The organism is Halobacillus locisalis, from assembly GCF_013694105.1.
Taxonomy (GTDB): Bacteria; Bacillota; Bacilli; order Bacillales; family Halobacillaceae; genus Halobacillus; species Halobacillus locisalis.
The window spans coordinates 57672-115342 of sequence record NZ_JACEFG010000004.1 but is presented as its reverse complement, the minus strand read 5'-3'; the positions used below and the strand labels follow the sequence as shown (position 1 = coordinate 115342).

The 57671-nt window shown below is 45.6% G+C and carries 53 protein-coding genes and 1 other annotated feature (1 of these 54 only partly in view); of the genes, 30 read left to right on the top strand and 23 right to left on the bottom strand.

The window, feature by feature from the left end; translation table 11 throughout:
• Positions 1–499 precede the first annotated feature (499 nt).
• Complete coding sequence (locus H0266_RS17445; RefSeq protein ID WP_181473731.1) at positions 500–970, top strand: DinB family protein; 471 nt, start codon at positions 500–502, stop codon at positions 968–970.
• A gap of 89 nt (positions 971–1059) precedes the next feature.
• Here the strand turns inward: H0266_RS17445 and H0266_RS17440 are convergent, their stop codons facing one another.
• Both H0266_RS17440 and H0266_RS17435 read right to left on the bottom strand, forming a co-directional pair.
• Positions 1060–1755, bottom strand: a complete 696-nt coding sequence (locus tag H0266_RS17440; RefSeq protein ID WP_181473730.1) for a Type 1 glutamine amidotransferase-like domain-containing protein — start codon at positions 1753–1755, stop codon at positions 1060–1062.
• Positions 1756–1775: 20 nt separating this feature from the next.
• Positions 1776–2660 (bottom strand): formate/nitrite transporter family protein, encoded by an 885-nt coding sequence (locus tag H0266_RS17435; RefSeq protein ID WP_246364190.1) that lies wholly within the window; start codon positions 2658–2660, stop codon positions 1776–1778.
• A 120-nt stretch (positions 2661–2780) separates the two neighbouring features.
• Here H0266_RS17435 and H0266_RS17430 point away from each other — a divergent pair, with 120 nt between their 5' ends.
• Complete coding sequence (locus H0266_RS17430; RefSeq protein WP_181473728.1) at positions 2781–2954, top strand: hypothetical protein; 174 nt, start codon at positions 2781–2783, stop codon at positions 2952–2954.
• Positions 2955–3039: 85 nt separating this feature from the next.
• Here H0266_RS17430 and H0266_RS17425 read toward each other — a convergent pair whose 3' ends face one another.
• From H0266_RS17425 to H0266_RS17410, 4 genes are all read right to left on the bottom strand, one after another.
• Positions 3040–4569 carry an HD-GYP domain-containing protein gene (locus H0266_RS17425; protein WP_181473727.1) on the bottom strand — a complete coding sequence of 510 codons (1530 nt, stop codon included), beginning with the start codon at positions 4567–4569 and terminating at the stop codon, positions 3040–3042.
• A gap of 130 nt (positions 4570–4699) precedes the next feature.
• Complete coding sequence (locus H0266_RS17420; protein WP_181473726.1) at positions 4700–5143, bottom strand: DUF4064 domain-containing protein; 444 nt, start codon at positions 5141–5143, stop codon at positions 4700–4702.
• A 16-nt stretch (positions 5144–5159) separates the two neighbouring features.
• Positions 5160–6128, bottom strand: coding sequence for an ABC transporter permease (locus tag H0266_RS17415; protein ID WP_343063333.1), 969 nt, complete (start codon positions 6126–6128; stop codon positions 5160–5162).
• Positions 6112–7032 (bottom strand): ABC transporter ATP-binding protein, encoded by a 921-nt coding sequence (locus H0266_RS17410; RefSeq protein ID WP_181473724.1) that lies wholly within the window; start codon positions 7030–7032, stop codon positions 6112–6114. Before H0266_RS17410 ends, H0266_RS17415 begins: the two co-directional genes overlap by 17 nt.
• A gap of 146 nt (positions 7033–7178) precedes the next feature.
• On the opposite strand from H0266_RS17410, the gene H0266_RS17405 reads away from it, so the two are divergent.
• The 4 genes from H0266_RS17405 to H0266_RS17390 all read left to right on the top strand — a co-directional run bounded on the left by H0266_RS17405 (position 7179) and on the right by H0266_RS17390 (position 10518).
• Complete coding sequence (locus H0266_RS17405; protein WP_181473723.1) at positions 7179–8321, top strand: conserved virulence factor C family protein; 1143 nt, start codon at positions 7179–7181, stop codon at positions 8319–8321.
• Between the two features lie 21 nt (positions 8322–8342).
• Positions 8343–8771, top strand: coding sequence for a BrxA/BrxB family bacilliredoxin (locus tag H0266_RS17400; RefSeq protein ID WP_181473722.1), 429 nt, complete (start codon positions 8343–8345; stop codon positions 8769–8771).
• A gap of 207 nt (positions 8772–8978) precedes the next feature.
• A complete protein-coding gene (locus H0266_RS17395) occupies positions 8979–10214 on the top strand; it encodes a molybdopterin-dependent oxidoreductase (protein ID WP_343063332.1) in 1236 nt (411 codons plus the stop codon).
• A gap of 112 nt (positions 10215–10326) precedes the next feature.
• Positions 10327–10518 carry a hypothetical protein gene (locus tag H0266_RS17390; RefSeq protein WP_181473721.1) on the top strand — a complete coding sequence of 64 codons (192 nt, stop codon included), beginning with the start codon at positions 10327–10329 and terminating at the stop codon, positions 10516–10518.
• Positions 10519–11074: 556 nt separating this feature from the next.
• Here H0266_RS17390 and mscL read toward each other — a convergent pair.
• Positions 11075–11560, bottom strand: coding sequence for a large conductance mechanosensitive channel protein MscL (mscL, locus tag H0266_RS17385; RefSeq protein ID WP_181473720.1), 486 nt, complete (start codon positions 11558–11560; stop codon positions 11075–11077).
• A gap of 57 nt (positions 11561–11617) precedes the next feature.
• The gene (locus tag H0266_RS17380) at positions 11618–12745 is read right to left on the bottom strand and encodes an IscS subfamily cysteine desulfurase (protein ID WP_181473719.1); all 1128 of its coding nucleotides are present in this window, start codon (positions 12743–12745) and stop codon (positions 11618–11620) included.
• A gap of 424 nt (positions 12746–13169) precedes the next feature.
• Here H0266_RS17380 and nadB point away from each other — a divergent pair, with 424 nt between their 5' ends.
• From nadB to nadA, 3 genes are read left to right on the top strand one after another with little or no spacing between them, the layout of a single operon-like run.
• On the top strand, positions 13170–14732 hold the full coding sequence (gene nadB, locus H0266_RS17375) for an L-aspartate oxidase (RefSeq protein ID WP_181473718.1): 1563 nt from the start codon (positions 13170–13172) through the stop codon (positions 14730–14732).
• Positions 14713–15567 (top strand): carboxylating nicotinate-nucleotide diphosphorylase, encoded by an 855-nt coding sequence (gene nadC / locus H0266_RS17370; protein ID WP_181473717.1) that lies wholly within the window; start codon positions 14713–14715, stop codon positions 15565–15567. The genes nadB and nadC overlap by 20 nt, the downstream gene beginning before the upstream one ends.
• Entirely contained in the window at positions 15564–16670 is a 1107-nt protein-coding gene (nadA, locus tag H0266_RS17365) for a quinolinate synthase NadA (RefSeq protein WP_181473716.1), read from the top strand. The genes nadC and nadA overlap by 4 nt, the downstream gene beginning before the upstream one ends.
• A gap of 415 nt (positions 16671–17085) precedes the next feature.
• Here nadA and H0266_RS17360 read toward each other — a convergent pair whose 3' ends face one another.
• Positions 17086–17436 (bottom strand): hypothetical protein, encoded by a 351-nt coding sequence (locus tag H0266_RS17360; RefSeq protein ID WP_181473715.1) that lies wholly within the window; start codon positions 17434–17436, stop codon positions 17086–17088.
• Positions 17437–17644: 208 nt separating this feature from the next.
• Between H0266_RS17360 and guaC the strand changes: the two genes are divergently transcribed.
• The 3 genes from guaC to H0266_RS17345 all read left to right on the top strand — a co-directional run bounded on the left by guaC (position 17645) and on the right by H0266_RS17345 (position 19819).
• Positions 17645–18625 (top strand): GMP reductase, encoded by a 981-nt coding sequence (gene guaC, locus H0266_RS17355; RefSeq protein WP_181473714.1) that lies wholly within the window; start codon positions 17645–17647, stop codon positions 18623–18625.
• Between the two features lie 58 nt (positions 18626–18683).
• Positions 18684–18869, top strand: coding sequence for an H-type small acid-soluble spore protein (locus tag H0266_RS17350; protein WP_181473713.1), 186 nt, complete (start codon positions 18684–18686; stop codon positions 18867–18869).
• A 479-nt stretch (positions 18870–19348) separates the two neighbouring features.
• Positions 19349–19819 (top strand): hypothetical protein, encoded by a 471-nt coding sequence (locus H0266_RS17345; protein ID WP_181473712.1) that lies wholly within the window; start codon positions 19349–19351, stop codon positions 19817–19819.
• Between the two features lie 45 nt (positions 19820–19864).
• On the opposite strand, the gene H0266_RS17340 is transcribed toward H0266_RS17345, so the two are convergent.
• Positions 19865–20869 (bottom strand): S8 family peptidase, encoded by a 1005-nt coding sequence (locus tag H0266_RS17340; RefSeq protein ID WP_181473711.1) that lies wholly within the window; start codon positions 20867–20869, stop codon positions 19865–19867.
• A gap of 124 nt (positions 20870–20993) precedes the next feature.
• Here H0266_RS17340 and H0266_RS17335 point away from each other — a divergent pair, with 124 nt between their 5' ends.
• A complete protein-coding gene (locus tag H0266_RS17335) occupies positions 20994–21992 on the top strand; it encodes an LLM class flavin-dependent oxidoreductase (RefSeq protein ID WP_181473710.1) in 999 nt (332 codons plus the stop codon).
• A 61-nt stretch (positions 21993–22053) separates the two neighbouring features.
• On the opposite strand, the gene H0266_RS17330 is transcribed toward H0266_RS17335, so the two are convergent.
• From H0266_RS17330 to H0266_RS17310, 5 genes are all read right to left on the bottom strand, one after another.
• Positions 22054–22776: an exonuclease domain-containing protein gene (locus H0266_RS17330; RefSeq protein ID WP_181473709.1), complete on the bottom strand. Its 723-nt coding sequence runs from the start codon at positions 22774–22776 to the stop codon at positions 22054–22056.
• Positions 22773–23735, bottom strand: a complete 963-nt coding sequence (locus tag H0266_RS17325; RefSeq protein ID WP_181473708.1) for a DUF294 nucleotidyltransferase-like domain-containing protein — start codon at positions 23733–23735, stop codon at positions 22773–22775. Before H0266_RS17325 ends, H0266_RS17330 begins: the two co-directional genes overlap by 4 nt.
• A 14-nt stretch (positions 23736–23749) precedes the next feature.
• Positions 23750–25012 (bottom strand): ammonium transporter, encoded by a 1263-nt coding sequence (locus H0266_RS17320; protein ID WP_181473707.1) that lies wholly within the window; start codon positions 25010–25012, stop codon positions 23750–23752.
• Between the two features lie 199 nt (positions 25013–25211).
• Positions 25212–25991 carry a SurA N-terminal domain-containing protein gene (locus H0266_RS17315; protein WP_181473862.1) on the bottom strand — a complete coding sequence of 260 codons (780 nt, stop codon included), beginning with the start codon at positions 25989–25991 and terminating at the stop codon, positions 25212–25214.
• A 221-nt stretch (positions 25992–26212) separates the two neighbouring features.
• A complete protein-coding gene (locus H0266_RS17310; RefSeq protein ID WP_181473706.1) occupies positions 26213–26968 on the bottom strand; it encodes a sulfite exporter TauE/SafE family protein in 756 nt (251 codons plus the stop codon).
• Positions 26969–27254: 286 nt separating this feature from the next.
• On the opposite strand from H0266_RS17310, the gene H0266_RS17305 reads away from it, so the two are divergent.
• Both H0266_RS17305 and H0266_RS17300 read left to right on the top strand, forming a co-directional pair.
• Positions 27255–27806 carry a hypothetical protein gene (locus tag H0266_RS17305; protein ID WP_181473705.1) on the top strand — a complete coding sequence of 184 codons (552 nt, stop codon included), beginning with the start codon at positions 27255–27257 and terminating at the stop codon, positions 27804–27806.
• 133 nt (positions 27807–27939) lie between these two features.
• On the top strand, positions 27940–28623 hold the full coding sequence (locus H0266_RS17300; RefSeq protein ID WP_181473861.1) for an alpha/beta fold hydrolase: 684 nt from the start codon (positions 27940–27942) through the stop codon (positions 28621–28623).
• A gap of 37 nt (positions 28624–28660) precedes the next feature.
• On the opposite strand, the gene H0266_RS17295 is transcribed toward H0266_RS17300, so the two are convergent.
• Positions 28661–29449: an alpha/beta fold hydrolase gene (locus tag H0266_RS17295; protein WP_181473704.1), complete on the bottom strand. Its 789-nt coding sequence runs from the start codon at positions 29447–29449 to the stop codon at positions 28661–28663.
• Positions 29446–30495, bottom strand: a complete 1050-nt coding sequence (locus tag H0266_RS17290; protein ID WP_181473703.1) for an SDR family oxidoreductase — start codon at positions 30493–30495, stop codon at positions 29446–29448. The genes H0266_RS17295 and H0266_RS17290 overlap by 4 nt, the downstream gene beginning before the upstream one ends.
• Positions 30496–30706: 211 nt before the next feature.
• On the opposite strand from H0266_RS17290, the gene H0266_RS17285 reads away from it, so the two are divergent.
• Positions 30707–32095: a hypothetical protein gene (locus tag H0266_RS17285; RefSeq protein ID WP_181473702.1), complete on the top strand. Its 1389-nt coding sequence runs from the start codon at positions 30707–30709 to the stop codon at positions 32093–32095.
• Between the two features lie 390 nt (positions 32096–32485).
• Here H0266_RS17285 and H0266_RS17280 read toward each other — a convergent pair whose 3' ends face one another.
• The 3 genes from H0266_RS17280 to H0266_RS17270 all read right to left on the bottom strand — a co-directional run bounded on the left by H0266_RS17280 (position 32486) and on the right by H0266_RS17270 (position 38112).
• Positions 32486–35872, bottom strand: a complete 3387-nt coding sequence (locus H0266_RS17280) for a hypothetical protein (RefSeq protein ID WP_181473701.1) — start codon at positions 35870–35872, stop codon at positions 32486–32488.
• 305 nt (positions 35873–36177) lie between these two features.
• Positions 36178–36648, bottom strand: coding sequence for a PH domain-containing protein (locus tag H0266_RS17275; protein WP_181473700.1), 471 nt, complete (start codon positions 36646–36648; stop codon positions 36178–36180).
• Positions 36649–36720: 72 nt separating this feature from the next.
• Entirely contained in the window at positions 36721–38112 is a 1392-nt protein-coding gene (locus H0266_RS17270) for a bifunctional metallophosphatase/5'-nucleotidase (protein WP_181473699.1), read from the bottom strand.
• Between the two features lie 164 nt (positions 38113–38276).
• On the opposite strand from H0266_RS17270, the gene H0266_RS17265 reads away from it, so the two are divergent.
• Complete coding sequence (locus H0266_RS17265) at positions 38277–39278, top strand: aldo/keto reductase (RefSeq protein WP_181473698.1); 1002 nt, start codon at positions 38277–38279, stop codon at positions 39276–39278.
• Positions 39279–39382: 104 nt separating this feature from the next.
• Here the strand turns inward: H0266_RS17265 and ileS are convergent, their stop codons facing one another.
• Positions 39383–42472, bottom strand: coding sequence for an isoleucine--tRNA ligase (gene ileS, locus H0266_RS17260; protein ID WP_181473697.1), 3090 nt, complete (start codon positions 42470–42472; stop codon positions 39383–39385).
• 94 nt (positions 42473–42566) lie between these two features.
• Positions 42567–42793: a binding site (T-box leader), on the bottom strand.
• Between the two features lie 250 nt (positions 42794–43043).
• Between ileS and H0266_RS17255 the strand changes: the two genes are divergently transcribed.
• The 7 genes from H0266_RS17255 (at position 43044) to H0266_RS17225 (ending at position 48781) form a co-directional block, all read left to right on the top strand.
• Complete coding sequence (locus tag H0266_RS17255; RefSeq protein ID WP_181473696.1) at positions 43044–43811, top strand: class I SAM-dependent methyltransferase; 768 nt, start codon at positions 43044–43046, stop codon at positions 43809–43811.
• 71 nt (positions 43812–43882) lie between these two features.
• A complete protein-coding gene (locus H0266_RS17250; protein ID WP_181473695.1) occupies positions 43883–45214 on the top strand; it encodes a cytochrome ubiquinol oxidase subunit I in 1332 nt (443 codons plus the stop codon).
• Positions 45215–45216: 2 nt separating this feature from the next.
• A complete protein-coding gene (locus H0266_RS17245; RefSeq protein ID WP_181473694.1) occupies positions 45217–46242 on the top strand; it encodes a cytochrome d ubiquinol oxidase subunit II in 1026 nt (341 codons plus the stop codon).
• Between the two features lie 277 nt (positions 46243–46519).
• Positions 46520–47470 (top strand): glutaminase A, encoded by a 951-nt coding sequence (glsA, locus tag H0266_RS17240; RefSeq protein WP_181473693.1) that lies wholly within the window; start codon positions 46520–46522, stop codon positions 47468–47470.
• Positions 47467–47913, top strand: coding sequence for a DUF4385 domain-containing protein (locus H0266_RS17235; RefSeq protein WP_181473692.1), 447 nt, complete (start codon positions 47467–47469; stop codon positions 47911–47913). Before glsA ends, H0266_RS17235 begins: the two co-directional genes overlap by 4 nt.
• 84 nt (positions 47914–47997) lie before the next feature.
• Positions 47998–48327, top strand: a complete 330-nt coding sequence (locus tag H0266_RS17230) for a hypothetical protein (protein WP_181473691.1) — start codon at positions 47998–48000, stop codon at positions 48325–48327.
• 49 nt (positions 48328–48376) lie between these two features.
• Positions 48377–48781, top strand: coding sequence for a nuclear transport factor 2 family protein (locus tag H0266_RS17225; RefSeq protein ID WP_181473690.1), 405 nt, complete (start codon positions 48377–48379; stop codon positions 48779–48781).
• 56 nt (positions 48782–48837) lie between these two features.
• Here the strand turns inward: H0266_RS17225 and H0266_RS17220 are convergent, their stop codons facing one another.
• Positions 48838–49815 (bottom strand): NAD(P)/FAD-dependent oxidoreductase, encoded by a 978-nt coding sequence (locus tag H0266_RS17220; protein ID WP_181473689.1) that lies wholly within the window; start codon positions 49813–49815, stop codon positions 48838–48840.
• Between the two features lie 162 nt (positions 49816–49977).
• On the opposite strand from H0266_RS17220, the gene H0266_RS17215 reads away from it, so the two are divergent.
• From H0266_RS17215 to H0266_RS17190, 6 genes are all read left to right on the top strand, one after another.
• Positions 49978–50307: a helix-turn-helix transcriptional regulator gene (locus H0266_RS17215; protein WP_181473688.1), complete on the top strand. Its 330-nt coding sequence runs from the start codon at positions 49978–49980 to the stop codon at positions 50305–50307.
• On the top strand, positions 50300–51478 hold the full coding sequence (gene chrA, locus H0266_RS17210) for a chromate efflux transporter (RefSeq protein WP_181473687.1): 1179 nt from the start codon (positions 50300–50302) through the stop codon (positions 51476–51478). Before H0266_RS17215 ends, chrA begins: the two co-directional genes overlap by 8 nt.
• A gap of 135 nt (positions 51479–51613) precedes the next feature.
• Positions 51614–54421, top strand: coding sequence for an EAL domain-containing protein (locus H0266_RS17205; protein WP_181473686.1), 2808 nt, complete (start codon positions 51614–51616; stop codon positions 54419–54421).
• A 4-nt stretch (positions 54422–54425) separates the two neighbouring features.
• Positions 54426–56060 carry a thiamine pyrophosphate-binding protein gene (locus H0266_RS17200; RefSeq protein WP_181473685.1) on the top strand — a complete coding sequence of 545 codons (1635 nt, stop codon included), beginning with the start codon at positions 54426–54428 and terminating at the stop codon, positions 56058–56060.
• Positions 56061–56154: 94 nt separating this feature from the next.
• Positions 56155–56634: a PCYCGC motif-containing (lipo)protein gene (locus H0266_RS17195; RefSeq protein WP_181473684.1), complete on the top strand. Its 480-nt coding sequence runs from the start codon at positions 56155–56157 to the stop codon at positions 56632–56634.
• Between the two features lie 389 nt (positions 56635–57023).
• The gene (locus H0266_RS17190; protein ID WP_181473683.1) at positions 57024–57404 is read left to right on the top strand and encodes a DoxX family protein; all 381 of its coding nucleotides are present in this window, start codon (positions 57024–57026) and stop codon (positions 57402–57404) included.
• A 35-nt stretch (positions 57405–57439) separates the two neighbouring features.
• On the opposite strand, the gene H0266_RS17185 is transcribed toward H0266_RS17190, so the two are convergent.
• Positions 57440–57671 carry the final stretch of a hypothetical protein gene (locus tag H0266_RS17185; protein ID WP_181473682.1) on the bottom strand. Its footprint extends 410 nt past the window's final position, so only the last 232 of its 642 coding nucleotides appear in the window; the start codon falls outside the window, past its right edge — the gene reads right to left on this strand; the stop codon is at positions 57440–57442.

The following is a 57671-nucleotide window of genomic DNA, read 5'->3' as shown; positions in this document are numbered from 1 at the left end:
GACTTATGTCTCAATAGGCCTAGCATATGTCCGATAAAGTGCATCTCATGTCCGAATTGGTAGGAAATGTCCGATATAGAAGGTCGCTTGTCCGAATTGAGAATGTGAGTGTCTGATATCCTGTACCTTTTGTCCCGATTGTTTGGATAAATGTCCGAATCGAAGTCCGTTCATCCAATATATCCGCAAGGAGGGAAGGGAAAACAGGTAGACTCCTGCGGGAAAATGGAACAGGCTGAGACCCCGGAGAGCTTTAGCTCGATGAGGCTCAGCGTTCCCCGCGGAAAGCGGACTGTTTTCCCTTCCCTCCAGACTCTCTTATGAACGAACGGACGAGAACATCTCAAATTCAAGTATTCCAGATAACTACCCGATCATTGAATGAATTTGATATGGAAAATGGCAAATTAAACACATTCTATTAAATCGAATAAAGGATTTTTTCCAGTAAACGGAGAAATAGTGAGCTAGAAACTTTTATAAATGAGGTTGATTCCCTATGAATATGTACTGTCAAAGTGCCTTTCACCAACTAGAGATTGTCATTGCATCCATCTCGGAAATGGTCGGTCAGCTCGAAGAAGAAGACCTTACCTTTCGACCGACTGATGGTAAATATTCCGTTGGCGAACTACTCGAACACATCGCTACCATCCCAGCAGCCGATGGTCATATAGCAAATGAAGCTAGCGAGGAAGATATGCGTTCCTTCTATGAAACGATCTCTTTGCAAACAAAAACGGATATATTAGAAAAACTATTCGAGCATTTTTCCCAACTAAAAACTCAATTTGAAAATTACACGGAAGACCACTTGTTCACTGAAACGACTTCCTGGTGGGGAGTGACTTATACAAGATTCGGATGGCTCTTGGAAATTGTCGCTCACATGTACCACCATCGTGGGCAGTTGCATGCCATGCTTGTTCACGTGTACAAGAAAGACCCGGAAATCATGCTTTTCGAGTAACGCAAAAAGGACGCCTTAGATATAAGGCGTCCTTTTTGAAAGCATCATTCAAGAACCGTACATGCTCGAAATCAATTGTTTCAAACAACTTAATACAAGTAGTGCGTCGGCAGGCTTTCTTCGATGACCTTCTTATTCTGCACCCTCACCCTATAGGCTTTTGCATTGGCCCTTGAGCAGACTGCTTTCTCTAGTTCCTCACCAATAAAATGAACCGCCGCTCCATCATCAAGAGCAATTCCTGACCCTAATTCATGCGCTGCGATCGCCTTTTGATAGGTAGGCCTTCGTTGTTCTTCTCCATCGTAATGAGGACAACAGCTTCCCTTTACGAACCCTAGACAAGATAAGGGTTGTAAGGAATCCCCGTACGAATCGGTCAGACCCTCTTCGAACCAACAGATGGCCCCGGCACTGATCCCTGCCAGTAGTACACCATTCTCCCACGCTTCGTGAAGGATTGAGTCAAGATTCCACTCTCTCCATAAAGCTAGTAGATTCTTTGTAGATCCTCCGCCGACATATATAATATCCTGATCCAGCACAAATTTGCGAATGTTCGTCGTTTCGGGTTTGAATAACGATAAATGACTCGGTTCGCAATTCTGTTTTTTGAAGAAGTCATAAAATCGATTAATATAACTTTGCGCATCACCGCTTGCCGTCGGTATGAAACAGACTTTCGGCTTATTTGCGGCCACCTGATTTAGTATATATTCATCCAACAATGGATTTTCAGGCTCCATTGAAAATCCTCCACCGCCCATGGCGATTAACTGCTTCATACCAATTGCCCCCTCACCTTTTACTTCCCTAACGTTTGAATATCCTCCTTATACGCATAAGAGAAAAGAAGCGAAACAAGGATTGCTCCACCAATTAAGTTTCCAATACTTGCAGGTAGCAAATTGAAGAAGATGTATTCATACCACGTATATTTATCTGTTGCTAAAAACCCCATGCTGAAGTAACCCATGTTCGCTGCACTGTGTTGAAAGTTACCAGCTACAAACAAGATAACAGGAAGCATGGTACCGAGAATTTTTCCTGTTATATCTCTGGCAGACGTCGTCAAAAAGGCAGCCATTCCAATCAACCAGTTTGCTAAAATACCGGAAACGAGAATCTGGAACCACCCAGCTACACCATGATCCATGAATTTCATTTTATGATCTAAGTAAATAGACAATTCCGGATAAAATGAACTGGATAGTGACCCGGAAAGTTGAATTAAACCAGCTACTATGAAGGCACCTAATAAATTCCCGATATAGGTGGATGCCCAGAATTTATAAATGTTCGCTTTCATCAAGCCCGCTTTATTGAACAGGTAGGACGGCAACAATACGTTAATTTCTGTAAAAAGCACAGCGCCTGAGATGAAGACCATCGCATACCCTGCAGCGAATCCCAAACCGGACAACAAGTGGTAAATCCCCTTTGTTTCAACGCCTGAAGCCAATAAAATCGAGAAGATAGCGCCGAACGTCATGAATGAGCCGGCTGTTAGTGCTAATAGAAATTGCGCTCTGAACGGTTTATTTAAATGATCCCGTCCCTTTTCGCCGAATTCGTCGACGATTTGAGAGGGAATATAAAACTGACGACCTGGACGATCGACAGAACCCTTCTGTTCTGTATCTGTTTCTATATTTTCATTTTCTTCTTTATGTGATTGATCGTGTCCCAAATCCATCCCTCCAATGATTTTGCTATTCCCCGAAAATCAGCAAAATAATCCATTTTCGGAATAACAAATAGCAATTTGACACAAATTATGACTATCAATCGAACGTAAAGGAGACTTGTGATGCCTAGAGATGAATTTTGCTTAGCTTGTGATGGTGAAGGTTTGCTTATGGATGATGAAGAATGGCGCTATACGTGCAAAGTATGTGGGGGAAGTGGATATAAACCTCAAGAGGGGCGTGTCTACAACCGTGAGGTCGCAAATGTAGATGAAATGAACCGTTTGCTCGACTGATATGCTCACAATCAGGTTCATATCCATCTCTTTTATATGGTGATTAAAAAGAAGCGCTCAGATGGGTCCTGGCGCTTCTTTCCTATCAATTTGGTTGTACTTCATACACCACTTTTTCTAAGACGTTTACGTCACGCTCTTTCATCACATCAAGAAAAAGGTCTGCGAAGTAAGGGTCCCACTGAGTGCCTCGTCCTTCTTCTATGATTTTCAGTGCCTTTTCCTTGGCCATGCCCTTCCGATATGGACGATTTGAGGTCATGGCATCATATGCATCAGCGACTGCCATTAAACGACCGAAGACCGGAATATCATCGCCGGATAATTGATCCGGGTACCCTCGGCCATCAAATCGTTCATGGTGGTTACGCACCCCTGGAAGTACAGGCTTCAGTTGTTCTGGAAGCTGTACTTGTTTTAGGATATCTGCTCCGATGACGGGATGCTGCTTAATTTGGTCGAACTCTTCATCTGTAAGTCGGTCAGCTTTCAGTAAAACATGATCACGTACACCGATTTTCCCGATATCATGTAGGAGCGCAGATTTTCTCAGCAAGTCCACCTCTGCGGCCGAGAACCCTGCACGCTCCGCAATCCAAACCGAGTATTCTGCGACGCGTTCAGAGTGACCAGCTGTATAAGGGTCCCTTGCATCAAGCGTTGCTGCAAAAACCGTGAAGAAGCTCTCCAGTAACCGCTCATTTTCTTCGTCTCGCTTTTTTATGCCTCCCACCATATGGTTGAATCCTGTCACAAGATTAGAAAATTCATCCGAGTACACGTTATCCATCGTTTCGAACCGTCCTCGTCTGACTTGATCGAACCGCTCACGCAACGTAAGCATCGGATCTTCTATGCTTTTGTAAAGAAGCATAGAGCTGATCGACCCCATGGCTAGAATGACAACCACAATCAGCGATGCCCAACTCCAGTAGCCTTCAATTCCATTTCCATTACTTTCAGCAAGACGGATCTGCGATGCCAGAATAAATAGTAATACCGGAAAAACAGCCGTAAAGATGGAACTGACCATCAATTTACGCCTGATACTCAAGTAATAACCGACATCCAGCTGTTCAACGGAGTAACCGAGCTGTTTAGAACGTTGGCTTAATGACGCGAGCAAAGGAGTAATCGAACGAAATGTAAGGAAGAACTCTACAAGGGCATGCATGACGGCAATCAGGATGGCCCCGCTCCACGCCAGCGCTATGTAATAATAAGGAAGGCCGATCCAACCGTTATAAATCCCTAGTAGAGATAACCCCGAAGCCGGAACCGCCAACCCGAGCAAATGAGGTCCTACAATCCTTTGAACAGTCAAAATGGGGAATCGGTGAGCCGTCAAAATGCCTTTTTTTATTTCATGAACAGATAATGATTCTTCTTGGAACATCTTTCGTATAGGCTTGATATGCGATCTGTAGACCACTAATTCGGATAATAGCATGACGACTACTGAAAAACTCATCACGAAGATCAAGTAGACCGCTTCATTCATCTCCAATGTCAGCGTGTGGAATATAAACACACTTCCCACCCCGAATACAGCAAGCATCGATCCGATGATATAGTTGAGTAACATCCGTTTCTGGAAGTCTTGGAAGGGTTTCATAGCATTCTCCTTAATAGGATTAGATATGACTATTATACCAGATAACAAAGGGGGATTTTATAAAAAACGACCTTACTCGACACGTAAGCCAAAAAAAGAGATGAGCCTCAACGACTCATCCTCTCTTCACTCATACACTTTCTATTTCATCTGAAGCCTTGGGTGTCTTACGGACAAGAGCGACAATTCCCGCAATGAGGAAGGCTACACTTCCGAATAATCCGATGAACACTGTCGCAATCGTGAATACGACAGCTGTCACAATCAAGATGATCCCTGCAGCTTTCGGCTTTTTATTGCCTTTCAAGAATACAACCGCCAAAACCCCCAACGCGATGGCTATGACAGAGGCGATAATCAAAAATGTTGCAAAAGTGCCCATGAAATTGAACATTTGATCCATGTTCATATTTTGCAACTCCTGTGCGTTCGGCGCTTGTTCCATAGCCGCAATAAATTCTTCTCTCAGTTGCGGGTTATTGTTAAGCGAACGGAACATAAATCCGACGACAAGTGGAAGAGCGTACAGTAAAATTCCGACAATGGTCAATACAATCTCAATCATTCTACTCATCTTAACCTCTCCTTTTCTAAGCGTTAGCGACATCCCTCTTTGTGAAGAACAGCCATGCTAATACTATAAATAATACGTAATAAACGATAAGGACACCAACAGAAAACACTGCCGTCATCCCTTCAAACATTGGGCCACCTTCCAAATAGACCGTTAAATCTGTGTTTGCAAACAAGATATACTTCGCCCATTCTCTTCCTGCCAAAAAGAGCAAGATGGAATTACCAGCCATCATCAGGAAAATAGCAATCCCGATTGAAAGTGAACTATTCCGGAACACAGCTGAGATCATGAACGCAAAGGTAGCCATCATCACTAAGTTGATAGAGCTGAGCAAATAGCGGAACGCCGTATGTGCGAAGATTGGAGCCTGCTCGATTGAATCCCCTTGTCTAAATACATACGTCTGAGAAATGCTATCAATGCCAAACAAGGCTCCCCCGACTACGAAAGAGAATACATAAAGAAACACGAGCAACGTAAGCGCGAAAATAAGCACAGAGACATATTTAGCCAGCAAAAGCTTCGCACGTGATATCGGACGTATCAATAAAAGTTTGATCGTTCCCCATTTGAACTCATTCGCTACGATACTTGCTGCCACAATAATTGTAAACAAACTGATGATCGAGATAAACCCTTTATTCATCTGAACAAAGTCCCAAGCATCAAATGTGGTCGGTTTAATGTTATTGTCAATGTAGTATTGGTTGACCTCCACATCCATGAAAGCAGGATACTGGATGGCCTCTCTACTCCCATCCTCCCCTTGCAGCAAGTCATTTTGTTCCTGGAGGACTTCTTTCCAATCGTCGCCACTCGGGACGTCCCCTCCACTAAGAAAGGAATCGTCAACCTTCTGAAAAATACCGAAAGCGAGGATCAGGATGGCGAAGGTGATGACCATGACTTTCGTTGTGATTTGCGAATACATTTTCATTTGTTCATTTCTGATGAGTTTTACGAAGTTATTCAATGGAATCACCTCCGATCACATCCATAAAGGCATCCTCTAGCGTTGACCGTTTTACATCGACACTATACAAATCGACACCACCATTCACTAGGTGTTTAATGATGTCCGGGATCTGTGCTCGGCTCGCAACAAAGTGAATCATCTCACCGCTTTGACTAATGTCATCACCAACCAATTCCGTTACGATTTCAGTAGCAAGTTGTTGTGGATTTGCTTCCATAGACACTTCTCTTTGTTCCGTTTGTTTCAATGCTTCTTGGACAGATTGAATGGTGATGAGTTCTCCATTTTTTATGATTCCGATCCGATCACACATCATCTCCATCTCGGATAAAATGTGGCTCGACACGATGACTGCCACATTTTCTTCCGCAGCCATGCGTCTGATATAACTACGGATCTCTCTGATTCCGGCAGGGTCCAGGCCGTTTGTCGGCTCATCCAAAATGAGAATGGACGGATTATGTAATAACGCCTGCGCAATCCCTAATCGTTGACGCATGCCTAATGAATATTTACCGACCTTATCGTTCACCCGATTCTCAAGACCGACAAGTTGAACGACTTCTTTGATTCGCTCGTTCGGAATACCAGGGATCATCCTTGAATAATGAATGAGATTTTTCCATCCACTCATGAACGGATACATTTCTGGATTTTCTACAATCCCGCCAACATGACGAATCGCTTGTTTATAATCCTTTATTATACTATTCCCTTTAATATAGATGTCCCCACTCGTGAGCTTCATCAGTCCGACCATCATCCGGATGGTCGTGGTTTTCCCTGCTCCGTTCGGTCCAAGAAAACCGAACACTTCCCCAGGATAAATATCGAAATCAAGCCCTTTGATGATGGGCTTTCCCTTAATCGTCTTTTGCACTTCCTTCAATTGCATGACAGGTTGCGTCATAGGGAACCCTCCTTTCACCAACACACTTATAGTACGGACCGAATCATGGACGGGTTTCATTTATTTCCATCGTTAGTCGTAAACATGGATGAGTTGCGCTTTCTTTGATAAAATAGGAAGAAATGTGTAGATAGGGGGACAGATGAATGAAAATCGTATCCATCGAACCAACTCCTAGTCCGAATTCAATGAAAATCAATATGAGTGAAGCCTTACCTGAAGGTGAAACGCATAACTATAAAGAAGGCGACGACCACAGCTCGTCTCCGGACTTCGTAAAACAGCTATTTTCGATTGAAGGAGTCAAAGGACTGTACCATGTCTTAGACTTCATCGCTCTCGAGCGCAATGCGCGTGTGCCTTGGGAATCAATTCTGCCCGAAGTCCGCAATGTGTTCGGAGAGGAAAAGGAAGAGCAAGTTGCCTCTGCCTCCGAACCGGAGGAAGAAGACTCCTTTGGTGAAGTGAAGGTATTCATCCAAATGTTCAAAGGGATCCCCATGCAAGTAAAGCTTGAGGACCGCGGCGAAGAAAAGCGTGTCGGGTTAGAACCACGCTTTCAAGAGGCCGCGATGGAAGCAGCACCTGCTTCTCCGAACATGATTATGGAGCGTCAGTGGGTCGAACAGAGTCCACGTTACGGGGATGCCGGTGAGATCGGCGAACAAGTGAAAGAGGAAATTTCGGCAAGTTATGACGAAGAACGACTGAAAACGCTTGTTAAACAAGCGTTTGATCAAAACTCGAACACTGAAGAACCCTCACAGAAAAAAGCGGATATTACGTTAGAAACATTGGATCATGTCGATTGGAAAGTACGCTATGCCGCGCTTGATCGTATGGATCCAACGGCCGACGATTACCGAATTCTCGATAAAGCGTTAGATGATGACAAAGCATCAATCAGAAGGCTGGCTACGGCCTACTTAGGGATGATCGAAGAAATGGAAACTCTTCCTTTTCTTTATAAAGCCTTACAGGACAAGTCCGTAACTGTAAGACGTACGGCCGGTGACTGTATTTCAGACCTCGGATTCAAGGAAGCGATGCCCAAAATGATTGAATCCCTGAAAGACTCCAACCGCCTTGTGCGTTGGCGTTCAGCCATGTTCTTATATGAACTTGGTGACGAGAGCGCGCTTCCTGCCTTAAAAGAAGCGGCTGATGATCCAGAATTTGAAGTGCGTATGCAAATCAATATGGCCATCGAGCGTATTGAAGGTGGCGAAGAAGCAAAAGGCTCTGTTTGGCACCAAATGACTCAGGCCACGAAACAGAAAAATCAGTAACTTATTATAGGAGGAATTCCCATGAACCCATATGAAGCATATATGAAAGAAATTTCCCAACCGATGCGTGACGAGCTCACCCATGCCGGTTTTTCAGAATTGACGACCCCTGAAGAAGTGGACGCCTTCATCAGTGAAACGAAAGGCACATCCCTCGTTGTCATCAATTCCGTATGCGGATGTGCCGCTGGCCTCGCCCGCCCTTCTGCACGTGAATCATTAACGAATGAGAAAAAGCCAGAACACCTCGTCACCGTTTTCGCAGGCCAGGACCGCGAAGCAACAGCGCGTATGCGTGAATATCTTGAAGGATACGAGCCTTCCTCCCCTTCTATGGCTGTATTGAAGGATGGACAAGTCGTGCATTTCATTCCACGTGAAGAGATTGAAGATCACGAAGTCGAAGAGATTACAGCAAACTTAACGTCTGCTTATAACGAATACTGCTAACAGACTTGGACCGCTTTCTTTAGGAAAGTGGTCTTTTTTTGAACACATACACGTGCACACTAATCGCCTAAACCGGGTACTAGACGTATAGATGAAACGAAAACGGATACAAGATAAATCACAAATTCACGGACTGAGTCCTGACAACACCAAGGTCTGTGAAGGAACTTGTTTTCAAATCCTACTACCGTTAGGGGAGGTAAGGCCGTGGATAAGAGCATTTTCTATAAAAAACAGAAAAAGTTCGGTCAAAGTTTGAAACAGCTTCACCACTGGAACGCGCTATTGTGCACGTTCTTAGCTTTGACAGGACTGATTCTCGTCTCGTCTGAATTCCGGCAATGGCTGCCCCAGGTAAGGATTTGGGTGAAGGACAGCCATATTTGGATGGGTTTCATCAGCATTCTTCCTCTCGTCTTTTATAGACCAAAAATGATCAAGCACTTAAGAACGCTGCGTAAACGGAAAAACAACCGGATGAACCTCTACGTCGTTCTTTCTATCCTAATAGCGTTACTCATTTCCGGACTGATCCTGACGTTTCAACGCAACTTCGGTCCCGGTATATCAGCTTTTGCTCTCATCGTCCATGACATGATGACGTGGATAGGTGTCCCTTATTTGATTTACCACAGCATCACGAGAAGCGGTTGGTTCAAAGCCATAGAAAAAAGACGGGCAGAGGAAAAGCAAAACAAACGGATGGTCATAGAAGAAGGAAATCCAATTATGAATCGCCGTACACTGCTACGTCGTGGGACGGGTGTTGGAATCGTACTTGTATTCACTCCATTCATCTATCAATGGCTCAAACCTTACCTCAGTATTCCAAGCCCGTCTGAACCATCGTCAGGCCTCCCATTAACGGAAGCGTTCAGTCCGATGCCGACCCCTGCACCGAAGTCGAAGCCACCAATTGGCGGAGGGAGGAACGGAGAATTCCGTTACTACACCGTCACACCCATGCCTACTATTAACGATGATAACTTTTCCTTTACCATTGATGGACTTGTAGACAACTCTGCATCCTGGAACTGGGAGGAGTTCGTGAATCTGAGTCGAGAAGTACAAGTCTCCAACTTTTACTGCGTCACTGGATGGAGTGTTTATGACGTAACGTGGGAAGGCATCAAGTTGAAAGATTTACTAGATCAAGCAGTGATACATTCAAATGCCACCCATGTTAAGTTTTATTCACAAGATGGTGTCTATACTGACTCCCTTACAATAGACCAAGCGATGCAAGAGGATGTGATGGTAGCGATGCTTATAGATGGGCAGTTGATCCCCAACCGCAATGGTGGACCAGTCCGCCTCATCGTCCCGAAAATGTATGCTTATAAATCAGTCAAATGGCTGAACCGCATAGAACTGATTGATGAAGAACATATCGGCTACTGGGAACAACGAGGGTATAGTACAGATGCCTGGGTAAACCTCTAATCCTTTTGTACCAATTATTGTAAGTTTACTAGATATTAATCGTACCGTAACTTATCGTTTACAATTGTTGGGTATAGTCATTCTGAACCCTACTTGAAAGGAGTCGTTACACATGATGAAAAAATGGTTGCTTGCTATTGGACTCACATCCGTACTAACGTTAGCTGCTTGTGGTGGTGAAGAGGAAGACGGAGACATGGAAGAACAAGAGTCAGGTGAAATGGAAGACTCTGAATCTGGTGAAATGGAAGGTTCTGGAGAAGATTCTGGTGAGGGCTCTGAAGACTCTGAAGGCGAAGAATAAGCAAAAGAGGACCTGATCAAGGTCCTCTTTTTTCAGGCTGCCTGCAGAAGTCCGTGCAGAGATTCTGTTTGATCATATAAGAATACCGTGGGATGGAAAACGACTCGCTTTCCTGCGGGGGAGCCGGCGAGCCTCCTCGTTCGTTGACACTCTCTGTGGGGTCTCGCCTAGGTCCTTCTCCCGCGGGAGTCTCCCCGTTTTCCATCCCACTATGCTACAAATAGTGGGAACAGAACCTCACCAAACATGGTGCAGTCATCAGTAGAAATCCTCATTGTCGTTGAATCTCTAGAGGTTCAGCCTTCTTTTGTTGAGGTGGCGTGGAAACGGCGACACTCCTGCAGGATCCTGAGGCTTGGGTGAGATCCCGCAGGTCTCAGGAGCGACCGAGGAAGCTCACCGCCTCCTGCGGAAAGGGAGTCGTTTCCACGCCACCGGTCTCTTCTCAACTTGGAAGAACCGAAAGTAGCTTTCCCAACATACTAAAAAAGAGGGCCTTGATCAGGTCCTCTTTTTTGGGTATTTCCCATTTTGATGGACTAAATGGTGATCTCTACTATTTCACCCGAAAACGCGGTGTCCGCTCCTTCATTGGTTTCTTCTCCACTGAAGATGAACAATTCGGGCAAATCACCGCTTGGCTTGGTATCGGCATACAACAATATGGACATTCCTTCTTAGTCATCGAATGCAAGGGATGTTGATGCGGTTTCTTCCAACGATTTATCTGTCTTACTACCAAAAAGACGGCAAATAAAACAATGAGAAAACGGATCGAGGCCGTTAGAAATAATCCATAATTGATCGTTGCAGCCCCTGCCTCCCGTGCAGCGGCAAGGGACGGATACACATCACCACTTAAGCTTATATAAAGATCTTCAAAGTTCATGCGAGCATACAGCAAACCGACAGGCGGCAACAAAATATCCGTCACGAGCGAATCGATAAATCCACTGAACGCCGCGCCTAACACCATCCCGACACCCATGTCTACGGCGCTTCCGCGAACGGTGAATTCACGGAATTCATGGAATAACCCCATCGTCCTCCCCTCCTTCTCTTCGATTCTATGAAAAAGAGGGACAGCCTATGCCGGTCATTACACGCTCACTTCCGACCGATGCTCACTAGCAATGGTGTTCAAGCATTCCGCTAAACGTACGATATCGAACTCTGAATGGGAATGATGAAATGACACCCGGATAAACGTTTCACCCTGTTCTTTTGTCATACCCATCGCGTCTAGCGTCGTAAGGGTTCCATCATGACCGGTCTGACAAGCACTTCCGGTAGAAAAGGCAAATCCTCTACGATTGCCTTCCAACATCATCCACTGACCTGGTACCCCTCGGGTAGTAAGCCCGATAATCGGAATGTCACTATCCAAGCTGTTTCCAACCACAGAAAAACCTTTTCCTAAAAGTTGGACGAATTTGTTCTTCAAGGTTCTGATTTCCCCATCCGTTCTTTGAGCCAAAGCCTCATCTGCAGCAACGATAAATGAAGCAACACCAGGTGTATTCACCGTACCCGGCCTAACGCCAGATTCGTGGGTAACATCATGGAAAATCGGAGAGAACGATAAGGTCGGACGTATGTACACGGCTCCTACCCCTTTGGGACCTCCGATTTTATGAGCCGACAATGAAAAACTGTCGGCAAGTCGCGCCACTTTCTTTAGGTTGATTTTGCCAAAGGCTTGAACAAAATCACTATGCAGAAGCACGCCCTTTTCTCTGCAGTGTCGATAGACTTCCTCTAAAGGTTGAATCGTCCCCAAATCAGAATTGACAAGCTGAACGGACACGACAGCCGTCTCTTTTGTCACGGAGGAAGCTAAAACTTCCAAATCCAACACGCCTTCTGCCGTGAAAGGCACCCACGTCACTTGCGCTCCTTCCCTCTCCATTTTATCGACGACTCGACGAACGGATGAATGCTCCGCTGCAGAAACAACGATATGATTCCCTTTACCTGCTCCCATCAAAGCTTCTAACCCAATCCAGTTGCTCTCTGTCCCCCCACTTGTAAAATACACCCCCTCTTGTTCAACATCCAGCTTAGAAGCAAGCGTGTTCCGACTATGTTCCAATAGAGACTGTGCTTCTGTTCCGAAATCATGTGCACTGCTTGTGTTTCCGTAAAATTCTTCGGCTGCCTTTGTAAAAGCGGCCAACGCCTCTCTGCTCATCGGACTTGTGGCTGCATAATCAAAGTATCTCTCCATCTATTTCCTCTCCTTTATTTGTGTTTTCACTTGTCATAAGTGTAATTCTATGTAAATATAGGTGTCAATACACATGTAAAATCATTGTCGTTATCTATCTATTATTCTGATTCAAGAATCCTAGATGTCCAAGGTTCGTCACCTTATTAGGCGTATGGGGTGGTTTTGAAACAACTCGCTTTCCTGCGGGGGAGCCGGCGAGCCTCCTCGGTCGTTGCACTCCCTGTGGGGTATCGCCTAGGTCCCTCCCACGGGAGTCACGCTGTTTCAAAACCAGCCCCATCGACGAGAAGAAGAACGAACCCTCAACGCTGGAACTAGGCAGCGGATAAAGCCATAGGTCTTTGCCTTGATTATATTATTGTGAAGAAATGAATACATCAAAACATGCTGGAACAGAGCCAAAATAATAAGGGGATATGATATGAGAAAAGCGGATGTGATCATTGTCGGAAGTGGAGTTTCAGCTTTGCAATTGGCAAAACACTTAAGCGAGGACACAAATGTGATTGTCTTCACAAAGTCAAAAGCTACGCACGGAAACTCCTCTTATGCTCAAGGAGGCATTTCTGCAGCCATCAAAGAAGATGACGACCCTTTCGCCCACTATTTAGACACCGTTGAAGCCGGCCGTTACACCAATCAATCCCAATACACTCTAGAAATGACCCGAGAGGCTCCAGCCATTATTAATGAGTTGATTGCCGAAGGGTGTGAATTTGACCGTAATCCGGATGGTCACCTTCAGCTAGGACGCGAAGGTGGGCATCATGATTACAGAATCGTACATAGCGGTGGCGATCAAACTGGAAAACGCTTAATGAAGCACCTGATTCAACAGCTGCCAGACACGATTGAACTGTATGAAGACCACTTCGTTTATGATCTAGTAATCCATGAAAACCGTTGTTACGGTGTGAAATGTCTAACGAAAAACGGAACTCGTACTTTCACAGCGGCTCATGTGATTTTATCCACAGGCGGATGTGGACAATTGTACTCTCTCACTTCCAATGCAGAGACCATTACAGGAGACGGCATCGCCTTAGCTTATCAGGCTGGAGCAGAAATCACAGATATGGAATTCATCCAATTTCATCCGACCCTCTTGTATAAAGATGGTCGAACACATGGATTAGTGACAGAAGCTGTTCGTGGTGAAGGTGCTGTACTGCTGAACGAGAACGGCGACGCTATCATGGATGGCGTACACCCTTTGCGCGACCTCGCCCCACGTAATGTCGTTGCCCAGACCATATACCAGCAACTCCAACAAGGTCACCATGTGTACCTAGACATACGGTCCATCTCGGATTTTTCAAAACGATTCCCTACGGTAGCAAAACTGTGTGAGGCTCATAACATCGATATTCAAAAGGGGCAGATTCCCGTTTCACCCGGCTGCCATTTCTCTATGGGGGGAATTGCGACAGACCGCTTCGGAAGAACGGCCGTCAATGGGTTGTACGCTTTAGGGGAAGCCGCTTGCACGGGTGTTCATGGTGCGAATCGCTTGGCAAGCAATTCGTTACTGGAAGGTCTTGTTTTCGGAAAAAGACTAGCCGCTTTCATTAACTCCACTGAAGGATTGCCGGAGTTACCAGATCTGCCTGAACGTAAGCCTTCGCTCCACCACTCGATCGTTGACCTGCCGCCTGTGAAAGAACTTCAACAGAGAATGATGGATCTTGTCGGGATGGTCCGGACTGAGCAGCAGTTGCTCCAACAGAAAGAGTGGTTGGATTCTTTCCGAATCGATGAGTGGTTTACCTTTGACTTGAGTTTGCTCACTACTAAACAAGTGACCACGCTATTCATGCTGCAAACAGCTTGGTTGATCACCTGCTCCGCTCTTGAACGCAAAGAAAGTCGCGGGGCCCACTTCCGAAGTGATTTCCCGGAAGAACTGAAGGTGTGGCAACAGAAGCAGTCCGTCCATAAGAGAAACGTAGAAAAGAGGAATATACATGAACCCATTTATCTATAAGAAAAGCTTAGAGGCCTTTTTCATCGAAGATATCGGTGACCGTGATGTGACGAGCGATGTTCTTTTCCCAAAATCAGCTCAAGGAGAATTGACGTTGATCAGTAAGCAGTCCGGCGTATTTTGCGGTGAAGACGTGATTGTATCAGGGTTTGAGGTTCTAGATCCTTCTGTTAAGGTGACGACCTTCGTCCCCGATGGAGCGTCCATTGCGTCTGGTGTCGAAATCGCTAAGATCCAAGGTCCCATCCGTAGTCTGCTGAAAGGAGAGAGGGTCATATTGAATTTGATTCAGCGTATGAGCGGGATTGCGACGCTTACGCGTGAAGCGGTTCAACGATTGGACGATGAAAAGACGATGATTTGTGATACCAGAAAAACGACACCTGGTCTACGCACCTTTGAAAAGTATGCCGTGCGTGCGGGTGGTGGCAAGAATCACCGCTTCGGATTGCATGATGCCGTCATGATCAAAGACAATCACATCGCTTTTGCTGGATCGATTACGAGGGCTGCGGAAACAATCAAATCAGAGTTAGGGCATATGGTGAAAATCGAAGTGGAAACCGAACATGAAGACCAAGTGAAAGAAGCCGTTGAAGCGGGCGTCGATTGTATCATGTTCGATAATCGCAGCCCTGAACAAGTTCGCGTCTTAAAAGCGCTCGTTCCTTCATCGATTACGACAGAAGTATCAGGTGGTCTATCACTCGACAACTTATCCTCTTATCGTGGATTAGATGTGGATTACATTTCGCTCGGTTGTTTGACCCACTCAGCCCCTTCCCTCGACATTAGCGCCAAAGTGATCACAAATTCTGAGGAGGACAACAAATGAACCTTTTTGAAACGATGAAAACCCAGCACCCTACTTTGCCTGACCGCTATCAACAGATGAGTGACGATGAACTTAGAGCGATTGTTCAACGCGTCAAAAATGAAATGGGCAGCCGGTTATTTCTACCCGGTCACCATTACCAAAAAGATGAAGTCATAGAGTTTGCTGATGCGCGCGGGGATTCTTTGAAACTGGCTCAACTATCAGCAACCCAGCATGAAGCAGAAGCGATTGTATTCTGCGGTGTTCACTTTATGGCCGAAACGGCAGATATTTTAACGAGAGACGATCAGCACGTGTACTTACCCGACATGCGCGCAGGTTGCACCATGGCGGATATGGCCAATATTACACAGACGGAAAAAGCTTGGGATAAGCTGATGGCGACGTTTGACGATACCATTCTGCCCCTCACCTATGTGAATTCGACGGCAGCGATTAAATCGTTTGTCGGAAAACACGGAGGCGCGACGGTTACGTCCTCCAATGCTGCCGGCATGATCGAATGGGCATTCGAACAAAAGGAACGCATCCTCTTCTTACCTGACCAGCATTTAGGACGGAATACCGCTTATGATTTAGGTATCCCCCTTGAACAGATGGCGGTATGGGATCCGATACGGGAAGAGCTTCTTCATGAAGTTCCTGTAGAGGAAGTGCGGGTCATTTTATGGAAAGGTCACTGTTCCGTTCATGAAAACTTTACGACCTTGAACGTGGAACAGGTTCGCAACGACCATCCTGATATGAACATCATCGTTCACCCTGAGTGCAGCCGAGAGGTCGTTGCCCTTTCTGACTACGCTGGCTCGACGAATTTCATTATCAATCAGATCAAGGATGCACCTGCCGGGAGTGCTTGGGCAATCGGGACAGAAATGAATCTTGTGAACCGGATCATTAAAGAACATCCAGAACAGCATATCATTTCGCTGAATCCCCGCATGTGTCCGTGCTTGACGATGAACCGGATTGATTTGCCTCACTTGGCTTGGTCGCTTGAGTCGATTGCGAACGGTGAGCCGCAGAATGTGATCAAGGTGGACCGCGGGGTTGCTGTTGACGCGAAAAAGGCGCTAGATCGTATGCTTGAACGCGCATGAATTTATATACTTATGAAGAGGCAGACACTGCTTTTAGTGTCTGCCTCTTATTTTTGAGATTGAAGAACTCGTCACTCTTCTTCTTTTTGGATTTCAAATGAGTGGGTGGGTTGCTAATAATGGCTATTTTATGGATGTGAGAGCCCGAAAAGTGCTGTGATGGCTCATGTCACAGCACTTTCACCACCAGAGTATATATTAAAATGCTGTGATCACATGCCTCTCAACACTTATGCATGCTGAACACAGTCAAAAACGCTGAGAAGGCGCCTCTCTCAACTATTTTTCAAGAAGATGAACGTTAAAACGGTTGAAAGCTCCTGAACGAGCATGACGACTCCGGGCGGCAAACTAAAAAGAACCCACCTGATGTCAGATGGGTTCTTCTCTATATCTCTTGATAAAAATGACGACACTAATCACCAAAAGAAGACCAGCATAAAAACATGACGATGCTTGATAATTGTGCGTAGGAAGATGTATAGTATCCCGTTCCAACACTTCTTGTATAGGAGTACATTTGAATAAGGAATAGCACAAGAAAGAAACACCCAGCGACCAAAGCCGCTTCTTTCGTTTTTGAAATCAATACGGCCAGCACGAAACAAATCGTTGCCGCAAAGAATATGTATTGTACCGACATGGCTTCAGATGCCTTATAAGATACGGGAATATCTGACGTAATCAGCCAACGCATAAACGTTCCGACCATTCCAAACAGCAGACCTAAGACAGCCAGAGAAGCTGTTATAACCTTTCGAATCATCCTATCCACCTCTTTCCACGTCACACATCGACAAATAATGAAAAAATAGCAAATTTAAAAAACGAATGTTGTTCGAACAACTAACCGGTATTGTATGTTTTTTAACCATTTTAATTTTTGACACCGTTTTATAAATCCGTTATTATGAATTATATACGAACAATAAACTAACAAGCGAATTAATTGTTCGCTTTTTTGAGGTGTTATCATGGAAAACGTATTCGATTATGAAGATATTCAACTTATCCCTAATAAATGTATTGTAAATAGCCGCTCTGAGTGTGATACGAAAGTAACGTTGGGTAATCATACCTTCAAACTTCCGGTCGTCCCTGCTAATATGCAGACGATCATCGACGAGGAAGTGGCCGGCTTACTGGCTGAAGAAGGGTATTTTTACATCATGCACCGCTTTGAACCGGAAACAAGAAAAGCATTCATTGATGATATGCACAAGCGCCACTTGATTGCATCCATCAGTGTTGGTGTCAAAGAAGAAGAATATGGATTTATCGAGGAACTGGCCAAAGAAGACCTGATTCCTGAATACATCACGATTGATATTGCCCACGGCCACTCTCAACCCGTCATTGATATGATTAAACAAATCAAGAAACACTTACCAGAGACATTTGTGATTGCCGGGAATGTTGGTACGCCTGAAGCTGTCAGAGAATTGGAGAACGCGGGTGCGGATGCAACGAAGGTTGGCATCGGGCCAGGAAAAGTGTGTATTACGAAACTGAAGACTGGATTCGGTACAGGTGGGTGGCAGTTAGCTGCTGTTCGCTGGTGTGCGAAGGCAGCAAGCAAGCCGATTATTGCGGATGGCGGCATCCGTACGCATGGAGACATTGCGAAGTCTGTCCGTTTCGGCGCAACGATGGTGATGATCGGCTCTTTATTCGCAGGTCACGATGAGTCTCCAGGTGAGATGATCGAACGCGACGGTCAACAGTTCAAGGAGTATTTCGGTTCGGCTTCTGAGTTTCAAAAAGGGGAAAAGAAGAACGTGGAAGGTAAAAAAATGATGGTGTCGTATAAAGGCCCATTGAAGGATACGCTCTTAGAAATGGAGCAGGATCTTCAATCCGCCATCTCTTACGCTGGCGGGACGAACCTTGATGCGATCCGGCACGTTGATTACGTTGTTGTGAAAAACTCGATTATGAATGGCGACTCTTTGTAGAACATGCATAGCTTCCGACTTTTTTACAAAAAATAGTTTGTAAAGGAGGGATGCAGCCGTGAACAAGGAGCGTGCGAAAGAGATTTTCAACTCGCCGGAATTGATCCATGTAATGCATGAGGATAGGGAGATCTATATTGAGGAAGTGATTGAGCGGAATGAGATGGCTCGGATTCATCCGGTGGATCAGCCGAATGTCTATCAGGAAGTTCCGTTATATGAATTGAAAGAGCGTCCGCATTAATAAAATCAATTCAAGAAAAGATCAACTCGAGGGTGGAGTTGATCTTTTTTGTTGTCTATTCGTCTGTCTTCTCTTCCAACTTTGAGTGAATTTTCTCTAAGAATTCGTTTTGTTTATGTTGTGTTTCGACGATTTTGTCTGTCATTTTTTCTAGCGTTTTGATGATGGACCATAGCGATAAAATGATGGCAATGATGAATCTATTCCCATACTTCTACCTCCATATTTAAAAATTGGTCAAACGTTTGATCAATAGCTCTTCACCTACTGATTTCATCCTCACTCTATCATTTTCGCATTAGCCTTTCACCACTAACAAACCAACCATAACTTCAAGTTATGAAAAGGTGGCTCTTTGTTGCTCAACATCAAGTCCATTTTATGCGGATCATGCCCATGCAAACGTTCTTCGTTTTTCAATATACATTCCTTTCCTCTTCACGTATAATTGGAATAAACATACAATTGAGGAGGGCATGATGAAAAAATTAACCCTGTTGGTTTTCCTCACTTTCTTGACACTGGCCGCTTGCTCGGACACTGAATCAGAAGATACATACTCGATTGAAGACGCCAGAGACAATGGCGATGTCATCGTAGAACATCAAGTAGACAACTTCGACCAGATCATGCAAGGTGCTCTCGAAATTGAGAACATCGATCCCATCACCACTCTATTAGACAATTACCAACAAGAAGAAACAGCCAGTGCAGACATTTCGATCTTCAGCCCCGATGGTAGTCATTTCAAAAATTCACTCTCCTATGATGGAGACGTTGTCACCTTCGAGAACAATTACGGTGGGTATAAAAATGCCCCACAAGGAACGTACACGTGTGAGTACATAGAAAAACGCGGCCCAGTCGTATATGTAAGCAGCTGTGAATCAGACGAAGGCGAAAGTTACTCGACGATGATCGGTTTTGTCGGTTCGGAAAATGTTTTTTAAACGGGAACGAAACATCCCCCGCTCGATACCGAGCGGGGGATTGATTTACCTAGTATTTGATGTGTTCGTCAACGTCCGTTGGCTCAATTTTCGGTTATACGTACTGAATAGATCCTCCAATTTATCTGGTAAAGCTAATGACAACAATCCGTTACCAACCGCTACTTTCGAATAGCTCAAGGGCACGGTTCGCTTCACCAACTGCGAGAACACTTCCGATTCCGTCAAGCGTCGCTCAAACTCATCTTCCGCTCTATTGATAATGAGCGCAAGGGCTCCAGCCACATGCGGGGTCGCCATCGAGGTACCGGACAACCTTGCGTACTTTCCATCAAGATATGTCGATAAGATATTCACCCCTGGAGCTACGAGATCAATTTCATTATTCGTATTTGTAAACGTCGCTAAGTTTCGGTCGAAATCCACTGCCCCTACTTGAATCACTTCATTATAAGCTCCGGGATACGCATACTCAGGCGTTTTGCCTCGCCCATCCCCTTCATTTCCTGCTGCACACACCACCGAAATCTCTTGTTGAACCGCATCTTTCACAGCCATTTCAAGCTCCGGGATATCTGCAGGACCTCCTAAAGACATCGATATCACACGTACTTTTTCCCCATTCGGACCTTCCCACTTCGTTGCATAGTCAATCGCATCAATAATCCAATTCGTATCTCCACTACCCTCACCAGTCAATACTTTCAGAATAAGCAGATCTGCCTGTGGGGCAGCCCCGACAACTCCTCTACCGTTTTCAATCGCTGCCACGGTTCCCGCTACGTGCGTACCATGTCCATTGTAGTCTTGGTAATTCCATTCGTCGCCACCATCATCTGAAGTGAAATTTTTCCCATCGATAATACGCCCTTGTAAATCAGGATGATCGACCTGACACCCCGTATCCAATATCGCGATGACGTTTCCTCTACCTTGATCAGCACGATCCCATAGCTCAGGTGCCTCGATCATTCTCACCCCTTCAGGCACTTCCGAAACGGTCTCCACTACTTCATCTGTCACATAGGGAATCAAGTGTACGTTGCTCATGCAACCTCCTCCTTTTCTTCCTCTTATTCCCATAACCATACTAGTAATAAACAAATTATTTCCAGTCTCGAAATAAAATTGATACCATGAATAATGTGAATTCATTAAGAAAGAAGGATAAACAATGGGAACTTTAGCACAAACAAAGTATTCAGTCTTAGATCTCGCCCCTGTCATTGAAGGTGGCACGCCAGCCGATTCGTTCCGCAACACCGTTGACCTCGCTCAACACGTCGAACGACTAGGCTTTCATAGATACTGGATGGCCGAGCACCACAACATGCCATTCATCGCAAGCTCAGCAACATCCGTCGCTCTCAGTCACGTTGCACATCACACCTCAACGATCCGAGTCGGCTCCGGTGGTGTCATGCTGCCAAACCACGCCCCGCTCATGGTGGCAGAACAATACGGTACACTCGAAACCCTATTCCCAGGGCGCATCGACCTCGGGCTAGGACGAGCACCCGGTACCGACCAAATCACCGCCCAAGCCTTGCGACGAGGTCTAGATGGCGGCGCTCAAGATTTCCCGCAACAACTCGAAGAACTACGAGGTTATTTCGAAGGAAAAAATCGAGTAAGAGCGATCCCGGGAGAGGGGCTGCACATTCCGATTTGGCTCCTCGGATCCAGTGGTTTCAGTGCGCAGCTTGCCGGTCAGTTAGGCTTACCTTTCTCGTTTGCCAGTCATTTTTCTCCAAATAACACGCACGGTGCTCTTGATTTATATCGTCGTAGCTTTCAACCTTCGAATGTCTTAGAAGAACCGTATGTGATGACAGGAATCAACGTTGTCGCAGCAGAAACGGATGAAGAAGCAGAAAGACTCGCAACCTCACAGCAACAACAGTTTTTGAATCTCGTACGCAATACCAATCACCTGCTTCAGCCGCCAGTTGATTCCATGGAAGGCATTTGGACAGCCGGAGAAAAAGCAGCCTTGCAGCAGCAACTCGGCGCGTCCATGATCGGAAGCCGAGAAACGGTTAAGGCGAAACTAGAGAAATTCCTAGCTGAAACGGAAGCCGATGAATTGATGATCATTTCTCAAATTTACGACCATCAAGCTCGCCTTCGCTCTTATGAAATTGTCGCTGACATCATGAATGAACGGTACTGATGTAAGAAAACCATTAACAGAAAACACAAACGGGACTCCACCTTACGTGAGGTCCCGTTTTTTATTTTAAAGTAGCCAAGTGTGTGTAGACATCCTCGAGCGTATCAAAGCCAAGCCCCTTTAACTCCGCTACACTCTGCACCCATAGTTCAGCCGTTGCGAGGGCATCATATAGAGCATGGTGACGTTGTTCTATCTCGATCTCATAATGAGCGCAACATTCGTCCAGCGAGACCAGCTTTTTTTCCTGATGGGCAATCTTAGTTAAAAAAGCGGTATCCACTATTCTGTGCTGAAAACTCTTCTTCAGAGCCAGCCACGTGGCATGGCTCATGAACTGTTTTTCATGGTTGGCATGATGAGCGACCAACACATCCCCTTTTACATACGCGTAGAAATCGTTCAGCACATCACGTAAAGACGGGGCATCAGCTACCATCTCTCCTGTGATCCCGGTCAGTTCTTCAATTTCTCGCGACGGATCCTGCTCCTGATTCACAAGAGAATAGAACGACTCTTCCCTTCTAACCGTCATCCCCTCTACCTTGACGGCACCAACCGACAGAATAGAGTCTCCATGATAAGGATAAAACCCTGTCGTTTCCAAATCAAAAACGACAACCGGAAGTTCATCAAGCGGAATGTCCAACACATCACGACTTTTCATTTCCCGTTCTAAATTTCTTACGTAAGCCACTTTACTCGGATCATTTTGATTGATAGAGGAAAACCCATTGCCTAGACGGTCCGACAAATCTTTGACGAATTGGACAAATGGATTCATACCATTCTCTCTTCTTTCACAATGGACTTCGCCGCAGAAAAAAGACTCTGTCCACGTTTGATCAACCGTTTCAATTGCTGCTTATCATGCTTAGATAAACATTCCAAAGGGAGCAGGTGAACCATTTCATAACTGGATGCTTCTTTCCGAAAACGGAGCCTGAAATCAAGGAGCTCCCGGAAGTCCTTCTCATATTCAGCAATCGAAGGATAGGTGCCTGCTAGTTGCTCGAAGCGAGAGATAGTCGACGGTGAACTCACCCCTTGAAACAAAGCTAGAATCCTCAAGGCATTTACATAAGGAAAGTAGGCCGTCTGCTTCAGTTGAATGGTCCCTCTTTTCTCACCTTGTTGTTCTGGAAGAAGTTGACCGAATACGCCTATGCCTTTTTTTATATAATTGACGTTATCAATAAAACGGGACATCAGCCGCGGTTCCTCTTGCAGCGCCTTGAATATCCTCTGTTTTAAGGCAAGTAAATACTCAGCTTCTCCTACAAGCACACGCGAGTCAAACAGGATCGAAAAGTGACGCATCGTCTGCCAACTGGCTTCATTCAACCAATCCAGCGTCTGCTTCTCAAATGAGTGGTACGATTGACACCATAACGGATTCGACGCCATGACATCCCCTTCACAATATTCATAACCGACAACCGCGAGTCCATCACTGATTTCTGAACCAAGCCTGAGAAAGTACTCTTGATTGTCCCCTTCAAAAAGGATGCCGTGATCTTGATCACTCCATACAGACTGTTCATAACGTCCGGCACTCCCCATAAGAAAAAACGCAAAAGGAGCAGGAGGAGAACCCTGCTCACTTTCGACTTTATCCTTAGCTAAGGCAACAGTTTGATAGATCAGTTGATCATGAAAAGCGTTCAGCTGAAAATGATCACCCGCAACGGACTCCAACGTTTCTTCACGCCATTGCTTTAGTTCGTTATACGTAGTAAACAAAACGACCCTATCCTTTATGCCCCTGATTTAGATTGAGGGGGCGTTAGATTTTCTGGATAACCATAACCACCATGCTCACTGATATCTAGACCCATAATCTCTTCTTCTTCCGTTACACGAATGCCACCCATCGTTTTATCCATCACTTTCAAGATAATGAAGGAAACGATGAACGCATACACTCCACAGCTGACAACGCCTAGAATCTGTACACCTAACTGTTCAAATCCACCACCGTAGAACAGGCCAGGGCGACCGACTGTCGCAAGTTCTGGTGTGGCGAAGAGGCCATTGGACAACGTCCCCCACACACCAACCGTTCCGTGTACGGATAAGGCGAAAATCGGATCGTCAATACGACGCTTATCGAAGAATCGCATACTGAAGAATACGAACGCTCCTCCGACAAGACCGATGACTACAGCCGCCCACGGCTCAACAAACGCACACGATGCCGTGATCGCAACCAGACCAGCGAGAGCACCGTTTAATGTTGTCGGTACATCCGCTTTTCCTGTAACGGCCCATACCATCAGCATCGCACCAATCGCACCGGCACCAGCAGCGAGTTGGGTATTCAAAGCGACAAAACCAAAGAATGCATCCGCAACACCAAATGTACTACCAGCATTGAACCCGAACCAGCCGACCCATAGGATCAAGACACCTAGCGCGGTGAACACTTGGTTGTGACCCGCGATCTCATTTGAAGATCCATCTTTATTGTATTTACCTATACGCGGCTTTAAAATGATCGTTGCCGCTAAAGCAGCCATCGCACCTGTTAAGTGAACGACCGTCGAACCGGCAAAGTCCTGCTTACCGTGTTCGGCTAACCAGCCACCGCCCCAAATCCAATGGGCAATGACAGGATAAATAAGTACAGAGAATAAAATAGCAAATATGACATAAGCCACTAGTTTTGCACGCTCAGCAAATCCACCGAACGCAATCGTCATCGCAATTGCAGCAAAAGCGAGCTGGAACAAGAAGTCGACAGAACCTGCCAATCCCTCACCCATCGTTGTTGCATCGCCATAAAAGAAATTAGACATCCCGATGATGGCGTTTCCCTCACCATAAATCAGTCCATATCCAACAGCCCAGAACACAACCGACACGATTCCGACGGTAAATACGGTTTTCCCCGCAATGTGTCCCGCGTTCTTCATCCGTGTGGACCCTGCCTCAAGCAGGATAAATCCACCTTGCATCAATAATACAAGAATCGTACATACGACAATCCATAAGTTGTTCATCAAAAATGTAGCTTCCATTTGTCGACGGTCCCCTTTGTGTTAATTTTCTTAACATTATGTGTTAAAAATGATTTTAACAAAATCTGAAAATTAACACAACAGTTATGTGAGAAAAGTTAACATCCACATTAAAAAGGACAATCTCTCCAGTGAAAAAACGATGATTCACATAAAAAAAAGAGCCAAGCCCTTTATGGACCTGACTCTAACTTATCGTTTATAGATTAACCGTAACCTCTGCATCTTCACGAAGACTTTCGATTAACGTTTGGTACACTTGTGCTTCTTTTTGCTGCACTAGTGATTGTTCAATATTCGGCTTGACTTCTTCAAGGGGCGCTACTTCTGCTTCAGGGTTCGCTTCTTCTTGTTGAGATTTATACTGATCATAGGCTTCTTGAATCTCTTCTTCTGTCGGTTGAAGTTCACCTTCACCAGATTCTGCCGCAATCAGCTTCTCAAGCTTCAGCTGCTTCTCTAGCTGAGCCATGACTTCTTCTTGACCCATACCCTGTTCTTCTAGAGCGGAAAGAAGCTTGTCCTTAGATTCTAACTGTTGTTGCTTCGCTAGTTCTTCAAGCTCTGCATTCTTCTCTTCATCGGTAACAGTGAAATCACGATTGTTCGCTTCTTGAATAAGCAGCTGCTGGCTGACCAAGTTCTCTGCCACTTGTTTTTTCAACTGGTCCTGATCTACTTCTTGACCTGTCATTTGAGATTGCATAGCAGCTTGTTGGAACTGAGATTCATACGTTGTCGTGAACTCTTCCTTAGAAATTTCATCGCCGTTCACTTGGGCAACGACATCAGGAACGCCTTCTAAGTCCGGCTCAGGCATTTCCGGCTGTTCTGCTTGCTCTCCTTGTTCACCGCTTGCTTGTTCTTCTTTCGCTTCTTCATCTGTATTTTCTCCCGCTTCACCGTCATCACTACATGCAGCTAATAACGAAATGAAAGCGACTAATAGTAAACTCAATAATTTTTTATTCAATGTCATGTCTCCTTTATGATTCATCGTGGTTGTCATTGTAACACGTGATGATGTGCTGTCTACACCTTCCATTGGTCGATTCCTCAATATTACAATTGTATGAAACGCATCATCCCTGCCATTGTAGGCTTTCTATCTGCATAAATCAACTATTAGCCTCAAATGTGGAAATTTTGTGGAAGAGGGTTAGGCATTGAAGCGACGACAGCCCTCTACACCGGAACCCGCTACATCGTTTTGAAAAACAACCGGATCGCCATCGCGACGACAGCGACGATAAGTATTCGTTGAACCCACTTATCCCCGTGCTTAACCGCAAACCGACTACCGAGAAACGCACCGATGCTCGTTCCGATTGCCAACGTGATGCCATAGCCCCAATGAACTTGGTCATTGATAATAAAAACAACGAAAGCAGACAGCGTATAAATGGCGACGACGAACACTTTGATGCTATTGATTTTGACTAGAGATAGACCAGTCACAAGTGTAAGAGCTGCGATAATGATGAATCCCACACCTGCTTGAATAAACCCGCCATACACTCCGACAAAAAAGAAGATGATCAAAAGACCGATTTTCTTCGGCCATGTGTCTTGAACTTGTGATGCCGACAGTTTTTTATGAGGTTTCCAAATAATGATGATCAATACGATGATCATTACGATGGATAATATGCGGTTGAATAAATCGTCCGACATGGAAACGGCAATTTGAGCCCCCATGATTGAGCCAATCAAGGCAGGTACAGCTAATAGCATGCTGAATTTCCAGTCAAAATAACCGCCTTTTCGGTAAGAAGCGATGGCCACTATATTTTGAGCCATCAAGGCAATGCGATTCGTTCCGTTCGCTACAGCAGAGGGTAAACCGAAGAAAATCAGCATGGGCAAAGTAAGGAGCGAGCCCCCTCCTGCCATGACGTTGATGAAGCCTGCAGCGATTCCGACTGCTAATATCGCTATAAATGAAAATAGGGTCATGTGTGTCATCCTTTAATCATAATGTTTCTTGGTCCTCTACAGAAGGAAGTGTAGGGTGTCCGAATAAGCGTGACATTTGTCTGAATAAGCTGAGTAAATGTCCGAATTGGCAGGGAATGTCCGATATAGAGGACCGCTTGTCCGAATTACGCCTATAGATGTCTGAAATCGTTCATCTGTTGTCCGTATTGCTTGCCGAAATGTCCGAATAGAGATCCGCTCACTCCATAATATCAAATGGGTTTACTGCTATAATATACCATATCAGATCAAAGGGGGTTTACATATGAAGAAATACGGGAGGCTTATTCCCATAGAAGAATTAAGGTTACTTGAGAATATGATTCATAAACAAGTAGACTTGCTTCTTTTTCCCTTTTTACATTTCACCTTGGGCAGTCAAGTCTATGAGAATATGGGACCTGTTACGCTTGTGATGAATAAACGAGTCGATCCTCATTACTACATCATCATGAACACTTGGGGTGAAGCAGAGTCTTTTGAAGATTACGGGAACCTATCCATATCAAAGAAAAAGTACCCAGCGAGAATAGAGTGCGAAGATAGCAGTGTTGGTCCAGTGATTTCTGGAAATCATGCGTCTATTCGTTTGTTCGCTACCATTTCCAGCATTGAAGTCTATACCATAGACCACATTCATGAAGATGAACATTTCCTCTATGACCATGCTCTTGTGTTTTATTTTGACGACAGAGACCCTTTGGCCATTGCCGTCGGACCTGGTGCTGCTGTCGATCCAATCGAGGTGACCGATCACAGAGATAGTATTGAGGAAATGATAGCTGACTCCCATCTCCGCCGTCGCCTTCAAGCGTGAATAAGAAGATTTAGTGTTTCCGAAAAATCAAACGAACGTTTGATCAAATGAAAGACTCCATATTTAATAGAGTACAAATATAGGGAAGAGGGTATAGAGTTAGAGATTGTTAAGGGAGTGGATTCTATTGACTGTGGGATGCCTTTTCATCCATGGATTCGGAGGAGCACCATATGAGCTTGAGCCCTTATACAGCATTATTAAAGAACGTACAGATTGGGAGCTGAGACTGCCGATTCTCCCTGGCCATGACAAGAATGAATCACTTGATGGGAGAGAGTATATGGAATGGGTATCAAAAGCGGAGAAGGAGTTGGAAGACCTGACTTTTTCATGCGACACCATCTATGTCATCGGCTATTCGATGGGAGGCGTGATCGCTTCGTATCTTTCTACAAAGTATAACGTTAGTAAACTGGTGTTACTCAGCACATCTGCGCACTACATCGACGTCACTCAACTGGCGGAAGATACGTGGAAAATGGCAAAAGACGCCGCAAGAGGCGACTTATTGGAAAACGATCTATTTCAACGCTATATCCGACGAATGGGATCGACGCCGATAAGTGCATCACTCGAATTTCAAAAGCTCGTCGATGATCTACGACCTTATTTCGAGAAAGTGGATGCTCCGACACTGGTGCTTCAAGGCGGAGAAGATGGCTTACTCCCCCCGAAGAGCGCTGAATACATCTATGAATCGATTCAATCCGAAGACAAAACCCTCCACTTTCTTCCCCGTTCTAAACACATGCTCTGTTACGGACCGGATAAAGATGACCTGATGAATACGTGCTGTGATTTCTTAAAAATATGAAAAAAGTCCGCTCTTTAATACAAGAACGGACTTCCTATCATGCGGGGTCAAGTTGTTGAATGAATTGCAAGGACAGCTTATTGAAAAGGGCCGACTGCTCGATGTTGCATACATGTCCACACTTCTTTAATATCTCCAACTTCGCTCCATGCTCTTCTTTGACGTGGCGAGTGATTCCGCGCAGGAACATATGATCTTCATCACCAGAGATGTAAAGCTTCGGGATGTGATTCGTCTGCGCGCGTAGCGACTTATAAATGCTGTTCGCATCTCTCAGAATGTACAACCATCTCAAATAAGAATCCTGCCCTAATTTCAAAGCCTCTCGAATGAACATGTTCCTCGATTTCTTATGGTTTTTCTTCGGCATCAAAATATAAGCGAAGCTCACATAAGGAACCATGTACGGAAGCATTTGCCGGATCGGGAAGGACAAAGCCACTTTACCGACCAGTTCTCCCCACCATAGCCATTTCCCCACTGCACCTGAGAGAATCATCGATTTGATTCTGGACGGGTACACCATAGCGATATGCTGAATGACGATCGTCCCTAAAGAGACACCGATAAAATGAGGCTTTTGGATATTCAAGCGGTCGAGCAGCTCAATCACTTTCTGACCCGTGAAGTCCAATACATTCTCATCAATGGTGTTGATGTTCGGCGACTCTCCGTGACCAGGTAAATCAATGAACAAGAGGTTATAGTTCTCCTTAAAGTCATTGATTTGTCTGTTGAAAATCGTATAGTTCCCACCAAAACCGTGGAAAAACACAATCCAGCTCTTACTAGCATCGCGGACATACGTTTTGTAGCCTAACGTCATGCGTTAACCTTACCTGAAATAATCGTTCGTAGGACCCGCTCATTCAAATCGAGCGGTTGCAAGTGACTCTTGGCTAAAAGTTCCTGGGTATTCGAATCATCAAAATGCAGCGTCTTTTTCAAATACTCCTGAAACACACGCATCGGCTCATTGAACTTTAATTCCTGATCCGTTAATCCGCCTTCGAACGTGGTCGGGACAAGCTCCACTCCGTAGAAATCAAGCTCTGATTTCAGAAGTTCGAATACGAAAGCGTTGCTTGGCGGATGCGAATTCGTAATGTGATAAATCTTGTTCTGCTCTGCGTGCTCCAGTCCAGCCACAAGAACATTCACAACGTAATCGACAGGCACTAAGTTCTGTGCTGCCTTTTCATTACACACGAACCTGATTTTTTCTGGAGTGGCCGATTTCTGACGTTCTATTCTTCGTTTCATCAGTTGGAAGCTGCGAATGACGCCATATAAAGCGAAAGTCGATTCCGCTTCCCCTGTTTTTGAATCCCCCACGATAATCGATGGTCGGAAAATGTTGATATGAAAGTCATCTTTATATTCAAAAACAAGATGCTCCGCTTCGCACTTACTTTTCTCATAGTAATTAACGAAAGAACGCTCAAGCGAATGAAGTTCCTCCTTGGCGTGAAGCTGGTCCCCTAACGTGTAGGCCGTACTCACATGGAAGAAATTCTTCACATGTAATTTTTTTGCTAGTTCTAATATATGCCTCGTTCCATTTACATTTATATGAAAAAGTTGATCCTTCTCACGGTCGTCGAAAGAAAGGTAAGCCGCAATATGATACACGGTGTCGATGCGACCTTGGAGTTGTTCGATTTGTTCATCGGATACACCTGCCATGTCTTCAGCAATGTTCCCCTCTACCATATACAATCGATCTTGAAGATGGTCAGGGACCGAAGCCTTTAGGTTGTCTGCCTTCTTTTTGTTCCGTGCTAAAGCATAAACTGAATGACCTTGACCGAGTAACTGAAGCGTCAACTGCTTACCTACAAACCCTGTGGATCCTGTTAAGAGAATGTTCATGTTGATATTAATCCCACCTATGCCATTTCTTGTCGAACGCCGTCTCTTACCGTCTAAATGAAGCGCTTTACAAGAGTTTAGCACAGATCTTTTTTCAGCACATCCATAAATCAAAAAAGTAACGAGATTGACACATAAAAGCTGACCTTCCAGATGGTGTCACATGACCGATTCCATGATAGAATGGAAGAAACGACTAGGAGGTTTTCTAATGTCATTACCTACCGTAACCCTTAAAGCTAAGCATCAAGCTTCCCCTGTTACCGTCGACCGTATGACGATCTATGAACAGTGTCAGATTATCGAGGCCCGTGACGATGAGAATCACCGTTATTACCTCTTCTTCCATAAACATCACTATTTGAATTATGTATCAGCCAGCAAACGACCGAACTCTTCCTTCGTTTCCTTAGCCTTTCAACGAGGGATCACCTTCTCCGGTTCTCACCCATTAACACAAAGCCTATTATCCCCTTCTTATAAAAAGCAGAACTTCAATACCCTTTTCGAAACCCTCCAACATCGATGGGGACATGAAGAAACAGCGTTGATTGCAACGTACTTCCATCCATTCATAAAAAAACCAAAACTCGCACACTTTATCCAAACTCTATTCTATAAAGAACGACGCAACGGAAAAATGCTTTCCTGTTACCGTATTCTTCAGCTACTCGAAGATTTTGCGCCCAACCACCCATTGAGTGATGCATTCTCTGGAGATCTGCAGTTCGGGCAATATGAACAACGCTATAAACATGATGATGAACAGCTCCTTCTTCAAGATCCGATCCGCGTAGAGAAGACCCTTTTCCATAACAGGGAGAATACGGATTCCTACCAATCCCTTCAGTCCTTGTATGAAAAACAATCCCGTTCCCTCGAAAAGACCGCCCTTTCGATTGATCGAGCGGTTCGCACGCAATCAACAGGCGACTATGAAGCCTTACTCCCTCTTCTCAGTGGATATTCTGACGAAGACCGATTAGCGTTTCTCACAGACTTGTACGAGCGAGGACTAACCACCCCATTCTTTTTACAGGATTACTGGGATACTTTGATTAAGAATCACCGTCCAGAACGCGCGCTTTCTTTAATGGATGAACACGAGATCCGTTTAACTCCACATCAGTCAAAAACGTTGATTGATCTCGTCAGACAACACCCTCTTCTATCCGCTTCCCTTTCACCGAAATCGTGGGAAGTCCTTACCTCTTTATTCATGAAATCTGATCAGCCAGCACACGCAAAAGAAATCTTGCAACAGGCGATCAGCGACTTACTCAATGAATACGACCCTCCCTATATTGTACAGTGGGCCCGTCCTTTTGAGAGCGACCCTGCTTTAAAACCGATCATAGATAAACTGAAAGAAATGGAGACACTTTCTGATGACCCGAACCATCAACGTCGACTCGGAGAGTTATATTATGAGTTCCGCCAGTCTAAACGAGCGATCGAGTGCATGAGCTGGGACATGGAACTGTATGAGAAAGATCCTCAGCCGGTACAATGGTTAGCCAAGCTATACCAGGAAGAAGGAATGCAGGAGGAACACAAAGCTTATCAACAGCTGTATATTACGATGATGAAGCAGGCATAGTACAAGATAATCAAGGGACAGACTTGTGCCCCTTCAGGCTGCCTGTAGAAGTCTGCGAAGAGGTTCTGTTTCGACTATTTGTAGCATAGTGGAAACAGAACCTCGCCAAACATGGTGCTGCCATGCGTGGAGCTCCTCATTGTAGTAGAATCCCTAGAGGTTCAGCCTTGCTATTATAAGGTGGCGTGGAAACGGCGACACTCCTGCAGGATCCTGAGGCTTGGGTGAGATCCCGCAGGTCGCGAAGCGGGCGAGGAAGCTCACCGCCTCCTGCGGAAAGGGAGGCGTTTCCACGCCACCGGCCTCCTCTCAACTTGGGAGAACCGAAAGTAACTTTCCCAGGCAAACTGAAGGGACAGGTCCAATACGCGACCTGTCCCTTGATTCATTCTAATTCCACTTTTTAAACGACAGCCATAGCCGCTTCAATTTCCGCTCGACCGGCTTATCTGAATCCGATTGCTGCTTTTGCCATTCATTGTAGCTGGCAATCCCGATCAAGGCGAGCCCTGCAATCAGCAGGTACACCCACCACGGAACGTTCCCCCAGTAAGGTCTCGTTTGATACATCACGTTGAAAATAAGTACACCCATGCCGACAAAGAAGTACGACTTGATTCTTAGCTGCAAGCCCGCAATCATGGATGATAGTGACAGCCCACCAATAATCCAGGCATCCCAAATCGTGTGACTTTGAATCGCGTCGACGACCAGGTATCCAGCGATCAGCAGGAGCAAAGCCATACGGACATGGTTCATGACGTTCTTATTGTTCTTCCACGTATTCCTCTTTAAGAAGAACAAAACGACCAGTATAGGAATGGACTGGAGCTCTGCTTGAATGATGTCCGGAATTAAACGGTGCTTATCATCAATCACCATAAGATAAGCGACGTACAAGCTCAGAATAGACAACGTATAAAAGGCTTGATCTACGTACTTGCCGTTCCACTTTTTCGCATTGACGAACAGCCACATGGCCGTGAGCAAGACAGGAATGATGCGCACCCACACATTCGAATCCATGATCGTCAGTGTAAAGATGTATCCGATATAGACGACCGCTGTCCACGAATAGGCATCTACCTCATACTTCGGCGCAACCAAGTAGCGGTAGAACTTCCGACCAGCGGCAAGCAACCCGAACACACACCCCACTAACAACAGAATTTTAATATCGGAATTCAATCTCAGCGTCATCTGCTCCCACGCATCAATCGTCAAAAGTAAAGGCGCGAAGGCAACAATCGACCACTTTCTTCTATGAATGAAAAACAAAATCAAAATGACATAACCAAAGATCAGTCCCAGTTCTTTCACGAGCAATGGCGCAGCCTGGTTGATGATCATGAATAAACCTATTATAGAAAGCGGAACGATGTACCATTCGATGCGTTTTTTCCAACTGTGTGGAACAGCCACCCATAAGCCAGCGGTAAGGACGCTCATCGCAAGGAAGGCATACACTTCGGGAACCAATCCCCAAACTGCGTAATAATCAGCGATGGTCACAATCATGAGAAACCCAACCGATAAAGAAGCATATAACATCAATTTGATTTCCCATTCCCGCCTACTCCCCAAGGCACTGTACACATATACCGAAAGCGGGACCACCAAAAGGAACGGGTGTATGGGTTCCGAACTTGTTTGATTCAGCCAAATCACCCCGATGACAAGCGGTTGAATGATGTGCCCCAACCAGTAAAAGTAAGGTTTCATGTCTGCCCATTTACGCTGCCCGAACTCCCCTGCTCCAATCAACAATAAAGGCACAAATAACACATAATTGACGAAAGCGTTAAAGGACGTAATCGCGAGCACATCGATCAAGGATAGATAGAAAGCTAGAGTCGTCACCGACACGAACAACCATAGAAACGACTGTTTATCATAGAGCACAAACCAAAGCATGATCCCTATCCCCACAAGGAAAACCAGCGGCCTTACAAAAGATTCGCCTACCGGGCTGTAAAAGAAACTGAGCATGGCGAAGATGTACGTGATTTGCCCGATATAAAAGCTCGCCTTCGATAGCTCTTGCTCTTTCAACTGCCTCCACGCTAAATGAATCCCAAGCAGGATGATCGCCGATACCGCCAAGTGAAGCGGGAAAGCGAAACGACCAATCCAGCTGATCAAAGATTCATAGAATAGTACAGCAGATAAGGATAGCGCGATAGGATGAATCCAAATCGCCGGCATGAAAATATCCGGTTTTTCCGTTTTCTTTTTCACGAAAAAAGCCAAAATACTGATGGTGAACAACTGAAGGGCTCCATATCCAAGCAGCATCTCATTCAGCACATATGTTAAGCACCCGATCTGTACAAAGATGGCAACCGCAAAAGTGCTCGCCTGAACCGGCATAAGAAAACGGTGTTTCGTCCATAATCCTACATATAAAAAGACGGCAGCCGCCCCAAAGAATAGGAACAATACAAGCGGTCCGATTTCCGTAAGTTCCCACAATTGCCAAAGCGTCACAAAGAAGAACAAAGGTGTCATATAGGAAAACACCAAGTTTTTTGTCAGGTTAGATAACAATAGATAGTTCGCCGTAATGATGAGATAGGCGGCAAATAACACCCATGAATCGACCTCTCCTCTAAGCAGAAGACTTTCGTATGAGATGTAGAGGAACGCACATAACGATACGACGCCACTCGTGTACTTGAACACTTTTTCTATGAATGTATGATTCTTGAAGGCATAAGCAAACCCCAAGTAGAGAAAACCGATCATCGCATAAATCGTCCCATCCACAGAATGAAGCGGCGAATGTTCAACGAGCTGGTACACCGCATAGACGATCATCACAGAAAAGACGAACTGGTACTCTTTCGTTTTGCTTACGAAAACCATCGCCATATAAATGCTTGCCGTCAGCAACAAGTTGAAGCTGTAGAACACTTCGCTCTCGAAAAAGAACAACATGAGCAGCGTCGACAAAATCAAGTTCACTTGAGCGTATAACGGAACTTCCTTCATGAAGAGCGGAAGATGGTTTTGGTAACGAACGTACACCAACAACAGCGCTGCATTGTACACCATGATCCCGAAGTAGAACGCATCCATCGTTAACGGGAGCGATCCTAAGGCAAAACCTACAGTCAGCGAGGCAAACAGAAAGGATACCCACACATAAAAGCGGGATTGATGGACGAATGCGTGCCGAACGTATAGCGGGAGCGGAAGCAGCGTTCCTAATAAACCCAACAAATGCCTCCCTTCTCCAAACAGTGACAAATACGGACCGAACAATTCGAAATACCCGATCGCTACAATGACAATAGGGATCAGTAAGCTTCCGAGCGTAAGAAAAGCAAACGCGGTCTGCTTGATTTTCAAGAATCGGCCGGTTCCATAACTCAATGCTAAGAAGAACAACGACACAAAGGATATCGAGAACACTTTAACCCCCGGTCCCATTTGATCCCATTGACTTGTCGCGACAATCAGACCCGTAATCAACAGAATGGAAACCCCTAAGATGAGCGTCCATGTAATATTCCGCTCACGGATCTGCTCGGCCGTCTTCACCTTTTTCTGCTTCTTCGGTTTCACGGGCTCCGGATCCTGGACAGGTTCCTCAACGACGGCTTCCTGCTGAACCATTTCTTCTTGTTCATACTCAGCCAAAAGGTCATTGATGAATGTCTGATTCGCTTCTTTGATTCGCGCATATTCTTCAGACGTTACATAGCCTTTGCGCCAAAGCTTGAGCAGCTGTTGTTCAAAGAGTTCGGCATTCCTTTCCTCAGATAAAAAAGACACAACTTCCCCTCCTCACTTTTTAATTAAGTGTAATTTTACATTTAAAGAGATATTTTATCAACCTTTATTTACCACTTAATCCAAAAAATAAACACCCCTCAGGAAAGGGGCGTCGATTTTTCATGCTTAAAGCCGTTTGACTGGAGACATGAACGAAAAAGCGATGTAAGTGAGTGATTAATTAAGGACGTTTCCAAACTCCATCACCCTTAAAAGTGTTTTGAAAGGAGCGGTTAGGACACTTTCTATCAATCTATGTTGGCAAAAAGGTCATAATACCATGAAAGTCCAGATCCTATTCTGAATTACTTATAAGAAATATCATGGACGTCCATTTCTGCCTGAGGACACGAGCTGCCCAGGATATTGAGAAATTCCTCGCGATTATCAGGAGAGATTTTCAAGCTTTTTTCTCTCCCTTTTTTCACAAAAATAATCTCTAGAGCGTTTCCAGATGTAAGAAGAATATCATCTCCGAAATAGACGTCTGCTGTTGTACGGATTTCGGTGATAGCGTGATAAGGAATCTTTCTCTTGAACAGTCCTCCTTGTGCATATAAGTGATCATCCCGAAATTCATATTTCACGTTGAAAATGATCAGCACTGCGGTCATAAGAAAATACAAATAGATCGCCGACCATACGACGATAAAGTAAGGGTTACGAGTAACCTCCAGAAAGAAAAACGGGAGCAACAAAAATCCTGTAATCTGAACAAAATACTTGGCTGTGTAGATAGCGAAAAAACGGTCTTTCTCTCCTGAAAATGTCAGCATTCAACCATCCCTCTCCTATTTTAGTGTGCCAGTGACTAATTCATAACCCCGGCGGCACTGAAGTGTATTCGACTAGCGTTGATGAGCCAACGCTTCTTTGCTCCAGCGCTTTTCAAACGCACGCTCCACATGGGCTTCGTCTTTCGCGTACATTTCGATCACATCACGGATTTCCTCAGGCCGGTATTTCTCATTTCTGCTGTTGGCAAGCGATGGATAGCCAGACCCTCGATGTAAATAATCCGAACTCCCAACCGTGTACCAGGTCTCATCATCTACCGGTTGACCGTCGATTGTGAACTCCGTAATTCGTTCGCCGTCATGAGAAACGGTTGCACCGGACACGTGCAGCCGGCCTGCATATTTTCCTCTGAATCCAGGCCCTCTTCCATCTGCTAAACAAACTTGTGCGTCCAAAGAATCCTCCAGCGCTTTTTTAACATCCTTCCCTTTCACTTCAAAGGTTGTCGGATTTAAAGGAGAAGGACTGACCTCAATCAACTTCTTCTTTGAAACAAAATCGAACAACCCTGCACTCACAATGCCGCTATTGATGAGCCCGAAATCACAATCCAACATCTCCTTAAGACCATCAGCGATCAGGTTGGTCAACGGATTTTCTTCAATGACGTCATGCCAGAGCGGGCGGTAGAGGTCATACAAAGGCTGACGCAAGTTCTCGATGGCTTTCACCTTATTTGTAGCTAGGATCGATTGGATCGTTTGATCTGGTTCCGCTTGATTAGTCGGTAACATCTTCGAATCAATCAACTCCAATTGCCCATCTTTGTATTCAACTTCGACAACCCCTACATGTTCCGCATAGTTGCCGGCACTGTTGTGAATCGTCCCGTTTTCGAGTCTAGCCTTATCAAATAATTGGTGGTCATGTGCTGAAATGATCACATCGACTTCCTCGAACGCCTCAGCAAGTTCAGCATCCGCTTCGGTTCCGACGTGACTCAGAACGATACAGACATCATACGCTCCCTCGTGAAACTCCAACTCACGCTGCAAGGCTTTTTTGTAATCATCGACATGGATGCCAAGCCCTTCATTGAACCCACCCAAATCTGGTGATGATCCCGTTACAAGGATACGCAAGCCTTGTTTTTCAATAATGGTACTGGAGACGACTCCTTCAACAGGTGTCTGGTCGGATCTCAATAGATTGTTTCCGATAAAAGGAACGCGGCTTTGGCTCGCCATATGTTGTAAGGTATCCACACCATTGAATGTTTCATTGTTCCCGATGGTCAGGGCGTCGTACCCGACATGCTCCAGCATCTCAATGGCCGCCAATCCACGCGTCCCCTGCAACTCAATGCTTTTGAAATCCGCAAAGTCCCCTCCCTCAAGTAAAAGGGTTTGTTCTTGTTTATGTTGTTTGATGACGGTCACGGCTTTTGCAAAATTTTCGTAATTGCTATGGATATCATTGGTATGTAGAATCGTAAGCTTCATAGTATCCTCCTGAAATGTTAGACTATTCAAAATCTATTATTTCAAATTTGTTCCACTTCTACAAATGTTTTTCTGATATCTCCACTTGAACATCACCACATCGAAACGTTTCAAGTCAGGTAATATAAGGGAAACCACCCTCCATAAAGGAGGAACGAAAATTTATGAAGAAAGTGAAATTAGGTAGAAGTGAAGTGGAAGCAACGAGAATCGCTCTTGGTACATGGGCAATCGGCGGAACAGGTTGGGGTGGCACGGACGAACAACAATCCATCGAAACCATTCAAACCGCTATAGAAAAAGGAATCACCACCATCGATACCGCGCCTGCATATGGGCAAGGGTTATCGGAAGAGCTGATCGGAAAAGCGATCGCTCAGTCCAATGTGAACCGTGAAGATCTTGTGCTCGCAACGAAGGCAGGAATCGATTGGTCTGATCAAGGGAACTACCGCGACAGCCGTCCTGAGCATTTGGAAGAAGAGCTCCAAGCGAGTCTCGATAGGCTGCAGACCGATTATGTAGACCTTTATCAAATCCATTGGCCGGACACAGATGAATCCATAGAAGCGACAGCGAAGAAGATGAAAGAGTTTTATGAAGAAGGGAAGATTCGTGCGATTGGGGTCAGTAACTTCAGTCCAGAACAAATGGAAGAGTGGCAAGAACACGCTCCCCTTCACACGTCGCAAATGCATTTGAATATGCTGCAGCGCTACTTGATCAACTGGTTCGAGTATTGCCGCAACCATGACATTGCAACATTATCCTGGGGATCTCTCGCTCACGGTATGCTGACAGGCAAATATACCAAAGATGCCACTTTCCCTGATGACGACTTACGCAGCAACATCGAGTTATTCCAAGGGGATAAATATCCAAGTTTGATTGATGCAGTGGATGACTTGAAAGCCTTCGCCGCTAACAAAGATCGTAACTTGATCCAGTTGTCGGTTCGTTGGCTGCTCGATCACCCGACTGGCTCCGATGTGGCGCTTTGGGGCGCACGAAAACCGTCTCAGCTTGATGGTGTCCAAGAGGCGGATGACTTCTTGCTCACGAATGAGGAATTGCAGTTGATTGATGGGATTTTGTATAAGCATGTGGATGATTTGGATAACGGGACGCTTAAGGAGTATGGTCCACCGGTGAGGTCTGAAGTTTAAATCATTTATTCTCTACTTTAAGACTTAAACAAAATACTAACTATTATATGTAAATAGAAAATGTCCGTTCCCCTTATTCAAGGGAACGGACTTTTTGATTTTCTTTATTTCTGCAAGGCTACCTTCACTTGATTCTCTCCAACCGTAAACTCTTTCATGCCTTCCGCTTCCCCTACAGTCAGGTTGTTCACGAGAACATTTTCACGGATTAAGCTTTCGTTTTGTTGGATCGCTCTCTTGATGTCTTCGTCCCCATCAAGGGCGATATCGACGCGAAGATCGATTGGGAGATCTTGTGTTTTACGATCATCCTGGATGACACGGATCACTTCACGAGCAAGGCCTTCCAGGCGAAGCTCTTCGGTGATCGTCGTATCTAGAACGACGTGGAAGTCTTGGTTGGATCCCATTGATAGTCCGGAATCCGCTACGCGCTCGACGTTCAATAGATCCATGGACACTTCAACGTCCCCATCATTCGTTGGGACGACCACTTTCTCGTCTTGAACGACTTTCGCTGCTTCTTCGTCAGACAATTTCTCTAAGAATCCTTTCACGACGCCGACGTTCTTCCCTAGAACGGGTCCTGCCGCGCGGAAATCAAGCTTCACTTCGTAACGGACTAAATCATCAGAGGATTGCTTCACAATCACTTCTTTGACGTTGATTTCGTCACGGATGATGGAGCTGTATTTTTCTAACGCTTCGCCGAGAACCGGGTTCACCGGGATGACAACAAGCTCAGATAGTGGCTGCTTCGTCTTGATGGATTCTGTGTTACGTACGCCACGGGCCAGTTCAACCACTTGCAGCACAGCATCCATATCTTGTTCTAGCTGCTGATCGACGATATTGTCATCGACTTTCGGGAAGTACGCCAAGTGCGCGCTTTCTCCGGTTAAGTTTTGATAAATATCATCAGCCAAGAATGGTGTGAACGGCGCCATCAGCTTGCTCAATCCAGTCAGCACGTTGTGAAGCGTGTGGTATGCCGCTTTCTTGGATTCTGTCATTCCCTCTTCCCAGAAACGGTCACGGGAACGACGGATGTACCAGTTACTCACTTCGTCAACATACTTCTCTAGCGCTTTGGCTGCTTTTGTGAAATCGTAATCGTCTAAGGATTCCCCAACGACAGCTGTCACACTGTTCAAGCGAGAAAGTACCCAGCGGTCAAGAAGCGTCTTCTCACCAGCATCGTTCGGATCGAATTCGTAGCCGTCGATATTCGCATACAGCGTGTAGAATCCGTGCGTGTTCACAAGCGTATCGATAACTTTCGATTTCGCTTCCACCACAACGCGCTCAGAGAAACGCTTGTTGTTCCAAGGCGCACTGTCAGCTAGAAGAGCCCAACGGAAGGCGTCTGCACCGAACTTGCTGACTAAGTCAGTCGGGTTCAGGGCATTCCCTTTACTTTTGGACATCTTACGGCCTTCTTCATCCAGGATGTGACCTGTAGAAAGGACACGCTTGTAAGGCGCTTTACCTGTGAATAGAGTCGATACCGCAAGCAAGCTGTAGAACCAGCCACGCGTTTGGTCGATTCCTTCACAGATGACGTCTGCTGGGAATTGTTTTTCGAACTGATCTTTATTTTCAAACGGATAGTGCTGTTGGGCAAATGGCATAGAACCACTGTCGAACCAAACGTCGATAACCTCTGGTACACGGTCCATCGTGCCTTCACACTTCTCACACGTCAGTTGAACGCGGTCTACATAAGGCTTGTGAAGCTCAACGTCTCCAACATCGCCAATCGCTTTTTCTTGAAGATCCGCTTGGCTGTGCGGCGCGTATTGATGATCACAAGAATTACAGATCCAGATCGGCAGCGGCGTACCCCAGAAACGGTTACGTCCGATGTTCCAATCGACCATATTCTCAAGGAAGTTACCGAAGCGGCCGTCCTTGATGTGACCTGGGTGCCATTCTACTTGTTGGTTGTTCTCAAGGAATTTATCCTTCAGCTCAGTCGTCTTGATGAACCAGCTCTCGATTGCGTAATACAAGAGTGGAGAGTCACAACGCCAGCAATGAGGATAGCTGTGCTCGTATTTTTCTTTATGGAAAAGAAGTCCTTCGTTCGCTAGGTATTTCACGATATCGACGTCACAGTCTTTCACGAAACGCCCTGCGAATGGAGGAATATCTTCCGTATATTGACCTTGACCATCGACTACGTTGAAGAAGGACAAGTTGTGTTCTTTCACTAAGTTATAGTCATCTTCACCGTAAGCCGGTGCAATGTGTACGACACCCGTACCGCTCTCGGCGTTTACGAAGTCCGCTTCGACGACAAAATGACCACGCTCAGGCTTCACGTATGGGAATGGAGCTTCGTACTCGACATTTGCGAATTCGCTACCTTTGTGACGGGATACGACTTCATACTCTTCACCAAGGTTCTTCTCAGCTAATGCTTCTGCCACGATGTACACTTCGCCATCTTTCTTCGCTTTGATGTAATCAAGATCCGAATGGACAGCTAGTGTAACGTTTGCTGGAAGCGTCCATGGCGTCGTCGTCCATCCTAGGAAGAATTCGTTTTCTGTGCCTTTGACTTTGAACTTCGCTGTTGCCGAAAGATCTTTGACATCTTCATAACCTTGCGCCACTTCGTGAGAGCTTAATGTCGTTTGACAGCTCGGGCAGTAAGGCGTAACGCGGTGACCTTTTGAAAGCAGGTTACGTTTGTGCAAGTCACTTAAGATGTACCATACACTTTCGATATAACGGTTTTGAAGCGTCACATATGGATCATCCATATCGAGCCAGTACCCGATTGATTCCGTGAATTCACGCCACTCTTTCTCATAGTTGAAGACACTTTCTTTACACTTTTCGATAAACTTCTCGACACCGTACTCTTCGATCTGTTGTTTACCGGAGATGCCAAGCTGTTTCTCGACTTCAAGCTCTACCGGAAGACCGTGTGTGTCCCAGCCCCCTTTACGAAGAACTTGGTATCCTTGCATCGTTTTGTAACGACCGACGAAGTCTTTGATGACGCGGCCAAGGACGTGACCAGCGTGTGGAAGACCATTCGCTGTTGGAGGTCCTTCATAAAATACAAATGTCTCTTCGCCCTCGCGCTCGCTCATGGAGCGTCTGAAGACGTTCTCTGCGTTCCAGTAATCTTTGACGCGATTCTCGCGGTCGACTGCCGCTTCTTTCGTGTTCACACTGCGCATTCGTTCCACCTCTTACCCTTTTTATATTTGTGTTGCATGTAGAAATAAATCTTATGTTTCCAGAGAAATTAAAAAATCCGCCCCTGATTCAATCATCAGGGACGGATGTCATTCCGCGGTACCACCCATATTCCATGCATCCGCATGGCACTTGGTAAACAAAAAACGGATAACGGCCGCCACCGGTTCTCCCTACTCTGAATCATTTCAGCAGAACTTCTCGGAGATGATCTTCGGCAATCAGCTGTCATCGCCTTGCAGCAGAATGGCGACTCTCTGAGGACAGTTGTGATGGCTTACTCTTCTCGTCAACGAAAATATACATAGTTTCTTCATATACTATAACGAAATCTTTGGGATGTCAAAAACTTGTTATCATCCTGTCCACTTGGTTGTGAGAATATACTTTTTTGTGGATGATCGGTTTCGTATATTGTGTGCGGCTTCGGGGTTTTTGTGCGCGGCTTTCTGGTTTTGGGCGCGACTTCTTGGCTTTTGCGAGCGCTCAACCAACTTTGCGAGCGTTCGACACAACACGTCCGCTATAATGGAAGAAAAAGGAGGCGTTTTCATGTCTGACGAACAAAAAAATCAGGTACGACAAACCTTTTCCAAGAGCAAAGAATCTTATGTCACGAGCTCCACGCACAGCAACCGCTCTGATTTAGATCAGATAACTGAATGGCTTCAGCCACAACAAACGTGGACTGTGCTTGATATCGCTACAGGGGGAGGGCATGTCGCGAAGGAATTGAGCCGATCGGCGGGCACGGTTTTTGCGACAGATTTAACGAAAGACATGCTACAAAATACGGCGGATCATTTAAAACAAAACATGAACATCCACTACGTCGTGGCAGATGCCGAGGATCTGCCGTTTCTCGATAATCAATTCGATGCGGTGACGTGCCGGATTGCGCCGCACCATTTCCCGCATCCGGATCAATTCATAAGTGAAGTCGCTCGTGTCCTAAAAAATGATGGGCTCTTTTTAATGATTGATAATGTCGCACCGGCGGACGATGGTCTTGATCAGTTTTATAACACATTTGAAAAAATGCGTGACCCGAGCCATGCACGTGCACTGAAAATATCGGAGTGGGAACACTTGATTCGTCACCATGACCTCACAATTACGAAACAAACCGTCCGGAGAAAAACACTTCCTTATGCCGACTGGCTCACTCGAACGGTTTCCAATCCGCTCACCCAGAACGCAGTAAAGGAATTTTTATTACGAGCGAATGAAAAAGAAGAGCACTATTTTTCCATCATAAAAAAGGGTGACACGATCGAAACGTTCACCATCGATGAATGGGTCGTACTCGCGAAGAAATAAATGCATAAAACCTCTCTCTCATGGAAGAATAAGCTAAGCAATAAAGTATTTACAAGAGAGAGGTGTACATAATGGATGTTGTTGTCATGGCGAGGGCACTCTTTGGATCATCACTTGGCTTCCACATTATCTATGCAACCATCGGTGTCGGACTTCCTGTGATGATCATCATCGCGGAAATCCTCCATTTAATCAAAAAAGATTCGGATTATGCACTGATGGCCAGACGTTGGACGAAAGGGTTCGCCATCATATTGGCGGTATCGATTGCGTCAGGAACCATTGTAGGGGTCATGATTTCGCTCTTGTTCCCGAACTTCATGGAAATTGTCGGACAAGTCATCGCTTTACCTTTCCAAATGGAAATCTTCGCGTTTCTCATTGAAGCGGTGTTTATGTCAATTTACTTATATGCCGCCGACCGGTTGCCTACGAAATTGCGTATTGTCAGTATTTTTGCTGTGGCATTAGGGGCGATTGCCTCCGCCGTTCTCATTACGGACGTGCACGCCTGGATGAATACACCCGCTGGTTTTCGTCTGACGCCAGATGGGGGCATTACAGATGTAGATACATGGGCAGCCTTCTTTAATCCAAGCTTCGTCACATCTGCATTACACGTTGTTTTTTCCGCCTTTATGACCGTCGCGTTCATCATTGCATCCATTGCCGCGCTTCGTTTGCTGAAACGGAATATCTCAACGGAAGAACGGAATTACCATAAGAAGGCGTTGACGATCGCCATCTACTTCGGGTTGATTACGTCACTCGCGACATCGATCAATGGCCATGAAACAGCACAGAAACTTCACGAATATAATCCGAGGAAATTGGCCGCTGCGGAAGGGTTGTTTGAAACGACCCGATATGCGCCGTTATCGATCGGCGGCTATGCGTCGCTCGAAGACCAACGGGTCAAATACGCGATCGAGATTCCGTATGCCCTGAGTTTCCTTGCAGCGGACCGCTTCGATACGGAAGTGAAAGGATTGAATGAATGGCCGCAAGAATTATGGCCCCCGCTCTATGTCCATATTCTTTTCAATGTCATGGTCGGAATTGGATCGGTCTTGATCGTGATTGCGATGTTCGCTGTGTTTTGGAAGTTGGTTCTGAAAAAAGAGTACCCACCTTGGATGCTTGCTCTCTTCGTAGCCGGTGGACCTCTTGCGATGATCGCCATCGAGGCCGGCTGGTGCTTCAGCTGTATCGGACGACAGCCATGGACGATTACGGATGTCCTCAGAACTGGTGAAGCGGCAACTAAATCCGGAAGCGTCGGTTTCTTATTCGTCCTGTTCATCACGTTATATGTCACCCTGTTATTCGCTACAGCGTTCATTTTGAAATTTTACTTCAAACGGAACCCTGTCAGTAAAGATCTTGAGAAAGGAGCGAGCTGATTATGGAGGCATCTTCGGTCGCCATCACGATTCTTTGGAGTCTGCTTTTTGTCTATTCCATGCTCGGATCGCTCGATTTCGGAGCTGGGTTCTGGGGGATGGTTTACAGTAACGAGAACAAAAATACCAATGCTTCTGTGATCGCCAACAAATTCCTGTCACCAGCCTGGGAGATTACGAACGTCTTCTTAGTCATTTTCGTCGTTTCTGTCGTAACGTTCTTCCCGTTCGCTACGACCTTGCTTTCCAGCATCTTGCTAGTCCCTGTTGCACTAGGGTTATTCTTGCTCACCGTCCGAACAACCTTTATGGTGTTTGAACATTACGCGCAGCGGTTCCGGACATTATTGCGTATTACGTCTGGTGTGACCGGCTTGATTCTACCCGCCTTACTCGTCAGTATTCTGCCGATTACACTAGGTGGATTTGTTGATTTCGAAAATGACTATCCAAGACTCCACTACGGAGAGTTGATGACGCATCCGACGTTGTATATGCACATCGCTTTCGGGCTCTCGACAGAGTTGTTCATCTCGGCCGTATTCTTGATGGATTATGCGAAAGAAGCAGAAGACTGGTCGGCTTACCACACCTTCCGCAAACACGCTCTTTGGCTCGGTCCCGTATCGATCCTGGTTGCGGTGCTGACAATCGGGACGTTTCCTGTAGAAGCAGATTGGATTGTCCAAAATATCGAGGCCAACTGGCTCTGGTTCGGACTTTCGATTGTCTTTTTCCTCATCGGCTACAGCGCCCTCTTCCTCAAGCACCGTGATGGAAAGCGGGGATTTGCGAGACTTGCGGTTGTGTCGATCATCATTCAATATGGCTTAGCGATTTATGCGTACGGATCAGCCCACCTCCCATACCTCGTGTATCCGGATTTAACAGTGGCTGACGGGTTTACGAGCGCGAGCTTTTATCCGATGCTCATCATTTATGCGATCGGCTTTGGTATTCTGATTCCTGGGTTCATCTTATTCTGGAAGTTGTTCTTGAAGGATCGCCGCTATTTGAAACAGGAGTAGGGAGAGGGTTCCACTTAGGTGGAGCCTTCTTTTTTTGGCGTGATATCGGACATTTGTGTCGGGGTTTCGGACATGGTGTGGGCTATTTCGGACACGCCCTTTCTTATTTCGGACATCAGCTGCGTCTTTTCGGACAAACGCCCATTATTCAGACATTTGCTCACACCTTCCGGACACGCAACGCATTTTTTCGGACACCCAAGCACCCCCACCTCTCAACCGAACGTTATCTCCACACCCATTAAGGGTACAAACCAAACATCGAGGAGGCGAAACCATGAAAGAATTGACGACCGATTATTTAGAAGATGCCATAGAAGACAGCCGCCCATTCGCAGCTTCCGGCAATGTAAATATGAGCTTACCGAATTTCGATGAAACGATGAAGGACATGCTCGGCGTCTCCATCATTACGACCGATCAGCAATGTTATTCCGCTGGCGACCACCTTCAGGTCATCCCGATGCAAAGCACATCGAAAGTGGTCGGATTGATGCTTGCCTTGCAGGATTTCGGCAAGGAGCGAGTTTTCAATGCCGTCGGGATGGAACCGATGGGCGACTTCTTCAATTCCATCAGTCAACTGGAATCGTTCGACACGAGTAAACCGTTCAACCCGATGATCAATGCAGGGGCGATTGCCGTTGCGGCGATGATCAAAGGCCAAAGTCCTGAGAATCGTTTTTCCCGATACTTAGATTTTTTGAAAGAAATGACCGATAACGATCAGTTGTACATGAGTGAAGATGTATATGAAGCAGAAAAAGCCAACAGTGCCCGCAACCGTTCGCTCGCTTACTTCATGCAAAGTACCGGTACGCTTGTGACGGATGTGGAGGAAGCGCTCGATTTGTACTTCCGTATGAACTCGGTGATGATGTGCAGTGATGATTTTGCTCGAATCGGTCTGTTCTTAGCCTGTGGCGGACGATCGCCACAAACCGGTGAGCGACTGATTCCACCTCACCATTTACGAACAGTGAAAGCGATCATGATGACGTCCGGCATGTACAACTCATCCGGCCACTATGCAGTTGAGGCGGGATTCCCTTGCAAAAGCGGTGTGTCAGGGAGCATCATCGGGGCAATTCCCGGCCGCATGGGGGTGGGTGTCATCGGGCCTGCGATTGATGAAAAAGGAAACAGTACAGCGGGTGGGGCCCTCATCAAGAAGCTTTCTCAAGATTTAGGACTCAATATGTTCGGCGAAAAAGGAGGGTTTGGATGAGTTTCGATTATGATATTGATTTCGACAAGACGGACTTCCGTGAACAGCCGGAACTTTACCGCGTAGGACGAGGTGAACAAGGTGTTCTTCTCGTTGAACCGTACAAAAGCGAAATCCTCCCTTATTGGCGTTTCAAAACTCCTGACATCGCTAAAGAGTCGTCAGACAAGATCTATCAACTTTTCCTGGACTATAAGGAGAACGATGATTTTGTCGGGATGGATATGGCGCGTAAATTTTTGCAGATGGGGTACACCCGCTCGCGTCGCTATGCCAATTATAAGGGCGGGAAGAAATACGATGAAGACGGGGAAATCAACGACCGTGACATCGATGAAGTAAAAGCGAAGTCGGCTGAAATTTTTGAAGAAAAATGGATCAAAGCACGTGAAGATGAAGAATACTTAAAGAAAAAGAAGGATCACCAGAAAAAGTATGGTTAACGTTGACATTTCTGGCTCCTCACACGTAAGATAACATTAACCCGATAAACTTAATCGGGATTACATGTGTGAGGAGCCATACTTGTGAAAACATTTCCGTTTATTCTATTCACCACCATGCTTGCCTCTTGGGGACTGGGAATCTATTTCATTTCCATCGTCAATACGCCTACCATCATCATCCCCCTATTCGATCACTTCCTATGGATGAATCACTATCAAGGCTTCCTCGGTCTGACGCTACTCTTCACGATCACGACCATCCCCCTCGTCTTATATGCCTTTCAAAAGCGGGGCCAGCTAAGAAAGAAAAAGAGCTGGTACGCGCTATTTTCGGCTAGCCAATTGTTGTGGCTCGCGACTATGGCCGCTCAGACGAAAATCATCGCTTACAATCTAGGCATCTGTCATTAGAAGGAATTTCCATACGTATGTCGAACCTCATTAGGTGGAGGGGATGAATATGGATTTTTCTACATTTTACGAGTCATTCAAGGATCGGGCCAGTTCACAAGACTTAGCTTTTCTAAAAGAAACGATTGCAGAAGACTTCATTGCTCGCGAGATTCGGGACGGAGAAGCCGTGGATTATGGATATGAAGAGTCTGTCGAAGGCTGGAAGCAAGCGTTCGATCATTTCGAAGATAAGGATATGACGTGGGTGTACACGGATCATTCGATGACACAGACAAAAGATAAGGAATGGATTGTCTCGTTCTGGGTGTCCATTGTCTTGGATGGGGAACCGATTCCTACTTCGAACTTATTTTTCGATACGTTTCAAAAGACCGATGATGGTTGGAAGCTCATTCGTTCATACATCGAATCAGGTGTACAAAACCCTCATCTCGCCAAAAACTCCAATTAAAAAGAATGGGACAGGTGCTTAGGCTTATGAAGCCACAGTACCTGTCCCTTTTGTGGTTACTCGTACTTATAAATGACTGTACTGTATACTTGCGCACTTGCTTTAGGATTCAAGTATTTGGCTGCACTATTCACAGCCGCCATCGCTTCATTGAACCCTGAACCGATCAACATGGTTTTGTTCGGGTAAATGGCTGCATCCCCTGCGACAAATATCCCTTCTTCATTCGTACACATATCCGTCCCCACTGGAATCCGCCCTTTTTCTGTCGCAAGACCCCATTGATCGTACATACTCTTCTCGATGTTCAACCCTTCATAGACGAGAATGTGATCGACATTCACAACTTCGCCATTATCAAGAGTCAATTGCTGCAGGGCGTCCTCGCCAACTAATGATTTCACCGATTGGTTATAGTGAACGCTCACAGAGGAAGCTTCCAGTTGCTCAAGGTCATGCTCATACGTCGCCTTGAACATCTCTCCCCCATTAATCAAATCGACCGATGAGGCGATTCCTTCAAGCGCAAGTGCCCAATCGATGCCAACACGACTTTGGGAAACAACGGCCACTCGCTTGTCTTTATACTGCTGTTTCCGTTGAATTGTATAGTGGATATAGTCTTGTTCATACTTTTCGTTATTTTCTACGTCCATGGGTTCCATATCAAACGTCCCCATCCCTGAAGCCACAATGACGGTACGGGATTGGTGCTCTACCCCTTCTGCATTGGTCAACACAAACGTTCCATCATCCTTTTTATCGATCGAGATGATTTTTTCATTGGTCAGGATCGTGGGCTGTACGAATTCAGCTTGTTCTTCAACGTTCGTAACAAGGTCCTCCCCTGTCACTCCTAGAAAACCACCTACATCGTAGATCTTCTTCTCTGGATAAAAGAAAGACACCTTCCCCCCGACCTGAGGCTGATACTCGACCACTTTCGTCTTCAAATCTCGCATCCCACTATAAAAAGCTGTATATAAACCAGTGGTTCCCCCACCGATAATCGTCACGTCGTACATCTCGCTCATCCGGTTTTCCCCCTAATCAAAAATGAGAATCATTATCATAAGTATAATCGCAGTCATACTCCGATTCAAGAATTGCTAAGTTTTTGTAAAGATTCGGTCCATGATATTGAGTGGGACTGTCCAATATCGTAAAATGATATCGGCATTCGATATTGAGGAGGTGTGCAGTTGTTACGAGACTTCTTTCTAGGTTCTATCAAAATCCACATTCTTTACCACGCGGACATCGAACCCATTTATGGAGCTTATCTCATGGAAGAGCTTGCCTCCCACGGATATGACATCAGTCCCGGCACTCTCTATCCAACCCTGAAGCAGCTTCATACCAACGGATTCCTTGAAAAGTATGAAGAAAACGTCAACGGTAAGGTCAGAAAATATTATGTCATTACAGAAGAAGGACGCGAGTTATTACAAGAAGCGAAACATCAAGTTCGTGAACTCGCACAAGAAGTACTAGAACAAGATTGGAGGAATCACTCAGATGAGTAAACCGAAAGGCTCACTACTCGAAATTTTCAAAGCATCTACGAAACTCGGCCTCACCTCCTTCGGTGGCCCGGTCGCGCATTTAGCCTACTTCAAAGACGAATACATCGACCGTAAGAAATGGATCGATGACAAAACCTACGCAGACATCATCGCTCTCTGCCAATTCCTCCCCGGCCCCGCCAGCAGCCAGGTGGGAATCGCCATCGGGATGTTACGAGGAGGGTTTCTCGGTGGTCTCGTGTCATGGTTCGGATTCACCGTCCCATCGATTCTGATTCTCGTTTTATTCGCCTTTATGTATCAATCCTTTGATTTAGCTGATGCAGGCTTTATTCATAGTTTGAAAGTCGTCGCAGCTGCCGTCGTCCTGCACGCCGTCATCGGACTAGGCAAAAAGCTGACACCAGACCGTCCACGGATTCTTATAGCCATGGTCGCGGCTGCCGTCCTCTTACTCTATCCTTCCGCCTGGATGCAATTACTCATCATCCTTGCTGCCGGATTACTAGGGTGGAAGATGTTCTCGAACTTGCAAGAGTCCAAAGTACAGCCGTTTCCTGTTACGTTTTCGAAAAAAGTCGGTGTAGGGGCTCTCTCCCTCTTGACAGGACTGCTTATCGTATTACCGATTCTCGCAAGGAATATCGATCATGCCCTCATGCAGATTTTTGATACGTTCTTCCGCGTCGGATCACTCGTGTTCGGTGGCGGTCACGTCGTTCTCCCTATGCTCGAAAGGGAAGTCGTGCCAACAGGTTGGCTGAACGCAAACGAATTCTTAGCTGGGTACGGAATGGCCCAAGCTGTTCCAGGTCCGCTATTCACATTTGCCAGCTACTTGGGAACGATGATCGAAGGAGTTTCAGGAGCCCTTGTTGCAACAGCTGGTATCTTTCTACCTTCCTTCTTATTTTTATTAGCGGCGCTGCCATTCTTAAATGAATTACGAAAACGGCCAGCCTTTCAAGGCGTTTTGACTGGCGTAAACGCAAGCGTTGTCGGCATTTTACTGGCTGCCTTTTATGACCCTGTCATTACAAGTTCCGTTGAAAATGGAGGCGACTTTGCCCTAGCAGCATTCTTATTTGCCCTTCTTCACTTCTTTAAAGTACCCGCTTGGGCGATTGTGCTTATCGGTCTCGCTGGTGGAACCATCATCAACTTACTCTAGTTCCATAAAATAGCACAGAAGCCATCCTTTTGTGCTATTTTTTTATGATGGAAGAAAAACACCCTACTAATTGAAGGACTTTTCCAGAAAATGTCGAAGTGTAACCAAATACAAAAGTCATTGGAGGTTTTTGTCGTGGCTGATGAACAAACAAGGTATTCACGCCTTGCGCAAATCACAAAACTCATTAATACCAAGCTCGATTTACGCGAAGTTTTACAGCATGTAGTGGCAGCCATATCAGAAGAAATTGTCCAATGTGATTCGGTCGGCATCTATTTACCACAAGACGATGGAACATATCGCGGCTATGTCGGCAAGCCAGAAACGTTGAATGGCATGACGTTGGATATGCATATCATTGACCCTGAACAAGACCACCTCGCCAAGGAGGTCATCGAAACAGGTGAAGCCATCTACATTCCGGATACGTCAAAGGACGATCGCCCTGATCGACGAGCCATCGAAGCATTCAAAATCACCTCTCTTCTTGTGGCTCCCGTCACGTATGAAGATCATTTGTACGGACTCGCTTTTCTATTTGACTATGGAATTCCAATGGATTTAACCGATTCTGAAATTGAATCCATCCAAGCCTACATCAACATGGCTGCTGTAGCCATTCGAAACGCAAACAACTTAACACGCAAAGAGAAATTGATCTCCGAAAAACAATTGCTCCTAAACGTGACCCGTGAACTATCATTCAGCTCTTCCATTCAAGAAGCGCTCAATGTCTGCTTCAATTATTTAGGAACCGTTCTCGATAATCACAATATCGCCGCTCATTTCTTAGACCCGGTCGCGGAACAGCAAATTGAACCGACGAGTATGAGTGCGAACAGTTCCTGGTCCGAAGAAGCGTGGAAAGAATCGCTTACGCATCTGCAAGTACGTTTTCAAGATGACCCACTTATGCAAGAAGTCATATCAAGCAAAAGTCCCATTTTAATACCTGATGTCCATACGGATCCCCGTCCAGATAAAATCATCTGCCAACACTTCAATATCCAAGGGATGTACCTACTCCCTTTGATTGCCATGGGTGAAACTCTCGGCATTCTATCTGTCGCGACATTCACAAAGGGCGCACGCATCTATAACAACTCCCAAAGGCAGTTAGCGGAATCCATAGTCGATGCGACCGCACCCGTTCTATTCAACTTGATTTATATGGAGAAACAGGAGTTGATCATTCAAGACCGTACGTTTGAAGTGCGGAAGAAAAACCAAGAGTTGCAAGAGGCTTTCTCTGACCTCAAGCAAGTCAGCCAAGAAAAAGAATTGATCTTGGACTCTGCCGGGGAAGGGATTTTCGGGATCGATTTGGAAGGGGACATCACGTTCTCTAATGCCTCTGCCAAGCGACTCCTCGGTTATACAGAAGAAAGCGAAGTCACCGGTCTTTCTCTATGTAAGATTTTTAACGGTGTTAGAGAGAATGAGGATGAAAATGCCTTATGTACTGAAGTGGAGAAGCATATCCACGAACGAATGGAACGGGACTTTTTGAGGAAAGATGGCACCACGTTCCCTGGAGAATACGTCATCACCCCCCAACTGATCGACCATGATATCGTCGGTCATGTAGTCACGTTCAAAGATGTCACAGCGAGAAAACAGATGGAAGAAAAGATAAAATATCACGCCTATTACGACAGCGTCACGAATATCCCAAACCGCACGCTGTTCCAAGACCGTTTGAACCAGGCCCTAACCTATGCAGAATCACAAGAGCGGACGCTGGCCATTCTTTTCTTGGACTTGGATCGTTTCAAGAAGATCAACGATACGTTCGGTCATAACTTCGGGGATTCTGTCCTTAAAATCGTTGCCGATCGGTTAGATGCCTCACTTCCGAAAGAGGCAACGGTATCGAGACAAGGCGGGGATGAATTCGTCATCCTCCTCCCCAATATTGAAAACGTAGAAGAAGTCCAGACCATAACAGAAGAGATTCTCGACATCTTCCTGGCACCGTTCCATATTCATGAGCAGGAGATTTCAGTGAAAACAAGTATCGGTATCTCTATTTACCCTGAACACGGTCATAATGCAGAGCAACTTATCAAGCATGCCGACTTAGCCATGTACCGCGCGAAGGAAAGAGCCGGTAACCAATACCAAATGTATTCGAACGATATCGAGAGCGACTCACTGGAGAAGATAAAACTCGAGAACGACTTGTTCAAAGCCTTGAAACACGGAAATGAATTTGTGCTCCATTATCAGCCGAAAGTCGATATGCGAACAGGAAATGTGATCGGTATGGAATCCCTTATCCGCTGGGAACATCCGATCTACGGACTGCTTCCACCAAAAACATTCATCCCACTAGCAGAAGAAACAGGCATCATCGCAGCACTCGGCGAGTGGGTCATTCGAGAGTCCTGCCGTCAGATGAAGGAATGGTACGACGAGGGAATGACGAACTTCGTCATTTCAGCAAATCTTTCGCCGCAACAGTTGAATCAGAAGAATCTCGTTTCGACTGTGGCCGAAATACTTGAAGAGACTGAAGTTCCTCCTGCCCTTCTTGAATTGGAACTGACAGAAAATCTGATCATCCATAACACAGAACGAACCTTATCAACAATCCATGAGTTGAAGCAGTTAGGCATTAATATTTCCATCGATGACTTCGGAACAGGCTATTCTTCTCTGGGTTATTTAAAGGACTTCCCTGTTGACACATTGAAAATTGATAAATCCTTTATCGATGACATTACGACCAACTCGAGTAACGCAGCCATCACAGATACCATCATTACGCTTGCCAAAAGCTTACAACTAGACGTCATTGCGGAAGGTGTCGAGACACAAGAGCAAGCCCATCACCTCAGTGAAAAAGGATGCCATTTGATTCAAGGATTCTACTTTAGTCCACCGATCGAAGCGAGTGAATTTAAAAAGCAAGTATCTACTATCCAAACTAAGAGGTGAAGAAATGAAATCTGTTCGTGCTGTGTTAGATTATTTCGTATCTGGTAACGTTTCTTATATATTCGGTATTCCGGCAGGTTCTGTGAATGCATTTTTTGATGAATTGTATGATACCCCTTCGATTACACCTGTTGTCGCTAAACACGAAGGGGCAGCGTCCTACATGGCAGCCGCCTATGCAAAATATTCCGGAGATCTCAGTATTTGTATTGGCAGTAGCGGACCTGGAGGGACAAACTTACTGACAGGTGCAGCCAATGCGATGCGTGAGCATCTCCCTATTTTATTTTTAACCGGTGCAGTGCCTGTTGGAACAGTCGGCCTGAATGCCTCACAAGAGCTTCATGCAGACCCCATCTATCAATCAGTCACGAAATATAGCAGTCGCGTCGACCGTGCTGAAGATTTATTACCTGAAATCCATAAAGCGGTAGATATTGCTTTGACAGGGGTACCAGGACCTGTTCATATCGCGATGCCGATTGATGTCCAACTAACATCCGTTCCTTTTCAAACGTTGCCGGTATTCCCGACTCGCGAACCTTTGATTCCAGCGGACCAACAGGTGCAGGAAGCCGTCACTCATCTTTCTGAATCCAAGAGTGGGTATATCTTTGTCGGGCAGGGGATTCGCGATGCGGTAGATGATGTGCTGGAATTAGCGGAAACGTTGAACTGGCCGATTATCACTTCTCCACAAGCGAAAGGATTGATTCCCGACAATCATCCGTTAGTAAAAGGAATATTTGGGTTTGCCGGCCATGAAACGGCCTCCAAGTTCATACACGAAGTAGAGACAGAAACGGTGCTGATCCTGGGCTCGAGTCTAGGCGAGACGGCCACGAATAATTACAACCCGAAAATCACAGAAAACCGCTTCACCATACAAGTGGATTTCGATGCCTGCGTGTTCAACCGAAAATACCCTGTTGATGTAGGAATTCATGGAGACATGGACTTGACGGTTTCTGCCTTGAACACGGGACTGAAAAATCAAGGACATCACCGGAACCCTGTGACTTCGGAGACTCGTCCACTACCTCTTACGACAGAAGAATATAACACACAAAACGTGCTGACATCTCTTCAAGAAAAACTACCTGCTACGACAAGGTATACGATTGATATAGGCGAATTCATGGCGTATGTCATCCATCATATGAAAGTACCAACCTATGATACGTTTGATATCAACGTTCATTTCGGTGCCATGGGAAGTGGAATCGGAAGCGCGATCGGCGCTAAGCTCGCAGACCCTGATCGTCCCGTCGTCAGCATTACCGGAGACGGTTGCTTCTTTATGCACGGCATGGAAGTATTGACGGCTAAAGAATATCAGATTCCTGTTCTGTTTGTGGTAATGAATAACTCACGCTTAGGTATGGTCCACCATGGACATTCCTTGCAGTATAAGCGTGTGCACGGAAGCTTTTCTCAAGAACCGGTTGATATTACTCAGATGGCGAAGTCAATGGGTGTGCCATCTGCGCGAGTTGAAAGCCTGGACGAGCTGACCTTAGAAACCGTTCAAGGACTTATGGATGGGAATGGACCTGCTGTTTTAGAAATCTCCCTTGTGGACGAAAATGTTCCACCTATGGGAGACCGCGTGAAATTTCTTTCTTCCTTCGGCAAATGATGTGTCAAAACTCGTAACTTTTCATCAACCGATTGATTAAGTCGTCACTCCTCTATATGATAGGTGTAGGAAAACTTAGAGAGGGTGTTGCTTCTTGAAAATCAAACTTCTGTTCATTTCATTCTTAATTATAGGTAGTACACTGGCCGGATGTTCTTCTGGTGCTAGTGAGGATACGGGCGATACGCAACATGCTCATGGTGACATGCGCGAAGAAACAGCAAGTGCTGCAGAGCTTCCTGCTTTTCTTGATGAAAAGCCTGAAGATATGCAGATGCTTTATACGGCCGCTGGTCAAAGTAAAGATTTACTAGAACAAATGCCGTGTTACTGTGGGTGTGGAGATAGCGCCGGTCACCGTAACAATTACGACTGCTTCATTCATGAAAACAAAGAGTCAGGTGCTGTGACGTGGGATGATCATGCAACGAAGTGCGGCGTTTGTTTAGAAATTGCGGCCCAAGCCATCATTGACCATCAAGATGGCAAGTCCGTCAAAGAGATTCGCGATGAAATCGACAAAGCTTACGAAGAAGGCTATGCGGAGCCGACCCCGACGCCAGCGGTATCTTAATAGATGACAAGGGAGACACGTTCAGAAACTTGAGCGTGTCTTTTTTGTGATTAGGGATTATAAGGTGGCTCTTGACCGTTTTTGGGGATGGGAAGTTGAAAAAGTGCAGTGAGAAAAGCGATCAGAACGCTTTTGTGAATCGATTATACCTAAAAGCGCTGTGACCGACCCTCTCTCTACTCTTTTGGCAATAGTTGGAGTCTAAAACCGTCGCGACAGAGCTTATCTCAACCTTTTCCCAAAGAAATACTCAATAAATAAGTACAGACAAGCGCCCGCTCCCCCTCTCATTCAGAAAACCTTATTCCACGAATTATGGAGTGATTTCGCTTCTAAAGTGATCCGATCTTGGACGAGAAACGATTGCTACTTGAAAGGGAGTGGTTCAAATGAGTCAACGAGTGGAATGGGCTTTACTTATTGCCCGCATCATTTTAGGAGTAATCATGATCGCTCATGGATTCCAGAAGATTGTCGGTATGGAACAAACGATTCAAACATTCGACCAGATCGGATTACCCCCTATTATGGCCTATGCAACTGCATGGATCGAGGCCATAGCAGGACTAACCGTTTTAGTAGGTCTGTATGTTGTGCCCTCTTCGATCTTATTAGGTCTGACGATGATCGGAGCCATTGTTCTCGTCAAGCTTCCTATGGGACTGATTGGTGGGTATGAGTTTCCTCTAGCATTATTAGGTTTTTCTATCATTTTGGCCCTTACTGGGAGTCGGAAATGGTCGCTTGGGAACATGATCGGATCAACATAGAAAAGACAGGGCATCCTTGTCTCTTCTATACTTGATCAATATGACTCTACATAGCTCCCTTCCCCTCGTTCCATTCCTTGATAATGTACGATCACACTTGCGTGAGGTACCTTTACCTCATTCTGGAGAATAGTTACCAATTCAGCCACTTTCCTCTCATCGGATGGTTGTTTTTTTCTAGTCAGCCAAATGCCTATGGTAGGCTCTGAAAATTCCATATCCCTAATAGAAGGAATCGTCGTCGTACCTTGATACCCTAGTGGCAAG

Coding starts and splice junctions, on each gene's coding strand:
- H0266_RS17445 (WP_181473731.1), top strand. CDS start 500: ATGAATATGTACTGTCAAAGTGCCTTTCACCAACTAGAGATTGTCATT.
- H0266_RS17440 (WP_181473730.1), bottom strand. CDS start 1,755: ATGAAGCAGTTAATCGCCATGGGCGGTGGAGGATTTTCAATGGAGCCT.
- H0266_RS17430 (WP_181473728.1), top strand. CDS start 2,781: ATGCCTAGAGATGAATTTTGCTTAGCTTGTGATGGTGAAGGTTTGCTT.
- H0266_RS17425 (WP_181473727.1), bottom strand. CDS start 4,569: ATGAAACCCTTCCAAGACTTCCAGAAACGGATGTTACTCAACTATATC.
- H0266_RS17420 (WP_181473726.1), bottom strand. CDS start 5,143: ATGAGTAGAATGATTGAGATTGTATTGACCATTGTCGGAATTTTACTG.
- H0266_RS17410 (WP_181473724.1), bottom strand. CDS start 7,032: ATGACGCAACCTGTCATGCAATTGAAGGAAGTGCAAAAGACGATTAAG.
- H0266_RS17405 (WP_181473723.1), top strand. CDS start 7,179: ATGAAAATCGTATCCATCGAACCAACTCCTAGTCCGAATTCAATGAAA.
- H0266_RS17400 (WP_181473722.1), top strand. CDS start 8,343: ATGAACCCATATGAAGCATATATGAAAGAAATTTCCCAACCGATGCGT.
- H0266_RS17390 (WP_181473721.1), top strand. CDS start 10,327: ATGATGAAAAAATGGTTGCTTGCTATTGGACTCACATCCGTACTAACG.
- mscL (WP_181473720.1), bottom strand. CDS start 11,560: ATGGGGTTATTCCATGAATTCCGTGAATTCACCGTTCGCGGAAGCGCC.
- H0266_RS17380 (WP_181473719.1), bottom strand. CDS start 12,745: ATGGAGAGATACTTTGATTATGCAGCCACAAGTCCGATGAGCAGAGAG.
- nadB (WP_181473718.1), top strand. CDS start 13,170: ATGAGAAAAGCGGATGTGATCATTGTCGGAAGTGGAGTTTCAGCTTTG.
- nadC (WP_181473717.1), top strand. CDS start 14,713: ATGAACCCATTTATCTATAAGAAAAGCTTAGAGGCCTTTTTCATCGAA.
- nadA (WP_181473716.1), top strand. CDS start 15,564: ATGAACCTTTTTGAAACGATGAAAACCCAGCACCCTACTTTGCCTGAC.
- H0266_RS17360 (WP_181473715.1), bottom strand. CDS start 17,436: ATGATTCGAAAGGTTATAACAGCTTCTCTGGCTGTCTTAGGTCTGCTG.
- guaC (WP_181473714.1), top strand. CDS start 17,645: ATGGAAAACGTATTCGATTATGAAGATATTCAACTTATCCCTAATAAA.
- H0266_RS17345 (WP_181473712.1), top strand. CDS start 19,349: ATGAAAAAATTAACCCTGTTGGTTTTCCTCACTTTCTTGACACTGGCC.
- H0266_RS17340 (WP_181473711.1), bottom strand. CDS start 20,869: ATGAGCAACGTACACTTGATTCCCTATGTGACAGATGAAGTAGTGGAG.
- H0266_RS17335 (WP_181473710.1), top strand. CDS start 20,994: ATGGGAACTTTAGCACAAACAAAGTATTCAGTCTTAGATCTCGCCCCT.
- H0266_RS17330 (WP_181473709.1), bottom strand. CDS start 22,776: ATGAATCCATTTGTCCAATTCGTCAAAGATTTGTCGGACCGTCTAGGC.
- H0266_RS17320 (WP_181473707.1), bottom strand. CDS start 25,012: ATGGAAGCTACATTTTTGATGAACAACTTATGGATTGTCGTATGTACG.
- H0266_RS17315 (WP_181473862.1), bottom strand. CDS start 25,991: ATGACATTGAATAAAAAATTATTGAGTTTACTATTAGTCGCTTTCATT.
- H0266_RS17310 (WP_181473706.1), bottom strand. CDS start 26,968: ATGACCCTATTTTCATTTATAGCGATATTAGCAGTCGGAATCGCTGCA.
- H0266_RS17305 (WP_181473705.1), top strand. CDS start 27,255: ATGAAGAAATACGGGAGGCTTATTCCCATAGAAGAATTAAGGTTACTT.
- H0266_RS17295 (WP_181473704.1), bottom strand. CDS start 29,449: ATGACGTTAGGCTACAAAACGTATGTCCGCGATGCTAGTAAGAGCTGG.
- H0266_RS17290 (WP_181473703.1), bottom strand. CDS start 30,495: ATGAACATTCTCTTAACAGGATCCACAGGGTTTGTAGGTAAGCAGTTG.
- H0266_RS17285 (WP_181473702.1), top strand. CDS start 30,707: ATGTCATTACCTACCGTAACCCTTAAAGCTAAGCATCAAGCTTCCCCT.
- H0266_RS17275 (WP_181473700.1), bottom strand. CDS start 36,648: ATGCTGACATTTTCAGGAGAGAAAGACCGTTTTTTCGCTATCTACACA.
- H0266_RS17270 (WP_181473699.1), bottom strand. CDS start 38,112: ATGAAGCTTACGATTCTACATACCAATGATATCCATAGCAATTACGAA.
- H0266_RS17265 (WP_181473698.1), top strand. CDS start 38,277: ATGAAGAAAGTGAAATTAGGTAGAAGTGAAGTGGAAGCAACGAGAATC.
- ileS (WP_181473697.1), bottom strand. CDS start 42,472: ATGCGCAGTGTGAACACGAAAGAAGCGGCAGTCGACCGCGAGAATCGC.
- H0266_RS17255 (WP_181473696.1), top strand. CDS start 43,044: ATGTCTGACGAACAAAAAAATCAGGTACGACAAACCTTTTCCAAGAGC.
- H0266_RS17250 (WP_181473695.1), top strand. CDS start 43,883: ATGGATGTTGTTGTCATGGCGAGGGCACTCTTTGGATCATCACTTGGC.
- H0266_RS17245 (WP_181473694.1), top strand. CDS start 45,217: ATGGAGGCATCTTCGGTCGCCATCACGATTCTTTGGAGTCTGCTTTTT.
- glsA (WP_181473693.1), top strand. CDS start 46,520: ATGAAAGAATTGACGACCGATTATTTAGAAGATGCCATAGAAGACAGC.
- H0266_RS17235 (WP_181473692.1), top strand. CDS start 47,467: ATGAGTTTCGATTATGATATTGATTTCGACAAGACGGACTTCCGTGAA.
- H0266_RS17225 (WP_181473690.1), top strand. CDS start 48,377: ATGGATTTTTCTACATTTTACGAGTCATTCAAGGATCGGGCCAGTTCA.
- H0266_RS17220 (WP_181473689.1), bottom strand. CDS start 49,815: ATGAGCGAGATGTACGACGTGACGATTATCGGTGGGGGAACCACTGGT.
- chrA (WP_181473687.1), top strand. CDS start 50,300: ATGAGTAAACCGAAAGGCTCACTACTCGAAATTTTCAAAGCATCTACG.
- H0266_RS17200 (WP_181473685.1), top strand. CDS start 54,426: ATGAAATCTGTTCGTGCTGTGTTAGATTATTTCGTATCTGGTAACGTT.
- H0266_RS17190 (WP_181473683.1), top strand. CDS start 57,024: ATGAGTCAACGAGTGGAATGGGCTTTACTTATTGCCCGCATCATTTTA.